Here is a 49450-nt window from a genome sequence, read left to right as displayed (position 1 = left end):
GGGGCTTTTTGCATTCGGACGGGAAGACATTTGGCATGAGTGGGATGCGCATGCGGGTCGGGGGCTGGGTGGCCAGCCCCATCGAATTGCTCTTCACCGACCACTATAAAAAACGCTTACCTAATGGATAACTGGGTATATAGTCACACTAATTGTATGGCCGTTTGACCTCAAGGTTAATGTGGGTATACTTACCCTAGTTTTGCTCCTATTTAAATCCCTATAACCGGGGACTCCCTGAGAGCGCCAAGAATTCTCATTTTAGATTTGTTCTACCACTGTGACACGGACCACCATGACAGCGATAGGCGGGTGGTTTGTCGTACTCTTTATTCGGTATTTTTGTTAGCAAGTTATCCTAAGTGCTGGAATGCGCAAGTAACTTTTTAAGCAGTGCCTTTTTATTACACGACTAACCAGTTGTGTGCTTTCGAGTACGAGTTCAGTGGAGTTTGTTCAATCGATCTGAAAGAGATAGCTCTATATGAATGTAATCATCAACGGCCAAACGTATCTTCTGCGCGAAAATAAGAGCATCCTAGATGTCGCAAAAGATATTAAAGTCGATGTCCCTTCCCTCTGCTCTATAAGCAAACATAGCGAAAAACAGTCCTGCGATCTCTGTGTGGTTGAGGTTGTAGGTAAAGGTATTGTTAAGGCGTGCGAAACGAAAATTCAGGATGGCATGACCATCGTGACTCAGTCCGCTCAAATCAATAACCTGAGAAGACAGGCTCTTAATAAGATATTTGCTGATCATAATGCTGACTGTGAGGCACCCTGTAAGGTTGCTTGTCCTGCCAACGTTGATATTCAGACTTACCTGCATCACATCGCTCAGGGGGATCATCAGCAAGCGGTAAAAATCATTAAAGATACTTTGCCGATGCCGATTTCCATTGGTCGGGTGTGTCCTGCATTCTGTGAACACGAATGTCGCCGGACGCTAGTGGATGAACCTCTGGCAATTCGACAACTCAAACGCCATGCTGCAGATATTGACCTTGCTCTGGCTGAACAGTTTGAACCACCGAAGCTTCCCTATAATGGTCACAGAGTCGCAATCGTTGGGGCTGGGCCAGGAGGGCTAGCGGCTGGATACTATCTTAGCTATCAGGGTTTTGCCGTTGATATTTTTGAGTCCATGCCTCTGGCCGGTGGGTGGCTACGATATGGGATCCCAGAATATCGGTTGCCCAAAGACATTCTGGATAAAGAGATTGAACTCATGTGTCGGGGAGGCATGCGTATTCACCCCAATACGGTCCTGGGTCAAGATATTACCCTGGAGGAACTCACAGAGAACTACGAGGCGGTTTGTCTGGCCGTCGGGGCGACCAAAGCGGTGAACATGCCTTACCCAGGCTCAGAGCTTGAGGGCTGCATTCTTGGTGTCGACTTCTTAAAAGATCATATGACGAAGCGAACCTTCACTATAGGTAACAAGGTGGCCATCATAGGGGGTGGCAATACAGCCATAGACTGTGCCCGAACGGCGATTCGTGAAGGGGCTGACACTACCATTATCTATCGTCGTACTCGCAATGAAATGCCCGCAGAACTGCATGAGATCGAAGCTGCGGAACTGGAAGGGGTCAAGTTCAAATTCCTGACCAACCCTAAATGCAATATTGCGGATGAAATGGGCAGAGTGAGTGCCATTGAGTTGGAAATCATGGCATTGGGAGAGCCCGATAGTTCTGGTCGACGACGTCCGGTCTCGACCGGTAAAACAGAGACTGTTGATTTTGATACTGTGATTTCTGCATTGTCGCAAAAGCCGGATGTGGAATTTCTAAAAACCGCCAAACACCCTCTGCCTTTGACGGATTGGGGAACCGCGTCTTCTGACGGTGATTCAATGCACCATGGTTACAATGTGTACAGTATCGGTGATTTCAGGCGCGGACCTGCGACGGCGATTGAGGCGATAGCCGACGGTAAGAAAGCAGCAGATGCCATCGAACGCTTCATTCTTCAGGGGCACTTTAAACCGCAGCAGAAGCCGTTTAACAGTCGCAAGGCTGAAAGGTTGACGGAAGTTCGCCAAACCGAATATTTGCAGGAAAAAGCGAAGGCCAGGGCGAAAGCGGAGCATCTGTCAGTTGAAGCCTGCCAGACCACCTACCAGGAGGTGGAGCTGGGCATGACCGACGATAAAGCCATTGCAGAGGCAGCACGCTGTCTGGAGTGCGGGTGTCAGGCAAACACACAATGTGATTTACGTGATTACGCGACCGAGTACAAAGTCGATTACCGTGAGATCAATACCAATGGTCGCAAGATGTTCCCGGTTGACAAAACCAGTGAATTTATTGTTTTTGATGCCAACCGCTGCATCAGTTGTGGTTCTTGTGTCCATGCCTGCCAAACGGAATCGGTCCATGGGATCTTAAACTTCTCTGAGACTTCGCATCGACCGTCTTTTCCGGACGGTGCAACGATGGGCGATAGCAATTGTGTCCAGTGTGGTGCATGTGTTCAGGTATGTCCAACAGGTGCTCTGGCAGATAAACGCGACAAATCTCATGGTCGCGTTGAAATGCTAACGCCAGTAAAAACCATCTGTACCTACTGTGGCGTCGGATGTCGTGTTGAGTTGTATGTTGACGCAGCCAACAATACGATTCGCTATGTGAAAGGCGATAAAACATCCCCGGTGAATCAGGGGATGCTCTGTGTGAAAGGCCGTTTTGGGTTCGACTTTATTCAAAGTGAAGAAAGGCTGACGACACCATTGATCCGCAAAGCGGGTGAGTTAGTGCCAGCCTCCTGGGATGAAACGGTGCAATATGTGGCCGACAAGCTGAGTAAAATTAAATCCATGTATGGCAGTGACAGTCTGGCCGGTTTCTCATCAGCAAAAACCACCAATGAAGACAATTATGCGTTCCAGAAATTGTTCCGCCGTGAACTGGGTACAAACAATATCGACCACTGCGCCCGACTGTGTCATTCGTCGACGGTGACGGGGCTAGAAGCCGCATTTGGTAGTGGTGCGATGACCAATGACATTCCAAGTATCAAGCACTCAGATGTTATTTTTATCATCGGTTCTGACACCAGTGCGGCGCATCCGATCATTGCCTCTCACATCAAACAAGCGGTTGCCGATGGTGCGACCTTAATTGTGGCGGATCCGAAGCGGATAGACATGGTTGATCATGCCAAACTGTATGTACGCCATCGTCCGGGTACAGATGTTATGTTGCTGAATGCCATCATGCATGTGATTGATAAGAATGGTTGGCAAGACAGTGACTACATTGATAGCCGTACCGAAGGGTATGACGACTTTGTTCAGGAGATCCGCAAAGACACCTATGCGCCAGATAAGGCTGCGCTCGTCACTGGTGTTGCGGCGTTTGATATTGAACAGGTAGCGGAGCTCATTGGTACCGCGAAGGTCACCTCGGTATTTTATTCGATGGGGATCACTCAACATACCACAGGGCATGACAATGTGCGTTCCATCGCCAACTTGCAAATGTTGTGCGGTAACGTAGGGGTAGAAGGTGGTGGTATCAACCCGCTGCGTGGTCAGTCCAACGTTCAGGGCTCCTGCGACATGGGAGCTTTGCCTACTGACTACCCGGGCTATCAGAAAGTGACTAACCCAGAAGTACAGGCTAAATTCGCCAAAGCCTGGGATAGCAACAATTTGCCAACAGAGCGCGGTAAAACGCTGACGGAGATCATTGATGGTGCGTGCGATGGTGACATCAAAGCACTCTACGTGATGGGCGAAAACCCAGTGCTCAGTGATCCGGATCAGGCCCACGCGGTTCATGGTCTCAAGTCACTCGATTTTCTGGTGGTTCAGGATATCTTCCTGACAGAGACTGCTCAGCTTGCGGACGTAGTATTGCCGTCTTATTCATTTGCTGAAAAAGCGGGTCACTTCACCAATACTGAGAGACGTGTTCAGCGGTTAGTACCCGCTGTGCAAGCGCCGGGTGAAGCTAAAGAAGATTGGTACATCATCCAGCAGATCGCCAACGCGATGGGGGGAGACTGGCGCTATCAATCTGTACAGGATATTACGGAAGAAATCGCGGATGTGACTCCGCAGTATCACGGTATTCGCTGGCAATCTATTGGTGGGAATGGTCTGCAGTGGCCATGCAATGAAGTGAAGCCATTCGGTACGCGCATTATGCATAAGGACCAGTTTGTTCGTGGTAAAGGCGCGATGAAGGCAATTCCATTTGAATACGCGGCTGAGCTACCAGATGCCGAGTACCCCTTGATTCTCACGACAGGCCGATTACTGGAGCAGTTCCATACCGGGACCATGACACGTAAGACCAAGGGGCTGGACAACCTTGCGGGACCAAGAATTATGGTTAGCGTCGAAGAGGCTGAGGCACTGAATATTGCTAACGGTGAAGAGGTGAAGCTGGTATCCAGACGCGGTGAAATCTCCGCACCTGCATTTGTCACCAAGCGAATGCAGCAAGGGGTCGTGTTTGTACCATTCCACTTTGTTGAATCCGCAGCGAATAAGTTGACCAACACGGCCACTGATCCTTATGCCAAGATCCCGGAGTTTAAGGTGTCAGCGGTCAGGTTGGAGAAAGTCACTCAGGCGGTTGATTGAATTCAGGCCAGGCCCTGGGAACACTAAAAGGAAGCAAGCCATTTGGCTTGCTTCTCTGTTCTTTGCACTTTTGATAAAGGAAGAAAAACTGGGGGAATGAAGTAGATTAGCAATTAATCGGACTCTGCATCTATTTGGTCACCTGTTTGCTATATTTTGATGTTTTTGTAATTGGAATGCTTATCGCTATTTATGAATTTTATCGGTGACATTTGTTGTGCATCAATCCCCAGGCTTTATCTTACATGAAAAGGGCAAGCAACTGGTGATAGCAACTTGTTTTACCACTTCTCTCGGCGGAATGAAGGTTGTTCTAACATTTTTATGGCGATTTTTTAGCAGTATTTCAAACATTTCTGCGATATATGTTGCAGAAATGACCTCTTGAAACTACATTGTAATTGTAGTGTAACAAAAAGGAGATATTGCCTATGCATCAAGAAATGATTCAGCCTTCCAACCTCGGTGTTATTAGCCGCACTTGCCTATTCTCTCTCGGTACAGTGGTTGCCATTCTGGCGATGCTCTAATAACGTTGACTTCTTAGGGGACAGCCCAGATGAGATGATGTACATCGATGGGCGTTCCTCCCGATACGGCACTTCTTCATTAATACCCCTGTTTTTAGTTTCTTTTTTATCTACTCCAACTCGCTATACTCAAGTTAGTTGTCATCATTGGATGTTTATGGATTGCTTATGTCGTCGTTGGATGAGGTGTCGATCTCACACCGTTTCTCAGAGCTTCCCGGTAACTTTTATACTCTAGTCGAGCCAACCCCTCTTGAGAATGTTCGTTGGGTGGCCTGGAACAGTGATCTCGCTTTGGAGTTGGGGTTTCCTGAAGACGTTCGACAGGACTTTGCGCTGTTGAACAGTTTGTCTGGAACGCAGGCGCATGTCTCGTTTAAACCTCTCGCCATGAAGTATGCCGGGCATCAGTTTGGTGTTTATAATCCAGACTTAGGAGATGGTCGCGGTCTCTTATTAGGTGAGGTCACCAGCCAGAAAGGAACGGTCTACGATTTACACTTAAAAGGTGCCGGGCAGACGCCCTACTCCCGAATGGGCGATGGCCGGGCTGTGTTGCGCTCAACCATCAGAGAATACTTGTGCAGCGAGGCAATGGCGGGTTTAGGCATTCCTACCACCCGCGCGTTAGCGATGATGGTCAGTGACTCAGCCGTATATCGTGAGGATGTTGAACAAGGGGCTCTGTTAGTACGAGCAGCAGAAACGCACATTCGTTTTGGTCATTTCGAACACTTCTTTTACAGTGGTCAGCACGATGCACTCAAGCTGCTGGCAGATAAGGCACTCAACTGGTATTTTCCTGACTGCCAACAGCAAGAACAGCCACACGCTGCCATGTTTTCTGAGATTGTTCGGCTGACCGCAGAAATGATTGCTCACTGGCAAGCGCAGGGGTTTGCTCACGGCGTCATGAATACCGATAACATGTCAATTCTGGGCCAGACTTTCGATTATGGTCCGTTTGGTTTTATGGATGATTATGAGCCCGGATATATCTGCAACCACTCCGACTATCAGGGCCGTTATTCGTTCGACAATCAGCCGTCTATCGCATTGTGGAACCTGACAGCATTAGCCCATGCACTGACCCCGCTCATCAGCAGGGCCGAGTTGGATCGGTCACTTGAGACCTTTTCGCCTATATTGCAGTCGCGTTACAGTCAGCAGATGCGTGAAAAATTTGGTTTGCTTTCCAAACAGTCTGACGATGGCGAGTTTTTCAATGACAGTTTTGCGTTAATGCAGCAAGAGCGGGTCGACTATCCACGTTTTTTCAGAGAACTGTCCAATATAGACATCAACGGGGGGGAGTCTTTGGTCGATTTATTTATCGATCGCAATAAGGCTGCGAATTGGCTGGAACGTTATAAAAAGCGCAGTGCTGATGAAGAGGTATCATTAACTCAGCGAAGTGACAACATGCGTCAGGTTAACCCGAAGTTCATACTGAGAAACTATCTGGCTCAACAAGCGATCGAATTGGCACAGAAAGGTGATTTTTCTATGGTGGCTTCTTTGTCAAATGTGCTCCAATCGCCCTATTCAGAACATCGGGATTTTGAGCAATTTTCAGCGCTACCTCCGGAATGGGGCAAGCGAATGGAAATCAGTTGTTCATCATAGAGTTGGATGATTGGCGTTAGCCAGAGCAGAGGAATGATATCCAGTGTTTCAATTTTGTGACCGAGTGCAAAGCTACGCTGCAAATTTTATAAACGAATCAATAATAAAATGGTGGCCAAAGCCTTACACTATAGGAAGTACTGTGCTGACTTAAGGAAATGAAATGCAGGCTAAGACGCACATTTTAGTGGTAGATGATGACGAAGAGATCCGCTTACTACTCGATGAGTATTTGACCAAGTCCGGATTTGACGTGTCTACGGCTGAAGATGGGGTGGAAATGGAGTTGTTTATTAAAGCGAAAGGCTACCCTGATCTTATTCTGTTGGATGTAATGTTACCTGGTGACGATGGCTTCACGTTATGTCAGCGAGTGAGAAGAGAATCTCAGGTCCCGATCATCATGTTAACCGCAGTATCAGACGAAACTGATCAAATTATTGGGCTGGAAATTGGTGCTGATGACTATATCGCCAAACCGTTCAGCCCGCGTCAGTTAATGGCGCGAATCAAGGCGTTGCTGCGCCGTGCTCACATTCATGATGACAAATCTGAAGACACACCACCTCGTACCATCGATTTTGGTGATTGGCACCTTGATACCATCGCTCACCGTATGACCAACAAGGTTAATGGTCGAACTCATGACTTGTCCGGTAGTGACTTTGCGTTGTTGATGTTGTTTCTTTCAAGGCCGAACGAGATCCTCGATCGAGACACCATCTCCTTTGCGACACGTGGCCGTGAGGCACTGCCATATGAGCGAGGCATTGATGTTCAGTTAAGCCGAATCCGTAACCGACTTGGCACCAGTAAGGCGTTTCCTCACTATATCAAGACCATGCGAGGTAATGGCTACATCCTTTCCGTACCTGTTGAATACGGTCAATAGACGATGTCTCGTAATCACTGGTTAAAGCGTTTGAGCCCCAATTCATTGGTGGCCAGAACGCTATTATTGACGCTACTTGCGGTCATTTGTTCTCAGGGCCTGTTGACCGCTATCTGGTATCACAAAACTAAGCAGGATGAGCTCGCAGGGATACACGATACTTCCGCCAGCATGGCGACCATGTTTGCTTCAACCGTCACCTTTTTTCAAAAATTGCCAACCAAATATCGTCATATAGTGCTCGATCAGATCCGTAATATGGGGGGGACGCGATTTTTTGTCTCCTTCAATAAAGAGGAGCTGATTGTCGACCCCATTCCTGACACGCCACTGAAACTGGCTTCTATGGCGTCAGTGACAGCAGTGCTGGAAGATAAGTTACCCAATATTCAGGCAGTTAAAGTGGATTTTTCCAAAGCGGAACACTTAAGGCTTCTGAAAAATGACATATTTCTTCATGATCTACCCAAATCATGGGCTCACCATACCCTAACGCTTGGCCCCATTGATCCTCCTATACTGGTGGTTCAGCTCAAGCTGAAAGAAGGTGAATGGATCTACATTGCTGCTCTGTTACCGTCTCCCTATATTCAGCTCGACGATAACTTACTGACTCAGGATCAGATGCTCTTTTTGGTGACGTCCACCACTTTGTTATTGATTCTAACTTTCTTATTAGTGCGTGCTCAGGTCAAGCCTTTGCGCCGATTGGCGAAGGCCGCCAATGACATGAGTATGGATATTGACCAGTCTCCTCTGAAAGAAGAAGGGGCGTCAGAGTTGGTGACGGCAACGCGTGCCTTTAACCGAATGCAGACGCGCATACGTAAATATGTGTCTGATCGGGAGCATCTGTTTTCTTCCATATCCCATGACCTTAAAACCCCTATCACCCGCTTGCGCCTGCGAGCCGAGTTGCTAGATGATGACCTGAAGCGCAGCAAGTTTAACCAGGATCTGGACGAACTAGAGATGATGGTAAAAGGGGCTTTGCAATGCGTCCGTGACACTGACCTACACGAAAATAACGCTTATGTGGACCTCAATGAGATGATTCGTAATGTCTCTGAAACTCACAATCAGGTTCATACGCTGGTCAGTTTCACTGCCGAACCGATGGAACCCGTGGTAGTGAAGCCACTGGCGATAAAACGCGTCTTAACTAATCTTATCGACAACGCAGTGAAGTATGGTAAACGTGCTTTCGTGACCATTGAAGAGAACCCAAAATGGATCATTATCACAATTTTGGATAAAGGTCCGGGCATCCCTGAGGAGCAAATTGAAGAAGTGTTCGAACCGTATGTGCGCTTGGCAACTGATAAAGAAGGCCATGGTCTTGGGTTGGGAATATGTCGCAGTATCCTTCATGGACTGGGCGGTGACCTGATTATCCGTAACGCCGACTTCGGGGGCTTAGAGGTGCAGATCTTTATTCCACCAAACCTGGAAGCGTAACGGATAAAGGTTGATATGTAACATATATGTTACATATCAATAACAGTTTGTTGCAATCAAATCGACATTTTTATCTACAATATGTATCGAACACAGGCACGTACGCCGTTTTATGTCTAATCCGATACATGGAAGATAACAATGAAAATGAATAAAACCCTACTTACTTTATCCCTCGCAGCTGCAACTGTACCGGCATTATCGAATGCCGGAGAAGTCGAAGTGCTTCACTGGTGGACGTCTGGCGGGGAAGCGAAATCTGTGCAAGCGCTGAAAGATATGTTGGAACAGCAAGGTCACTCGTGGAAAGACTTTGCGGTTGCTGGTGGTGGCGGTGAAAGTGCGATGACCGTGCTGAAGACTCGTGCGGTGTCGGGCAATCCTCCTTCTGCAGCTCAGATTAAGGGGCATGATATTCAGGAGTGGGGTGGTCTGGGCTTCTTAACGACGCTGGATGACGTTGCTGAAGCGGGCAAATGGGAGCAGAACGTGCCGAGTATCGTCACCGACGTGATGAAATTTAATGGCGAGTATGTGGCGGTTCCGGTAAACGTGCACCGTGTAAACTGGTTATGGGCTAATCCGGAAGTATTGAAAAAAGCGGGTGTAGCTGTACCAACAACGTTGGATGAGTTCTTCGCTGCGGCAGAAAAGATCAAAGCGGCGGGTTACATTCCTCTCGCACACGGTGGCCAGCCTTGGCAGGACGCCACTGTATTTGAAGCGGTAGCGCTCGATGTATTGGGCTCTGACGATTATCGTAAAGCGTTTGTTGATCTCGATATGGATACGCTATCCGGTGACAAGATGGTGGAAGTCTTCACCAAGTTCAAGAAAGTTCACGACTATATCGATGCTAACTCTCCGGGCCGTGACTGGAACGTGGCCACTTCAATGGTTATCAACGGTGAAGCAGCGATGCAAATCATGGGTGACTGGGCCAAGGGTGAATTTACCGCAGCAGGTAAAGTGCCAGGTAAAGATTACATCTGTGCGCCTGCTCCGGGTACGGATGGTCAGTTCACGCATAACGTAGATAGCTTTGCGTTCTTCGAAATCAAGGACCAAGGGAATGTAGAAGCACAGAAAGCGCTGGCGGCAACCATTCTCGACAAAGAATTCCAGGAAGTCTTCAACCTGAACAAAGGTTCGATCCCGGTACGTACCGACATGGATATGTCTAAGTTTGACCAGTGTGCACTGGATTCGATGGCTACGTTTAAAGCCAGTGCGAAGACCGGTGATCTGGTACCAAGTATGGCTCATGGTATGTCGACCACCAGTTACGCTCAAGGTGCTATCTATGATGTCGTAACCAACTTCTTTAACGATCCAAATGCCGATCCAAAAGAAACGGCTCAAAAACTTGCTAAAGCAGTAAAAGCTGCCATCTAAGCAAGCACTTCAAAGAGTAACAAGGCGTTAAAATAACCTTCACGTCTCCCCCCTCAATTAGGGGGGGGAGACGCTCGCACAGATGTGAGAGAGAACCGTTTTTAGCGCCTGCTCAGTTCCGAAAGATGTAAGTAACAAGGAAATGTTATGGAGCAGGCTTTGAATGCACACAAATCACACAAGCAGACGAGTCCTAAGATGACTTTTGCTGACCGCCTCCAACACTGGTTACCCAAGATCGTACTCGCCCCGACCATGTTAGTCACCGTGGTGTGTATATATGGGTTTATTTTCTGGACAGCCGCGGTGTCGATGACCAACTCGCGCTTTTTGCCCAGTTTCAATTTCGCCGGTTTTTTGCAATATGAAAAGCTGATGGACAATGACCGCTGGATTACTTCGATCACCAACTTAGGGGTGTTTGGGGTTCTTTTCATGCTTTTTGCCATCGTACTTGGCGTGGGGTTGGCGATCTTCCTCGATCAGAATATTCGTCAGGAAGGAGCCATCAGAACCATTTATCTTTACCCAATGGCGCTATCGTTCATCGTAACCGGTACGGCCTGGAAATGGATCCTTAACCCAGGGTTGGGGATTGAAAAGCTGATGCACGACTGGGGGTTTGAGAACTTCAAATTTGACTGGCTGGTTAACTCGGAGATGGCCGTCTATACCCTGGTGATCGCCGCAGTCTGGCAGTCTTCGGGCTTTGTCATGGCGATGTTTTTAGCCGGGTTACGAGGCATTGACTCGTCCATTATCAAAGCAGCCCAAATTGATGGTGCCAGCTTGCCAACCATTTACTGGAAAATCATCCTGCCGTGTTTGCGACCGGTATTTTTCAGCGCGGTAATTATCACCTCACATATTGCTATTAAGAGCTTTGATTTGGTGACCGCCATGACGGCTGGGGGCCCGGGGTATTCTTCCGACTTACCTGCGTTGTTTATGTATGCCCACTCATTTACCCGTGGACAGATTGGTCTGGGTGCGGCCAGTGCCATGATGATGTTAGCGGGAATACTGGCCATTCTTGTGCCGTATTTGTACTCAGAGCTTAGGGAGAAGAAATCATGAGTAGTTCGATGACGCTTCCAAGACTATTTATTTATTCAGTGCTGACGTTTTTCTGTTTGGTGTATCTGATGCCGCTGTTCGTCATGATCATTACCTCATTCAAAACTCTGCCGGATATTAAGGCGGGCAACCTGATGTCATTACCTACTGAATGGGTCTTTGACGCATGGTACAAAGCGTGGGACAGCGCCTGTACCGGGGTTAAATGTGATGGCGTGAAAGGTTACTTCTGGAACTCATTTCAGATGGTGATACCGGCCGTTGCAATCTCTACTTTGCTTGGGGCCTTCAATGGCTATGTGATCACCAAGTGGAAATTCAGAGGTTCGGACCTGTTTTTCAGCTTACTGTTGTTTGGTTGTTTTATCCCATTCCAGGTAATTCTGTTACCAATGGCTGCAGTCCTCGGAAAACTGGGACTTGCGAATACAACAGTGGGTCTGGTGGCGGTGCACGTCATTTACGGTATGGCTTTTACTACGCTGTTTTTCCGTAACTTTTATATCGCGGTTCCTGATGAACTGGTTAAAGCGGCGAAACTGGATGGCGCAGGGTTCTTCACGATTTTCTTTAAGATCCTATTGCCCCTTTCCACCCCCATCATCATGGTGACGGTAATATGGCAATTTACCTCTATCTGGAATGACTTCCTGTTTGGAGTGGTGTATTCCGGTTCGGATACGCAGCCAATCACCGTTGCACTCAACAACCTGGTAAACACAAGTACCGGCGTTAAAGAATATAACGTCGATATGGCCGCGGCGATCATTGCTGCGTTGCCAACGCTGGTGGTCTATGTACTGGCAGGGAAGTATTTTGTTCGCGGTCTGACTGCGGGTTCAGTAAAAGGATAATCAACATGGCAACTCTAGAACTTAAACAGATCCGCAAAACCTATCGCAATGCGGACAACGAAACGCTGAAAGGCATTGATATCAATATCGACTCTGGCGAGTTCCTGATTCTTGTCGGCCCGTCGGGTTGTGGCAAATCGACGCTGATGAACACGATAGCCGGGCTTGAAGACATAAGCTCAGGTGAAATTGTTATTGATGGGCGCGATGTGGCTCAGGTCCAACCCAAAGATCGTGATATCGCCATGGTATTTCAGTCATACGCGCTGTATCCAAACATGACGGTGCGAGGCAATATTGCTTTCGGGTTAAAGATCCGCAAAATGCCTCAGGATCAAATCGACGCCGAGGTGAACCGGGTAGCGGAAATGCTGCAAATTGACCACCTTTTGGACCGTAAACCGTCACAGCTATCCGGCGGACAACGCCAGCGTGTTGCGATGGGACGTGCTCTGGCAAGGCGACCTAAGCTTTACCTGTTTGATGAACCTTTGTCTAACCTGGATGCAAAGCTCAGGGTCGAAATGCGTCACCAGATCAAGCGACTGCATCAACAACTCAATACCACCATTGTTTATGTGACTCACGACCAAATCGAAGCAATGACTCTGGCTGACCGAATTGCGGTGATGAAGGATGGAGAGCTTCAGCAATTAGGCACACCGAAGGAGATCTACAACGAGCCAAACAATATGTTTGTGGCGGGCTTTATGGGTTCACCATCGATGAACTTTATCAAAACAACAGTAGATCTGGATGAAAATGAGCGTCCTATCATCCGTGTGGTGAGCGGTGACAATAAACAGCACACTGTCGTACTTCCGCCAGCGCTCAGACCACAAGACGGTAATGAAATCGTCATTGGTTTGCGGCCAGAACATATCACTGAGAAACCGGAGGATGAGACAGCGATTGCCACTCAGGTCGATTTAAAACTGGAAGTGCTTGAACCAACGGGTCCAGATGTGATTGCTATGGTCAAAGTGAATGAGCAAGAAGTGGCGTGTCGACTCTCTCCGGAGTTTGACGCCAGTGTTGGCCAGGTGGCTCCGTTGTATTTTGATATGTCTAAGGCAGTGTTTTTTGATGCCCGAACAGAGCAGAGATTAATGGTGTAGACTCACGCAGGCCACAGGACAATGTTAATCATCAAGCCGGACAAATTGTCCGGCTTTCTCATTTATGTAACGCTCCTTTCGCTAGAGAGGCAATTCAGGCAACTATACTTAACGATTGTTATATCAATAAAAAAACTGTTTGGGTAAGCATGAGTGAGGATACGCTATGAGAATACAGCGCTTAAGTCTGGCATTGGCTCTGGGGATGATGAGCAGCACCGCAGTGGCGGTTGTCAATCAGGGTTATGATTTTAGCCATCGATACATTGTTGTATTGAAGAGCGACATTTCGGTGGAGAGAAGGAATGAGATTGCGTCCGCAGTGGCGCAGAACCGGGGTCAGGTTCATCGGCAGTATCGCCATGCATTGCAGGGAATGGCGGTAACATTACCCCCACAGGCAAAGGCAGCATTACAGCGCTTCTCAGAAGTGAAATATGTAGAACAAGACCGCCTGGTGACTGCCTTACCCAGAGGGGGAAACCCGAATAAAGGAGGAGGAGGGGATAGCGTAGCCCCTGATCCCCAGGTGACACCGTGGGGCATTGCGCGTATCGGTGGCCCAAGCGATAAAGAGAGCTTTCCTACAGCTTGGATTATTGATAGTGGCATCGACAGTAACCATGCTGATCTGAATGTAGATAAATCACGAGGGGTCAATTTTGCCCGTGGCAAGAATACGACCGAAGACGGAAATGGCCACGGTACCCACGTAGCCGGAACCATCGCTGCGATTGACAATGACATTGATGTGGTTGGCGTCGCTCCCGGGGCGCTCGTCGTGCCAGTACGGGTACTGGATAACAGTGGTAGTGGTAGTATGTCTGGTGTGATTGCCGGTGTGGATCATGTCGCCGCGAACGCGCATCCTGGTGATTGCGCCAATATGAGTCTGGGTGGGGGTGGTTACTCACGCGCTATGGATGAGGCACTGATTTCGGCGGTTGACAAGACTGGTGTCGTGTTTGCGATCGCTGCAGGGAACAGTGGTGCGGACATTATTGGCTATACACCAGCGGTGACTCAGTATGATGGGGTGTATACCATTTCAGCGTTTGCTGACGGTGACACCGTCGCCAGTTTCTCCAATTACTCCAACAACAATCAATACGTTCGTTCCGATGGACAAACGGTGGCCTCAGAGATGGAGTATGCCATGCCAGGGGTCAATGTATTGTCTACGAAAGCCGGGGGCGGTGTGGTGGCCTATAACGGTACTTCGATGGCTGCGCCTCACTTTTGTGGGCTGGTGTTAGCCGTTGGTATCGGTGGTATAACGGTCAGTGACACCATCATTGATAGTCGAGATGGTTACCCCGATCCGGTAGCGACAAAATAGGCGGGAATCCACCCAAACGGCTGAGCGTGATGTGTGGCTTTGTACCCATAGCGCGCTCTTTTTCTCACCGTAGCTTGGTGAGGTTTGTATTTAAGTTCTTTTTAATCAAAGTGTTAGATCTATTTTCTGACCTTGGCTTGGTTATTGCTCTTTTACTGGTTATCAGTGCCCATTGATGGGACTGCATTAATCCTAAAGGAGAATAATAATGTTAAAGCCTCTATCCCTACTGTCTGTTTCTGTTCTTACTCTCGCGAGTTTCAATGCTGCCGCTGCGTGTGACCCAGGTGAGATGGTGATTAAGTTCAGTCACGTAACCAATACCGATAAGCACCCGAAAGGCATTGCCGCCTCTTTGCTGGAACAACGTGTTAACACGGAAATGAATGGTAAAGTCTGTATGCAGGTGTTCCCTAACTCGACCCTGTATGATGACGACAAAGTGCTCGAAGCCCTTTTGAACGGTGATGTTCAACTCGCCGCTCCCTCACTTTCTAAATTCGAGAAGTTCACTAAAAAGTATCGCATCTTCGATTTGCCATTCCTGTTTGAAAACGTGGAAGCTGTGGACCGTTTCCAGAACTCAGAAGCGGGTGACAAGCTGAAAAATGCCATGAATCGTCGTGGCTTAACCGGCCTGGCTTTCTGGCACAACGGGATGAAGCAGATGTCTGCCAACCAACCTTTGCTGATTCCTGCTGACGCAAAGGGACTTAAGTTCCGTGTCCAGGCATCTGACGTTTTGGTGGCACAATTTGAGCAGCTAGGCGCTAACCCTCAGAAAATGTCGTTTAAAGAGGTTTACGGTGGCCTGCAAACCAAAGTTATCGATGGTCAGGAGAACACCTGGTCGAACATTTACGGCAAGAAGTTCTTCGAAGTACAGGACGGTGTGACAGAAACCAACCACGGTATTCTTGACTACCTTGTCGTTACTTCACGTGAGTTCTGGGACGGCATGCCAGAGGATACCCGCGAGCAGTTTGCTCAAATCCTGAAAGAAGTCACCGAAACGCGCAATGCTGAATCAACCCAGGTTAACCTCGCAAACAAGAACAACATTGTTGAAGCGGGCGGTGTTGTGCGCACTTTAACGCCTGAACAACGTCAACAGTGGGTAGAAGCATTGCAACCTGTTTGGAAGAAGTTTGAAAAAGACATTGGCTCTGATCTGATTGAAGCGGCCTTGGCTTCGAATCAGCAGTAAGCTTTTTCTTCCGTCAATTTGGTCTCGCCCTGGGCGAGGCCACACTCCCTGTCCCAATTATTACAAAAGCGATGTATCACATGGAACAGTCTTTTATCTCTCGTATCGGTAAAGTCACGGATGCTATTGAAGAAACCTTAATTGCGTTTTTTTTAGGTGCGATGACCTTACTCACTTTCGCCAATGTTATTTCTCGTTATGTGTTTAACGACAATATTCTTTGGGCGCTGGAACTGACCGTCTTTATGTTTGCCTGGATGGTTCTCGTTGGCGCTTCCTATGGCGTAAAACAACATTTTCACATTGGCGTAGACGTCATCATTAACATGGTGTCCGCGGAAAAACGCAAGTTCTTCGCCATACTCTCCGTGCTGGCGTGTCTGGCATTTTCCATTCTGCTGCTTATAGGTGCATGGAACTACTGGTATCCGTTTGCCACTGAACGTGCCTGGTATGAAACCGACGATATCCCCATGCCTGAAATGCTGCAGTTTTTGGCCGACTGGCTTAATGAGGGCGAGCGTTACGAAAAAGTGCCCCGGTTTATCCCCTACATGGCATTACCTATCGGTATGGCCCTGCTGACCTTCCGTTTCGCTCAGGCAGCTTATCGAATAATGACCGGAAAACTCGATCGTCTTATTTCTGCTCATGAAGCCGAAGAAGATCTCGAAGCCCTTAAAGCAGATATGCAGGACAACGCGTTCGACAATGTAAAGGACAAGGATAAATAAGCATGGATATTCTATTACTCTTCGTCATGGTGATAGGCTTCATGCTTATTGGTGTGCCTATTGCGATTTCACTCGGCTTGTCGAGTATTCTGTTTCTTCTTATGCATTCGGATGCCTCTTTGGCATCGGTTGCCCAGACTCTGTTTAATGCGTTTGCTGGACACTACACTCTGCTCGCCATTCCGTTCTTTATTCTGGCATCGAGCTTTATGTCTACTGGCGGTGTAGCGAAACGTATAATTCGCTTTGCTATCGCGATGGTAGGTTGGTTCCGGGGTGGTCTTGCGATGGCTTCTGTTGTGGCTTGTATGATGTTTGCAGCATTATCCGGTTCATCTCCGGCAACGGTGGTTGCCATTGGTAGTATCGTTATTGCGGGTATGATCAAAAACGGTTACACCAAGGAATTTGCCGCAGGTGTTATCTGCAATGCCGGTACGTTGGGCATTCTGATACCACCTTCTATCGTCATGGTGGTGTACGCTGCAGCGACGGATGTATCGGTGGGTCGTATGTTCCTGGGGGGAGTGATACCGGGTTTGCTGGCTGGCCTGATGCTGATGGTTGCGATATACATTGCCGCGAAAATCAAGGGATTGCCTAAACAACCCTTTGTTGGTTGGAAAGAAGTGTTTGATTCAGCCAAAGAAGCAAGTTGGGGTCTGCTGCTGGTGGTGATCATACTTGGTGGTATTTATGGCGGTGTATTTACGCCGACGGAAGCCGCCGCGGTGGCAGCGGTTTACTCGTTTTTAATCGCCAACTTTATTTATAAAGACATGGGACCGTTTGCTGACAAAAAAAATACCCGACCTGTTCTGGTGAAAGTGTTGGAAACGTTTTGCCACAAAGACACCAAGCATACCTTATTTGAAGCGGGCAAACTGACGATTATGTTGCTATTTATCATTGCTAATGCATTGATTCTAAAGCACGTATTAACAGAAGAACGCATTCCTCAAATGATCACCGAGTCGATGCTATCGGCAGGATTGGGGCCGATTACCTTCCTGATTGTGGTCAACATCTTGTTGCTGATTGGTGGCCAGTTTATGGAGCCTTCAGGGTTGCTAATCATAGTGGCACCCTTGGTGTTTCCTATCGCAATCGCTCTGGGTATCGATCCGATACACCTTGGCATCATGATGGTGGTTAACATGGAAATTGGCATGATAACCCCACCGGTAGGTTTGAATCTGTTTGTCACCGCAGGGGTGGCGAAGATGTCGATGATGGGCGTGGTCAAAGCCGCACTGCCCTGGGTGGCGGTGATGTTCTTGTTCCTGATAATCGTCACCTACGTGCCTTGGGTTTCGACCTGGCTACCCACTACGCTGATGGGGCCGGAAATTATTACCAAATAAAAAGTAACAGGAGGTCGTTAGACCTCCTCATCAATATGTTTTATGTTCTGCGTTCTTGGATCAGGTTGCGAACGTCTTTCATAAAACACCCGTTTGGACTTCACTTTTCGTCTTTCCTCAGTTTTCCGATACTCAACATAAAAAACGCCATCAATTTCAAAAGTATCAGAAATGTAGGGAACTTTAGTCTTCTCACCCATTAAGTACCTCCCTGCAATCCAATCAAGACTATGCAACAAATTGTGTGCATACAGTAAGTGTAGATGACTTAAATCACAGTTCTAGAGTAATTTAGCAAGAGCTTTTATAAGACTCTTTAATTATCTGATATTTCTGCATTTTATCGTACAGCGTTTTTCTTGGCACATTGAGTTTGGCCATGGTTTCTTTAATGCTGCCGTTGGATTCAATCAACGCCTGCTCAATGACATTTTTTTCGAATAAGCCTACCTGTTCGGCCAGAGATTGTGACTGTTCGGTAGATTCCGGGTTTGAATTGCCAGACTGAATTTTACCGAGCAATACAAATCGCTCGGCGGCATTGCGTAACTCGCGAACATTACCGGGCCAGTCATGACCGATCAGTTGACTCAGTTCCTGACTGGTTAAAGCACTGGCGGTTTTCCCGTAACGCGACGCGGCTACCAGTTGAAAGTGGTGGAACAGGGTGGCGATATCTTCTTTTCGTTCCCTCAATGGTGGAAGGTCCAGGGTGACAATATTCAGTCGGTAATAGAGATCCTGGCGAAACTCACCTTGTAATGCAGCTTCATTGAGATCAGTTTTGGTGGCCGCAATGACACGAATGTTGAGTGGGATTAGCGTATTTGAGCCGACTCGTTCGATGGCGCGTTCCTGTAAAACCCGTAATAGACGAATCTGAGCTTGCATGGGCATCGATTCGATCTCATCCAGAAACAGGGTGCCCCCCTGAGCATGTTCAAACTTACCTATTCGCACGGTCTCTGCTCCGGTAAATGCCCCTTTCTCGTGTCCATAGAGTTCACTTTCAATCAGATTTTCCGGAACGGCACCACAGTTCACTGCCACAAAATTCGAATCCCGACGAGAACTTTGCTCGTGCAATGAGCGTGCAACGAGTTCTTTACCTGTCCCCGTTTCGCCAAACAATAATATATCGGCATCCGTATCTGCCACAGCGGTGATGGTACTACGCAACTCTTGTATGACACTGGTGTCGCCAATGATTCTTGGACCTAGCGTCTGACTGGCTTTGAGCGAACGTTTGAGGCTTTCGTTTTCTAAAGTGAGCTGACGTTTTTCGATGGCTCGGTGGGTAATCTCCAGCAATCGTTCAGCAGAAAACGGTTTTTCGATGAAGTCGTAGGCACCGTCCTGAATTGCCTGCACAGCCATGGAAATGTCCCCGTGTCCGGTGATCAGAATTACTGGAATACCGCTGTAGTGATGACTGACGGTGTTCAGTAGATCAAGGCCGGACAGTCCTGGCAGACGAATATCAGAAATGATGGCCAGGGGCGTTTGCTGCTTGAGCGCCAAAAGAGCATCTTCAACTGAAGCGAAGAAACAGGCATCAATGTCAGCGAGCTCAAAACTTTGCTCTAAAGCGATACGAATATCAGCTTCATCATCGATAAAAAATACTTGGCTCATGAGGTTAGTCCTTGACCACATTTGGTGAAAGAGGAAGCTCTACAGTAAATCGGGCTCCACCTAAAGGTGAACTTGCCACGCGTATCGTACCATTGAGATTGCGAATAATTTGTTGTGATATTGACAGCCCAAGTCCCAGTCCATTCTCCTTGGTGGTGTAGAACGGCTCAAACAGATCGGCGACGGAGTCATCGGGTAATCCGGGGCCGGAGTCATCAATATGAATGGAGGCTTTCGTTTGTCCTATTTCAACACTCAGGTTTAACTGTTTAAGGTCGGTATCGTCCATCGCTTGTATGGCATTCGTTAGTAGGTTGATGAGTACCTGTTCGACCTGAATGGGGTTGATGTAAACCTGAGCGTCATGATTTCCTATGGTGCAGTCCAGTTTAACCTGATGACTTTTGAGCTGTGGCTGGATCAGCTCAATGGTGGAAAAGATGACCGGTGCTAACTTGATATGGCTGAGCTCGTTTCCATCGCTGCGCCTGGCAAAGGACTTCAATTGCTGACTGATTTTCGCCATGCGTTCTGTCAGGGAGACAATGCGGGAAAGGTTGTCCTTGGCACGATCAATTTTATCCTTCTCGATGAATCTTTGGCCGTTTTCAGCAAAACTGCGAATGGCTGCCAGAGGATTATTCAATTCATGGCTGATACTGGCTGACATTTGGCCAAGAACCGCCAGTTTCGCTGCCTGAATCAGTTCATCCTGAGCTTGTCTGAGTGCTTTCTCGGTTTTTACTCGCTCATCTATTTCAATGTGTAGCTCGGCGGTACGTTCCATCACCAGAAATTCCAGCTTTTGCTTGGCTTCGGCTTGAAGTTGTTCAATCTGACGATGACGGTACCGTCGGTTCTCGACCAGTGCGACGATTAAATAAAGCGTAATAAAAACCAGTGCCAGGATACTCACAAACCCAAAAAGTTCGATGTACAGCGTAGAGAGCGGCGTTAACACTCTGAGGATCAAGTCAGGCATACCGGATTCACGTTGGGTAACCAGATAATCTTTAGTGAAGACGTTGCCCTTTGGATTAGAAAGCAGCGTAGACTCGGCGGTTAGGTTGCCACGAAAACCCATGCTGGCGATGTCTGTGTCGAGGTACTGTCTCGACGCACGGATATCATTGAGCGTGTCCGTACTAAGAGGTGCCAGGCTATGGAATAGCCAGTCGGGTTGACTCGACATGAAGACTACATGGTGACTATCGGTCGCGACGTAGATGCTGGTTTCACTTTGCCAGTTACGTTCAATAGCAGAGAGATCCATTTTGACCACGACTACGCCAATGTGTTCAGCGGCATAAACCACTGGGAATGCATAATAGTAACCACGTTGCCCAGAGGTTGAACCGAGAGCAAAGTAGGTGCTTTGTCCTCCCTTAATGGCTTCCTGAAAGTAAGGCCGAAACGCAAAGTTCTTTCCAATGAAGGAGTGAGGAAGGTCCCAGTTACTTGAGGCGATAGTGTTACCGTAGCGATCGATCAAATAGGTATCAGAGGCAAGGATGATACGGTTCGCTTGTTGTAAATAGCGATTGGTGACGTCGATTTGGGCGGAATTATTCGGTGAAAGCAGGGCGTCGATCAATTCCTTGTCTTGGGACAGGAGCTGGGGGATATGGCGATATTTATCCAGTTTGCTGTCGATGCTTTCGACGAAGCGATTTAGCCAGTTGTTGTGCTGTTCTTCCAGAGCAGAAAAACTATGTTGCCAATACCATTGGCCACCAAGGGTTGAGAACACCAAAAACAGTGCAATAAAGCCAAATAGAATCCGTTTTAACCGCATTGCCGAACCTCAACGTTAAACTCCAACGTCATTTCCCTGTGTGTGACTCATTTCTTAGGTTAACGAATTTAGCAAATATGTGGCGAAAAAGTTATGGGATATGAGAGGTTAGCAGGGAGCAAAACAGGAGCAAGATCTCTTTTTTCATTATTCACCAAAAAAAGCCCTTCATTCTCTTGAAAAAGCGGATATTGTCCCCATTTCTGGTTGCAGCGAATGGAAAATGTCAAAGTTTCCTGTTTTCTACGAGTAATTAGAGACAAAACCGCCGATTGACCCGAGTTCGACTCGACAGGGTAGGCGGAGATCGCTAGAATATCGCGTCTGAAATTTTGTCCTGAGACTAATCAGAGATGCCTTCGAAGCTGACTCGCTCAGTTTTACTGTACGAAGACGTCACTCATTAGTCCGACAGCCAGAAGATATCATCTACTATGGTTGTCGATGCTCATTTTAAGAAAGTGCTTTTTCGCACTAACAAGGATGAAGCGGATATGTCTGCGACGCAGATATTGATGCTCATACGCTCAGCCAACACTGAGCCAAACTGAGGTTTATACAATGCAAGTTACTGTTGAAACTCTAGAGGGCCTAGAGCGCCGTCTAAACATTACTGTTCCTGCTGCTAACATCGAAGACGCAGTGACAGCTGAACTACGCAACATCGCGAAAAACCGTCGTTTCGATGGTTTCCGTAAAGGCAAAGTGCCAATGAAGATGGTTGCTAAAATGTACGGCCAAGCAGTACGTCAAGACGTGATGGGTGAAGTTATGCAACGTCACTTCATCGAAGCAATCGTTTCTGAAAAAATCAATCCAGCAGGCGCACCAACGTTCGCTCCTGTTGAGAACGAAGCTGGTAAAGATCTAGTATTCACTGCAACTTTCGAAGTGTACCCAGAAGTAGAACTTAAGGGTCTAGAGAACGTTGTTGTTGAAAAACCAACGACTGAAGTTCAAGACGCAGACGTTGAAGAGATGATCGAAACTCTACGTAAGCAACAAGCATCTTGGACTGACGTTGAAGAAGCTGCTGAAGACGGCAAGCGTGTAACTATCGACTTCACTGGTTCTATCGACGGTGAAGAGTTCGAAGGCGGTAAAGCTGAGAACTTCCCACTAGAAATGGGCGCTGGTCGCATGATCCCAGGTTTCGAAGACGGTATCCAAGGCAAGACTGCGGGTATGGAATTTGAAATCGACGTAAACTTCCCAGAAGATTACCACGCTGAGAACCTAAAAGGTAAAGCTGCTAAGTTCCTAATCAAAGTGAACAAAGTTGAAGCTCGTGAACTACCAGAAATCAACGACGAGTTCGTTGCTAAATTCGGTGTTGCTGAAGGCGGCGTTGACGCTCTTAAAGCAGAAGTTCGTAAGAACATGGAGCGTGAGCTTAAGCAAGCAATCAAGAACCGTATCAAAGAGCAAGCTCTTGACGGTCTAGTTAAAGAGAACGACATCGACGTTCCTGCTGCACTAATCGATCAAGAGATCGGTGCTCTACGTCAGCAAGCTGCACAGCGTTTTGGCGGCAACCCAGAAGCTGCAGCTCAGCTTCCACGTGAGCTGTTCGAAGAGCAAGCTAAGCGTCGCGTAGTAGTTGGTCTTCTTCTAGGTGAAGTGATCAAGTCTGAAGAGCTAGAAGCTAGCGACGAGAAAGTGAAAGAGCTTATCTCTGAAATGGCAACTGCATACGAAGATCCATCAGAAGTTATCGCTTACTACGAGCAAAACGAGCAAATGATGAACAACATGCGCAACGTTGCACTAGAAGAGCAAGCGATCGACGCGATCCTAGCTAAAGCACAGGTTTCTGACAAAGAAGTTAGCTTCAACGAGCTAATGAACCAGCAGCCTGCAGCTTAATAAGCAATATCTTGTATAGAAGGTTGACTTAGAGTCAACTTCTCTGCTAACAATGGTCCGTATGATGTTTATCATCCGGGCCATTTATTTTAGGGACATAAGAATATGAGCTACCAAGAAAAAAATGCAATGTCGCCAATTATGAACGCGCTAGTACCTATGGTGGTTGAACAGACTTCCCGTGGTGAACGCTCTTACGATATTTATTCGCGACTATTAAAAGAACGAATCATTTTCTTGACTGGTCAAGTGGAAGACAACATGGCGAACTTAATCGTTGCCCAAATGCTTTTTCTTGAATCAGAAAATCCTGACAAAGATATCTTCCTCTACATTAACTCACCAGGCGGCAGCGTGACAGCGGGTATGTCTATTTACGATACCATGCAGTTTATCAAACCTAACGTTAGCACGCTGTGTACTGGTCAAGCTTGTTCCATGGGTGCATTTCTTCTGGCAGGTGGTGCTCCAGGTAAGCGTTTTGCGCTACCAAACTCTCGAGTGATGATTCACCAGCCATTGGGTGGATTCCAGGGTCAGGCGTCGGATATTCAAATCCACGCGCAAGAAATCCTGACTATCAAAGAGAAGCTCAACAAATTGTTGGCTGAACACTCGGGTCAACCACTCGAAGTGGTTGAAAAAGATACTGACCGTGACAACTTTATGTCAGCTGTTCAGGCTGCTGAATACGGCATTATCGACGAAGTATTGACCCATCGTGGTTAATCTATAATCGTTTGAGTGATTATTGACCAAATTGTCTCCCTTGAAATACAAATTCACGGGCGCAATTTGGTCTAAATTGATATACACTCAAAACATAGAAAGTAAAGGCTAAGAGGTTAGCGAATGACAGATAAAAGCAAAGAGGGTGGTAGCGGTAAACTGCTGTATTGCTCTTTCTGTGGTAAAAGTCAGCACGAAGTTCGCAAGCTAATCGCGGGTCCGTCTGTTTACATTTGCGATGAGTGCGTTGATTTATGTAACGATATCATCCGCGAAGAGATCAAAGATGTGCTGCCGAAGAAGGAATCTGAAGCGTTGCCAACGCCAAGAGACATTCGCGCGCACCTCGACGATTATGTAATCGGTCAAGATTACGCGAAAAAAGTTCTCTCAGTCGCTGTATATAACCACTACAAGCGTTTACGTAATGGTGACACAACAGCTGACGGCGTAGAACTCGGTAAGAGTAACATTCTTCTTATTGGTCCTACAGGTAGTGGTAAAACCCTACTTGCAGAGACGCTTGCACGTTTCCTTGATGTTCCATTCACTATGGCCGATGCAACAACATTAACCGAAGCGGGTTATGTTGGTGAAGACGTAGAGAACATCATTCAAAAACTACTGCAAAAGTGCGACTACGACGTAGCAAAAGCTGAACGTGGTATTGTCTATATTGATGAAATAGACAAGATTTCACGTAAAGCGGAAAACCCGTCTATCACGCGTGACGTGTCAGGCGAAGGTGTACAGCAAGCACTATTGAAACTGGTTGAAGGTACGATTGCTTCCGTTCCACCACAAGGTGGTCGAAAGCATCCGCAACAAGAATTCTTGCAAGTAGATACTTCTAAGATCCTGTTCATCTGTGGTGGTGCGTTTGCCGGTCTGGACAAAGTCATCGACCAACGTGTAGCGACAGGCACAGGTATCGGTTTTGGTGCTGAAGTTCGTTCTAAAGACGAAACCAAGACAGTCGGTGAGCTGTTCACTCAGGTTGAGCCAGAAGATCTTGTAAAATATGGTCTGATTCCAGAGTTCATTGGTCGTCTGCCAGTGACAACAACACTGACAGAGCTGGACGAAGATGCGTTGATTCAAATCCTGAATGAGCCGAAGAACGCCCTGACGAAACAGTATGGCGCGTTGTTCGATCTTGAAGGGGTTGAATTAGAGTTCCGTGAAGATGCATTGCGTGCTATTGCTAAAAAAGCGATGGAGCGTAAAACAGGTGCTCGTGGTCTGCGTTCAATTCTTGAAGGCGTGCTGTTGGAGACGATGTACGAATTGCCGTCTGCGACAGACGTCAGCAAAGTTGTTATTGATGAAAGTGTGATAAATGGTGAGTCAGAACCACTACTTATCTATACAAACAGTGACAATCAGGTGGCCGGCGCAGAGTAAATTGCGAAGCTCATGTAAAAAGGAGGTATTTGATACCTCCTTTTTTTATTTCTTTATTGAATCCAACGAATACGCCCCCATATACTGAAAATAATACTATGCGGAAGAGAGAATAATATGAACTTGGAACGTTCCGAGCGTATCGAAATACCGGTATTGCCTCTGCGCGACGTTGTGGTCTACCCACACATGGTGATTCCTTTGTTTGTTGGCCGCGAAAAATCTATCAGCTGCCTTGAAGCAGCGATGGATAATGACAAACAAGTACTCCTGGTGGCTCAAAAAGAAGCAGATACTGAAGAGCCTAAAATCGATGATCTATTCACAACAGGCACAGTTGCGACCATTTTACAGCTTCTAAAGCTTCCTGACGGTACAGTGAAAGTACTCGTAGAAGGTCAGCAGCGTGCAAAAATTAATAACTATCGCGATGAAGAGTTCTTCGTCGCCGATGCTGAATACCTGATTACTCCTGAGCTTGAAGAGCGTGAAGAGGAAGTGATTGTGCGCAGTGCCATCGATCAGTTCGAAGGCTTCATCAAGCTCAACAAAAAGATCCCGCCTGAAGTTCTGACGTCACTAAGCGGCATCGATGAAGCAGCGCGTCTTGCTGATACCATCGCTGCACATATGCCTCTAAAACTGGCTGACAAACAACAAGTGCTCGAGCTATTAGATGTCACTGAACGTTTAGAGTTCTTAATGGGCCAAATGGAGTCAGAAATCGACTTGTTGCAAGTTGAGAAACGCATTCGTGGCCGTGTTAAGAAACAGATGGAAAAGTCGCAGCGCGAGTATTATCTGAATGAGCAAATGAAAGCGATTCAGAAGGAACTTGGCGATCTGGATGACGCACCGGATGAGTTTGAGACCCTGAAGGCTAAGATCGAAGAATCGAAAATGCCGGCAGAGGCAAAAGAGAAGACAGAGCAAGAGTTGCATAAGCTCAAAATGATGTCGCCGATGTCAGCCGAAGCAACGGTGGTTCGCAGCTATATCGATTGGATGGTCGGTGTGCCTTGGGCTAAGCGCTCTAAAGTGAAGAAGAATCTTGCCAAAGCGGAAGAGGTGCTTAACGAAGACCACTACGGTCTGGAGCGTGTGAAAGAGCGTATTCTAGAGTACTTGGCGGTGCAAAATCGCATCAACAAACTCAAAGGCCCAATTCTTTGCCTTGTTGGTCCTCCGGGCGTTGGTAAAACATCGTTAGGTCGTTCTATCGCCGCTGCTACGGGCCGTAAATACGTTCGTATGGCGCTTGGCGGCGTGCGTGATGAAGCGGAAATCCGTGGTCACCGCCGTACTTACATTGGTTCGATGCCTGGTAAGCTTATCCAGAAGATGTCGAAAGTTGGTGTGAAGAACCCGCTATTCCTACTTGATGAGATTGATAAGATGTCATCGGATATGCGTGGTGATCCATCGTCAGCACTGCTTGAGGTTCTTGACCCGGAGCAGAACAATGCGTTTAACGACCACTACTTAGAGGTGGATTACGATCTGTCGGACGTTATGTTTGTTGCGACATCGAATTCGATGAATATTCCAGGTCCACTTCTAGACCGTATGGAAGTGATTCGCCTGTCTGGCTATACCGAAGACGAGAAGTTGAACATTGCGACTCGCCACCTGGTGTCGAAGCAGGTGCAGCGTAATGGTTTGAAACCTCACGAAATTGAGATCGAAGATTCCGCCATCATCGGCATCATTCGTTACTACACCCGTGAAGCGGGCGTGCGTAGCTTAGAGCGTGAGATCTCTAAGATTTGTCGCAAAGCGGTGAAGAACATTTTGCTCGACCCGAAACTGAAGAAAGTCACGGTCAACCAGGACAATCTAAAAGAGTATCTGGGCGTACAGCGTTTCGATTTCGGCAAAGCGGATGACAGTAATCGAATCGGTCAGGTGACGGGTCTGGCGTGGACAGAAGTAGGTGGTGACTTGTTGACTATCGAAACAGAATCGATGGTGGGCAAAGGTAAGCTGACTCAAACTGGCTCGCTGGGTGATGTGATGCAGGAGTCGATTCAGGCTGCAATGACGGTCGTTCGTTCACGTGCTGAAAAACTGGGCATCAACACCGACTTTTATGAAAAACGTGACATCCATGTGCATGTACCAGAGGGCGCGACGCCTAAAGATGGTCCAAGTGCGGGTATCGCGATGTGCACCGCACTGGTTTCTAGTCTGACGGGTAACCCTGTTAAAGCGGAAGTGGCCATGACGGGTGAAATCACCCTTCGTGGTGAAGTGTTACCGATTGGTGGTCTGAAGGAAAAACTGTTGGCAGCCCATCGCGGTGGCATCAAAACGGTGCTGATTCCTAAGGATAATGAACGTGATTTGGAAGAGATTCCTGACAACGTTATCGCCGATCTTAAGGTAATTCCGGTACAGTGGATCGACGAAGTACTGGAAGTTGCCCTGGAGCGAGCACCGCTTGGAGCGTCATTTGAAGCTGTAAAATAGTGATTTGCTGCAAATTTAGGTAAAAGAAATGCGCTGATAAGCAAAAAAAGCTTGTCAGCGTTTTTTTGTAGCACTAACGTTAGCTATGTAACTCTGAAGCCCTTGATAGACAAGGCTTAGAGTCTTAACTACGAGAATGGAACTAACGTTACCTTTTTAAAAATAACAATTCGGTAACATAAAGGGGAAACACAGTGAACAAAACGCAATTAGTGGAAAAAATCGCAGAGAACGCAGATCTATCTAAAGCATCAGCTGGCCGTGCATTAGACGCTTTCATCGAAGCAGTAAGCACGACTCTTGAAGAGGGTGATCAAGTAGCTCTAGTTGGCTTCGGTACATTCAGCGTACGTACTCGTGCAGCACGTACAGGCCGTAACCCAAAAACTGGTGAAGAGATCCAAATCTCTGAAGCTAAAGTTCCTGCATTCAAAGCAGGTAAAGCGCTTAAAGACGCTTGTAACTAATCATTTGTTACGGTTGCTCGCAATTCTTGCATCAACTGGACAAAAATTAAGCTTTCAGAACGCTTAAACGACAAATTACGTCGAACTTTTTTTAAATATGCGCATCTTACTGATGCGCATTTCTTTTTCTGATATTATCCCAAACAGTAGAAACCCTTCCTATCTGGAGAGTAATAAAATTATGATGGAGCGAATTCGCGAAGGCGTGAATAGTATCGCGGTTAAAATTATCCTGGGACTCATTATTCTGTCTTTTGTTTTTGCCGGTGTAGGAAGCTATATCGCTGGCGGCATCGGTAATACCGCTGCGAAAGTGGGTAATGTAGAAATTGGTCGTGGTGAGTTCGAGCAAGCGTATCAAAACGAACGTAACCGCATGCAGTCGCAGCTGGGTGACTACTTCTCGACATTACTGGCAGACCCTAGCTATGTTGCCTCTTTCCGTAAATCAGTTCTGGACCGCATGATTAACGACGTGTTGCTTGAGCAGCATGCCGAGTCGTTGGGTTTGCGCATCAGTGATGACCAAATTCGTCAAATGATCCTCGAAATGCCTCAGTTCCAAAACGAAGGTAGATTTGACCAGGAGATTTATCAGGCAACACTGCGTCGCGCCGGTTTCACTGTTGACAGCTTTGCTGAGTACCTTCGTCGTGACCTGGTTCGTAACCAACTGCTGTCGGCCCTACAAGGCAGTGAGTTTACTCTTCCTAGTGAGATTGAACTGCAAAGCAAACTGCTGACGCAAACTCGCGACATTAGAACGCTGACACTTTCTTTGGCAGAGTTCTCGAAGCAAGCAGAAATCACAGCCGAAGAAATTCAGCAGTACTACGATGAGAACCCTGCACAGTTTACTCGCCCAGAACAAGTGAAAGTAGCCTACATCGAGTTGTCTGCAGAGGCACTAAAAGCTCAGGTTGAAGTCACTGACGCGGATATCGCGCAATACTACGATGAGCACCTGGATAAGTACTCTACATCAGAGCAACGTCAAGTTAGCCATATTCTGGTTCAAGGTGATGATGAAGCAAAAGCTCAGGCGATTCTTGATGAGTTAAACGCAGGAGCAGACTTTGCGACGGTAGCGGAAGAGAAATCTGAAGATATCGGCAGCGCTGAGGAAGGCGGTTCTCTGGGCTGGATCGAACGTGATGTGATGGATCCTGCATTTGAAGAAGCGGCCTTTGCTCTGAAGAATGTGGGTGAGCGCACCGGTCTGGTGAAATCAGACTTTGGTTACCACATCATTAAACTTGACGCTATCAAAGCATCTGAGTCTAAGCCTTTAGCTGAAGTGAAAGATGAGATCATCGCTGAGCTGAAAGACCAGGTCGCAGTAGATGAATTCTACAGTCTACAAAATGAGCTGGAGAAAGTGGCGTTTGAATACCCAGATTCGCTGGATGATGCCGCTAAAGCTGTAAGCCAGAAAGTCGTGACAACAGACTTTATTTCTCAGATGGATGCTCCAGAAATTCTTAGATCACCTGCAGTGATGGAAGCGCTGCTTTCTCCTGAAGTGAAAGAAGATGGCCTGAACTCAGAAGTGATGGAAGTAGCGCCAGAGCACATCATCGTCGTCCGTGTTGATGATGTACGTGCGCAAACGGTACTGCCACTTGAAGATGTAAAAGAGCGAGTAGAAACTCAGCTTGCTAAAGTGAAAGGTGAGCAAGCAGCGATGGAGCTGGGTGTTCAGCTTGTCAATGAACTAAAAGAAGGCAAACAGGACGCGATGAATGCGAACGGTTTGAGCTTCGGCGAGCTTGAGTCCATTGATCGCAGTTCTGCACTGGCTGGTACAGTGTTTGCTATGAGTAAGCCTGAAGACGGTGCTGCTAATTTCGCACAGACGAAGGATATGGAAGGCAACATCGTAGTTGTTGAGCTAAGCAAAGTAGCGTCTGAGTACAATGCCGCTTATAACGAGCAAATCGGTGCACAGATGGAGCGCGAGGCGTCTCAACAAGATTTGACTTCAGTGTTAGCCATCTTGCGTACAAACACCGACATTGAGTATTTTCTTGATGCTCAATAAGGGCTAGCACAGTGAGCCAATGACTTTGTCATGATTGGCTGTAATTGATATGCTACTAAAAACGGACCGCCTTTGCGGTCCGTTTTGTTTTTTCTAACTCAGTCTTTTCTCGTGTCCCGTTTCCGGTATGTTGGAAATCTCTGTCCATCACATGCAAGGAACTATGATGAAAAAACTATGGTCACTGGGGCTATTAATGCTATGTGCACTTTTGCCTGCTGCCATGACGCAAGCGGCTGATGCTAATAAACTGGAAGGTATTGAAATTACAGTTAACATCAATCAGGCGGATCCGGAAGAACTGGCCGAACTGCTCAAAGGTGTCGGAATGGAAAAAGCCAAAGACATCGTCGAGTATCGGGATAAACACGGCGAGTTTAAGTCTATTGATGAGCTGACTCAGGTAAAGGGTATTGGCAGTGCAACGGTTGAGAAAAACCGGTCACGAATTGTGTTGTAAATGATGATTACGCACATAGTGCAGTAATGCCATTAACAGGCCTACGACCATTCCAACGGCGTGGGCTTGTGTGGCAACAGAGGCCTCGATGAGTTGTGATGTAGCCTCTGACGCTCCGTAGACGCCCTCCCATGCGACTTTCCCGACAACGCCTGCCACTAACAGCCAACTGGATTTTCTTCCCTCTAGCGCTTCGCTAAGTGCCCAATATGCAAATACGGCATGCAATACCCCTGAGAGCCCAAGGTAGTGGGTGATGTTGGTAAGTAGCAGGGCGAGACCGATGAAGGTTGCGCTTACACCAATTACCCATAATGTCGAGCGAACAGCTGGACGGAATAGGTAACAGATCACCCACAGTCCCGCCAGATTCATCGCCATATGAGCGAGGTTGGTATGGGAGAAATTTCCTGTTACTATCCGCCACCATTGACCCGAATAGATCGCCAATTTATCCCATTCGACTATGGTTTGAAGTACTGGCAATTGCAGTAATGTGCAAAGCAAAGAAAACAGCGTTAGCCTTATGACGAAAGAAGTATCCATGTCTCGATATTGTCCAAAATGCCTGAAAGCGAAGCCGGCATGTGTTTGTCAGTGGATTCAGCCTGTTCACTGTGACACACAATTGATCATATTGCAGCACCCCAGTGAAGAAAACAAACCTCTGGGTACCGCTCGTATTCTCTCTCTGTCCTTACCCAACAGCCATTTGTTTCTCGGGGAAAACTTTACCCACCATGATGAACTAAACGGCATGTTGCAAGATGAGCGTTACCATACGGTCATACTCTATCCTGGTGAGGAAGCAAGAGAGGTTACCGAAGTGCGGCAGGCTCAGGGCGATAAGGCGCTAAGGGTGATTCTGTTGGATGGCACCTGGAAGAAAGCCTTCAAGATGTGGAAGTTATCCAAAAACTTACATGCCTTAGCGCTAGTCCGGTTGCCTCTGGATATACAGGGGGATTACCGTATCCGTAAGGCGCCGTCTGCAAACGCGCTTTCGACGGTAGAAGCCGGTTATCACCTTTTGACGTTGAGTGAACCTGACGTTGAGTTTGAAGCCTTGTTGACGGCCTTCAATCAGATGATTGAGTTTCAAATACAGCAGATGCCGCCGGGCGTGTTTGAGCGTAATTATGGAGCCAAGTCAGCCGACAACGATCAGTAGCCCGAATGGGCGGCAAATAACTGCTGATGCATTTTTTGCGCGTAACCATCAGTCATCGCAGAGACATAATCGGCAATAACCCGCATGCCATTATCTTGTTGACCGCTGGCGGTCTGCCATAACTTTCGTGTCGACTCAGGCAACAGACGCTCAGGGTCGGCACTGAATGCCTCAAATAGATCCATGATGATTTGCTGCCCTTTGTACTCAAAAATCTGCACTCTGGGCACCTGGATCACATAGTCACTGACAAAACGCTTTAAGATCTTGAGCACGGCTGCCATGTCTTTATCCAGATAGGCATTGTAGTGGAGCAAAGGACTGTCAAACTGACTATCCGGTACCGCTTTGACTTCGATACTGGTCAGTAGCGCATTCACTATGCCTCCGATGGCGTCTTTTCGCTCATAATGCTTACCTGAGAACAACAATTGAGTAATTGAATCTATGTGCTCGGAGAGCCAGGTATCCGTTTGCTGTTTCAATTGTGTGGCGGCGCTGGCCTGCCACATATCTTTATCGACCAGTTCGAGAACAATCGCATCCTCCAGGTCATGGACACCGTAGGCGATGTCATCGGCCAGTTCCATGATCGAACAATCAAGAGACTTGAAGCGGGTTTTATTGTGCTCAAGTGGTTGGCGCTGGGTATTACGCATGGTCTGCAGTGCCTGTTTATCATGAGATGACAGTGCAGCCAGCACCCAGTCAAACTGAGGCAAATCTTTGTCGTAAACCCCTTTGGCCGGAGTCCAGTCTTTGGCTTTCAACTGTCGTTGACTGGCAACCGGGTGTGGTTGCTTTTCGGCACGAGTCTGGCTGATGGGAGCGGGATATTTTAGCAGCCCGAGCAGACTACGCCGGGTTAAGTTCATGCCGTGATGCTCGGTATAGGGTTCGAGTTGAGTGACAATACGAAACGTTTGAGCATTGCCTTCAAACCCACCATATTCACGCATCATGTAGTTAAGCGCAATTTCACCACCATGTCCGTAGGGAGGGTGACCAATATCGTGAGCCAGGCAGAGCGCTTCAATCAGAGCATCCGAGGGAAGCAGATCGTAAAGTTCTGGCTGTTTTTGTTTGAGTTGCGCGGCTATGCCAGAGCCGATTTGTGCCGCTTCGAGAGAGTGAGTCAGTCGGGTTCGGTGAAAGTCGTTCACACCGGTTCCGTGAACCTGAGTTTTAGCCTGCAGGCGGCGAAATGCGGCGGAATGGAGGATTCTCGCCCGATCCCTTTGAAAAGGGTCACGGTGATCGTTGCGTCTCAGTTTGTGTTCATCACTGTGTCGGGCCTGCCAAACCTGCATCGACTCTAACTGCATAGCGACTCCTTATTCTGGTCACAGATTAACTGATTTCATCGAGAGAAAGCTCAAAACTCGGCGCAAAGGTGTGGAGGAAGTACTCCATCTCCGGTGTCTGTTTCTCGTGCAGAGTTTGGTCTAAGCGCTTTTTCGCCAGAGCGAACTCATGGTTTCCGGCACTCAGTTCTTCCAGACATTTCAGGTAAGCACAAATGGAATCGGCTTGTTTTACGATTTCAGTGTCTTCCTGGTAAGCGCACTCTGAAATCAGAAAAGGCTTGAAGTCTTCCTGAAATTCTTCCGGTACCATCGACAGCAGTTTACGTTCTGCGGCCGCTTCAATCTTTTTATACTCTTTGGCAATGTAAGGGTTGTAATACTTAACCGGGGTAGGGAGATCGCCGGTGAGCACTTCACTGGTGTCATGGTACATGGCCAGAATGGCGATGCGTTCGGGGTTGGCGTTGCCGCCAAACTTTTTGTTCTTGATGATCGCCAGAGCGTGGGCAACGAAGGCCACCTGAAGGCTGTGCTCTGAGATGTTCTCGGTGGAGACTGAGCGCATCAGTGGCCAGCGCTGAATCAGTTTCATCCGAGCAAGGTGTGCAAAGAAGTGACTTTCTTTCATACTGCTTAATCCCTTAATTCGAGCGCCGGGCCTGCTTACCCGGCGCTTATTAAGAATAGGCTTAACTACAGTAATATGAAAGAGTTACTGACTATATGTTGATAAGAACTTTTCAAAGCGGCCGATGGCCATTTCCAAATCTTCAACGTGAGGCAGGGTTACAATTCGGAAGTGATCCGGTTTTGGCCAGTTGAATCCGGTGCCCTGAACCAATAACACTTTTTCCTGTTTGAGAAAGTCGAGCACCATTCGCTGATCGTCTTTGATGTTGTACATCTTAGTGTCAATCTTAGGGAACAGATACATAGCCCCCTTTGGCTTAACACAGGAAATTCCCGGGATCTGGGTAATCAGTTCGTAAGCTTTGTCCCTTTGCTCTAGCAGTCGACCACCAGGAAGGATCAGCTCGTTGATACTCTGATAACCACCCAGAGCGGTTTGAATCGCATGCTGCATCGGGACGTTGGCGCATAGTCGCATTGAGGCCAACATTTCCAAACCCGCGATATAGCCTTGCGCGTACTCTTTGGGGCCGGTCATAAACATCCAGCCACCGCGGAACCCACACACGCGGTATGACTTTGATAGTCCGTTGAAGGTAACGACCAGGACATCTTCAGTCAGAGTCGCCACAGAAGTGTGCGTTGCTCCATCATAGAGAACCTTGTCGTAAATCTCGTCCGCGAAGATGATCAGCTTGTGCTGACGGGCAATCTCGATCACTTCGAGCAGGAAGTCTCGACTGTACACCGCGCCTGTTGGGTTATTCGGGTTGATAAGCACAATGCCCCGCGTTTTTGGGGTGATCTTTTTCTTGATATCATCCAGATCCGGATACCAGTCTGCTTGCTCATCACACAGGTAGTGTACCGGTTTACCGCCAGACAATGACACCGCTGCTGTCCAAAGTGGATAATCAGGAGCGGGAACTAACATTTCATCGCCGTTGTTTAACAAGGCTTGCATCGCCATTACAATGAGCTCAGACACACCATTGCCTACGTAGACATCTTCCACATCCAGGCTACGAATGCCTTTACGTTGATAATGTTGAACCACGGCTTTACGTGCGGAGTATATTCCTTTGGAATCACAATAACCTTGAGATGTGGGCAGATTCCTGATGACATCGACTAAAATTTCATCAGGAGCGTCAAAGCCAAACGGGGCGGGATTACCAATATTGAGTTTCAGTATTTTATGCCCCTCTTCCTCCATGCGCTTAGCATGTTTGAGCACAGGTCCCCTAATGTCGTAGCAGACATTATCGAGTTTTGACGACATCTCGATATTTTTCATTGTATTATTCCTAAGAATGCAAATATTTCTTTACTAAATTACACCAAATTGGCTTTTGAAAGAATAAAAATCTGAAGAAAGTCAAAAATTAAGTGGCGATATGAGTATGGTGGCAACGGCACACATAACTTAGCTATCAATTTAAGCTCGTGTTGCTTGATCTATGTAGTGGGTACCAATAGAGTATCTCGTGTATATAAGAATAAAAGTTACAGTTTTGAGGTTGATTTGTCTCATTTAACAAAAGCGATTACCCAGCTTCTTGAACAGCTAGAGCGTGTGCCGCAAGGTACCAAGCGACTAGAGCAGGATCTACATGGTGCACCCAAAACCCATTGTATTGACTGGCTGGACTCGCAACCTCATTTTCCAAAATTCTATTGGCAATCGAGGGATACGCGTGAAGAAGTTGTGGCGCTTGGTCAGTTGCATACGTTTTCTGAGCCGGCACCGGCTTACACTATCTTAGGCGATCGTCAACGAATCTGGGGTGGCCGCTCGTTTGATGGCCATTCCGATAAAAACCGGCGCTGTATGTCGGCGTTCTTTTTCCTGCCGCAAATTGAGTTGATTCGATACGATTCAGGCTGGCGTCTGGCAGTAAACATCGGTATGAGTGTCGATGTGACCATCAAAGCGTTGAAGCAATTGGTAGTGGACACAACAGAATTGCCGCCGTTATCGACCGCCATTTTATCGCTTGATCACACACCCGATAAAGCGCAATGGAGTCATCTGGTCGAAGATGTGCTCACCGGCATTGAACAGAACAAGTTTAAGAAAGTGGTGCTGGCGCGAAAAACGGCCATCGACCTCAAGCATTCCATTTCTCCTGCTCAATTGCTGAAGGCCAGTTATCGTGAAAATCATCATAGTTTTCACTTCTTAATGGCGTTGTCGCCAAGCTTGGCTTTTGTCGGCTCGACACCTGAGCGACTCTATCGCAGAGTGGGACAAGAGTTGGAAACCGAGGCTCTGGCAGGAACTATCGGGCGCGGTTCCAACGCCGCTCAGGACATGGAGTTGGCCAACTGGCTGACTCAGGATAAGAAAAACATCAATGAAAATCAGTATGTGGTGGATGATATTTTACAAAGTCTGATGCCACATTCAGAGCAGGTGCATCTGGAAAGTGAACTGCGCCTGGTCCGACTGAGAAAAGTCCAGCACCTGAAGAAAAATATCATGGCGCAACTGAAGAAGGGTGTGAACGGGGTGCAACTGTTGCAAGCCCTGCAACCTACGGCTGCCGTAGCGGGGCTCCCCCGTGCCGAGGCGCTGGAATACATTCAGGCCAATGAACCCTTCGCCAGAGGTTGGTATGCAGGATCTGTTGGTTATTTGAGTCATGATCGCGCCGAATTCTGCGTGGCTATACGCAGTGCACTATTGCTCAAAGATGAGCTGCAGCTGTTCGCTGGCGCAGGTATTGTGCCCGGCTCGATTGCAGAGCATGAATGGCAGGAGCTGGATAAGAAAATGTCGACGCTGCTGAGCCTGATCGCGGAACAACCTTCTTTTGGTGTGGCGTCATAATGTCAAACCAAGCCGCACTAAATCGAGTCTGGACTGAAACACTGATAGAAGAACTCTATCGTCAGGGAGTACGTCATGTTTGTATTGCCCCTGGCTCACGTTCGACTCCACTTACTCTTGAAGCTGTCGCTCACCCTGCGTTGACGATACATACTCATTTTGATGAACGAGGCCTGGGGTTTTTAGCTCTGGGACTGGCAAAATCTTCCGACTCTGCGGTGGCGGTAATTGTGACATCGGGAACGGCCGTCGCAAATTTGTTGCCAGCGGTGGCCGAAACGGCCTTAACCAAAGAGAAGCTGATCCTGCTAACCTCAGATCGCCCAGTCGAGCTGGTGGGTTGCGGAGCAAATCAGGCCATAGCTCAGAATGGTCTCTTTTCGCAGCACGTGACGCAGACGGTGAATTTACCTTCGCCTACCACGCAAATTCCGCTCAGTTGGTTGCTGACCACCATCGATCAGGCGTTTGCCCATTGCAGACAAAGTGGCGGGGCCATTCATGTTAATTGCCCGTTTCCAGAACCACTTTATGGTGGTGAAGATAAATCGCCGTATGCCGAGTATCTGCGCTCTGTTGCCGACTGGCAGCAAAGTCAGTCCGTATACGTCAATCACTACCTTCAGGCTGACGCTGACTATCAATCTATGATTGATTCTCTGGCGCTGGGAGAGAAAAAAGGGGTCATTGTGGTCGGCAATACAAACCTTACTGTCGCTCAGCGGGCAAAGGCATTAGCCGAGAAGCTGGGCTGGCCCGTCTTGCTCGATCCACAAACGGGATTGGGTGGTGACTGGCAGCACTACGATATCTGGCTTCAAAACTCTATTGCGTCGGATACTCTGTCGCAAGCTAACTTTGTCTTACAGGTTGAAGCCAGACTGGTATCGAAACGGTTGAATGCCTGGTTGAAAAAACAGGTGAGTCCAAATTGTCGCTACCTGTTGCTCACCGAACAACTTGAACGGCTGAACCCTGATCACCTGTCGCTGACTCACTGTCAGGTTAAGGTAGAGCGATGGTTGCAGCAAGCACTGGCGGCAAAAGCCATTAGTCAACATGATGGCTGGGGCAATGCACTCACTCAGTGGTCTCAGAAAGTCATCGACTGTTTACCGCAGCGAGACTGCCTCTCAGAATTTGATATTGCCCAAACCCTAAACGAGTTGCCTGCTGACACCAATCTATTTCTGGGTAACAGTTTGATTGTGCGTTTGGCCGACATGATCTCCAATGCCAGCGGCATGAACACTTTCAGCAATCGTGGTGCCTCCGGTATTGATGGGCTGGTGGCGACGGCAAGTGGCGTTCAGCGTGGTAACCAGCGCTCAACGGTGTTATATCTCGGTGACACTTCGCTTCTTTACGATCTCAATTCTCTGGCGCTGTTCACCCATACCCAGGCGCCGTGTGTCATTGTGGTGGCCAATAACGATGGCGGTGCCATTTTCGATATGTTGCCGGTGCCTCAGCAGCAAAAACAGCAGTGCTATCAAATGCCTCACGGTTATCATTTTGAACACGCCGCAGCGCAGTTTGGGCTGCATTATGTGAACCCGGAGACGGCAGAGCAGCTGCAATCTCAGTTGTCAGCACATCTGAAGGCAGGTAAGGGGACCTTGCTCATCGAGGTGAGAACGCCTGCGCAAGACGTCACGACCATGATTCGACAACTGGGTAGTGCGATAACTGCCGTTACTCTCGATGCTGAATAGTCATTATCAGCCCGCGATGGATTCCGAGGAGGCATCCCCGTCTCTTTTGGTGTTTGTTCACGGTTTTCTGGGAGCGGCAGACGACTGGCAGCCCCTCCAGCCTTACCTGAAAAACCGGAATCAGTTATACGTAGAATTGCCCGGCCATGGAGCCAGTAAAGCGATCCGAAGCACAAGTTTTGCTTCTAGCTGCAGATTGATCCACACGACAATATTAGATTGTATTAATATTCAAGGCTTGCGCCCGGATACCCCAGTTTGCTTTGTCGGATATTCACTAGGTGCCCGGTTATTGATGTACTTTTTGACGGAATACACCAGCATTCAGAGTGGACTGCCTCGATTAAATGGTCAGGGCTTGATCATAGAAGGGGGCAATTTTGGTTTACAGCGCCAGAAGGATAGGGAACTGAGGTTGGAGAGTGACCGTCGTTGGGCCAAACGTTTCAACTCGGAGCCTATTGTTGACGTTTTGGGCGATTGGTACCGTCAACCGGTATTTTCTTCGTTAAACCATGAGCAAAGACAACTTTTGATAGCAAAGCGCAGTGTTAACCTAGGTTGCGCGCTCAGCGATATGCTCATGGCGACGTCCTTGGGGCATCAGCCTTATTTGTTGCCCGAGGTGAGTGCATTGCGGTTTCCCGCTGGCAATCTTCCGCTCTATATCAGCGGCGAGCACGACACTAAATTTACCAAGCTTGCTCAATCGAGTGGCCTTAATCATAAGGTGGTCGAAGGGGCGGGTCACAACGTACATAAAGAGCAACCAGAGGCATACGCTTCTGTATTGCTTACTTATCTAGAACAAACGGGTGGCAACACCCGATAGAACAATTGGAATAGATCATGGCAAAAACGGTTGGATTAACAGAAGAAGAACTCTACGCAGCAGTGAATTGGACAGATGTCACTGGTGAGTTTGAAGAGATCACATATCACAAGTCTGACGATGGTATTGCGAAAATTACCATCGCACGCCCACAGGTTCACAACGCGTTTACGCCGAGAACGGTCAATGAAATGATCAAGGCTCTGGCCGATGCACGCTACGACGAAGGTGTTGGTGTGATTATCCTTACCGGCTTGGGTGAAAAAGCCTTCTGCTCTGGTGGTGACCAAAGCGTGCGCGGTGATTATGGCGGTTATCAGGATGACTCTGGTACTCACCACCTGAATGTACTGGACTTCCAGCGCCAGATCCGTACTTGTCCTAAGCCCGTTATTGCATCTGTTGCCGGTTGGGCTGTTGGTGGTGGTCATGTACTGCACATGATGTGTGACCTGACGATTGCCGCAGAGAATGCTCAGTTTGGCCAAACAGGTCCTAAAGTGGGGTCGTTTGATGGTGGCTGGGGTGCGTCATACATGGCTCGTATCGTTGGTCAAAAGAAAGCCCGTGAAATCTGGTTCCTATGCCGATTCTACGATGCGCAAGAGGCCCTTGATATGGGGCTGGTCAATACCGTGGTACCTCTTGAAGATCTGGAGAAAGAGACGGTACGTTGGTGTCGTGAAGTGTTGCAGCACAGTCCTATGGCGCTGCGTTGTCTTAAAGCTGCTTTGAATGCTGACTGTGATGGTCAGGCAGGTCTGCAGGAACTGGCTGGCAATGCGACGATGATGTTCTACATGACTGACGAAGGTCAGGAAGGCCGCAACGCTTTCAATGAAAAACGCCGTCCGGACTTCAACAAGTTCCCAAGAAACCCTTAAGCTGCAACTCTCTGAACTTTTTTGTTCAGAGAGTGGTAAGCGCTAGGCCACATTTCGATACATTTGTCTCATTTTGTGTTGGAACTCTTGCTTGAAAGCGTGGCCTAACTACGGTGTATTCAACGTTGCCAATCTCAATTCGTTGTATCGTGGCAACGTGGACTTCTTATGAAGCGGGACTCTACAATGAGAAAAGCAAAACTCTACCGCTACAGTCTGCCGATGGACAGTGGTGTTATCCTCAGAGAGCAAAAGCTCAGCCAGCGCGACGGCTGGATCATTGAACTCACGGAAAACGGAAACAAAGCATTAGGCGAAATCTCGCCATTACCTGGTTTCAGTACCGAAACGCTTGAACAAGCGGGTATTGAAGCTCAGAGCCAGCTAGAACAATGGGTACATGGACAATCCATCGACCTCGATACTTGTTCACCGTCAGTGGCGTTCGGAATTTCTGCCGCACTGATGGAACTCACTCACTCCTTGCCACAGGAAGGAAATTATCGAGCAGCCCCTCTTTGCAGCGGTGATCCGGATGAGCTCATCCCAATCCTAAATAATATGCAAGGCAAAAAAGTGGCTAAGGTCAAAGTGGGGCTTTATGAAGCGATTCGTGATGGCATGTTGGTGAGCCTGTTTCTGGAATCTATCCCGGATCTGACGTTGAGACTCGACGCCAATCGGGCATGGACTTTGGACAAAGCTAAACAGTTTGCTAAATACATATCACCTTCACTCAGACAGCGTATTGCCTTCATCGAAGAGCCTTGCCAATCTCCCGGTGACAGCGTGTCATTTGCCATTGATACCGGGATAGCGATTGCCTGGGATGAAACCCTTCAGGCAGCCATCAAAGAACCAGACTTTGCGGTGAAAGAGTTAACTGGTGTAAAAGCACTGATTATCAAACCGACGCTGGTCGGCAGCTTCGAAAAATGCATTCGACTTATTGAAGAGGCTAAGAGTCAGGCGATTCAGGTGATCATCAGTTCCAGTTTAGAAACCAGTATTGGTCTTGGGCAACTTGCTCGATTTGCCAAGTGGCAGGTGCCAGATGAAACGCCGGGCCTAGATACCATGCAACTCTTTGGTGCTCAACTGGAAACGCCGTGGCCAGGTTGTCTGTTGCCCGTCGAAAGACTGAGCCATCAGACGCTGTATTGGCAGGCTCCTGCCACGGACGTATAACCGGTGACAGACTTTAGGTTATGGGAGCATTGGGCAACCTATGCTCCTGATGATATCGCTCTGGTAACCGCAGAACAGTCTTGGACATGGGCGCAAGTTGTGCACGAGATTGACAGCTTGCAATCTACGCTGCAATGCTCGGGACTGACTCCCGGTCAGGTGATTTGCCTCATGGGCAGAGCCGAGCGCAAGTTAGTCTTTGCTTACTTAGCCTGCCTTTCTTTTGGTCTGAGACCTGCCATTATCGCTGAACAGCCAGAGCAACAGTTGGCCATCAAGCTAGCTGCACTGTATTTGCCTGACGAGAACGCCTGGCTCTGGGATTGCCGGGATGCCAGCGTTCATAGACTCGATTCAGGCCCAGTCTCATTAGCACGAGGTCGTGCACTGACTCTCCCTGCCCCTTCAAAGGTAGAAAACATCGCATCGATCATCTTTACGTCTGGTTCAACGGGTCACCCTAAAGCGGTGGTTCACAGTGCTGCTCAGCATTTAGCATCGGCACACGGGCTTTTGGAAAAGTTCCGGTTTGTAAAAGGTGACAGCTGGCTGTTAAGCTTGCCGATGTACCATGTTTCGGGCCTGGCTATTGTCTGGCGCTGGTTAAGTGTTGGGGCCACTCTGACTATTGCCACAGGGGATTTTGCATCAGACATTGCAGGGGTGAGTCACGCTTCTCTGGTTGCCACGCAACTGAAACGCATTGTGGATAATCGTTGGCCGACCGATTTAAAAAGGGTATTGCTTGGCGGTAGCCACATTCCTAGTGCGCTGATTACAAGAGCGCGGGAGCGCAATATTGAAACTTGGCTGGGTTACGGCATGACCGAAACCGCATCGACAGTGACAGCGAAACGGGTGGACGACATTCCTTCTTCAGGCAGAGTTTTACCCGGCCGCAAGGTTAAGTTACAGGGAAGCCATATTTTGGTGGCCGGCGACACACTGGCAAAGGGCTATTACTGGCAAGGTGAACTGAAGCCCATTGTGCTGACTCATGACTGGTTTGATACCAAAGATCTGGGAGAGTGGGTTGGCGAGGAACTGCGTGTCATTGGGCGAGCCGATAACTTGTTCATCTCTGGTGGAGAAAATGTTCACTGTGAAGAGGTTGAAGCTGCGTTAAATGCACTGCCCAATCTTTCTCAGAGTATCGTTGTCGCTGTTGAAGATGAGGAGTTTGGTGCGCGCTGCGTTGCGGTGGTGCAGAGTGATCAGACACCGAAGGTTGCTGAGATGAACCTTGCCCTGACGTCATCGCTGGCGAAGTTCAAATGTCCGGTAGCGTACTTTTTAATACCTGAAAGCCTGAGTCAGTCGGGGATCAAGGTGTCTCGTGCTCAGGTTAAAAAGTGGCTGGCATCCCATCAGTCCAATTATGTAGTTATTTCATAGTCCAAAACTGAATTTTCAATGCTGCTCGGGCTCACCATAATACTCAACAGGGAATTAAGGTGAGTTTCGGAATGAATAAATTACTGGTTATCGCGATCGCACTGCAGCTTGCTCTGGCATTTTCTACAGAAGGCCTTACCAGAGCTCTTGCTGAGCTCACGGCGTTTCTGCTCACACTAGTGCTGTTTTACCAGGTAAAGCAGGGAAAAGAGGTTGGAGCCCAAAAGAGGCGCGTAGCTGACTCTAAGCCAGCAACCAAGCTAGAGAAGTCGACGAGATCAACAACCACATAGTCACACCAAACAGCATCGGTTTACTGCCGGCTTGCTTGAGCTTCTCAATGGAAATGCTGCAGCCAATCAAAAACAGACATACCACCAACAATCTTTTCGACAGTTCAAATACACCTTGATATACCAATTCAAACTGAGGTAAGTAGTCACTTACGAGAATAGCGATGCAGTAAAAAAGGATAAAGTAAGGGATGGTTATCTTATTTTGCTTATTGCTGAAGATGACTGCACTGATGAGTGCCACCGGGATGATCCACAGGGCTCGTGCTAACTTCAGTGTGGTCGCGGTGGTCAGAGCTTCTTCACCATAGGCCGATGCCGCGCCGACAACGGAAGAGGTATCGTGAATCGCAATGGCAGTCCAGGTGCCAAAGGTGTGTTGATCCAGGCTGAGGGCATGGCCAATGACCGGAAATACAAACAGTGCGACGGAGTTGAGGACAAATACCGTGGCCAGGGCGATAGCAATTTTTTCATCATCCGCATTGATAGCGGGCGCCACGGCGGCGATGGCACTGCCACCACATATCGCGGTACCGGAAGAGATCAGGTAACCCGTTTGTTTATCCAGTCCCATACGACGAGCTAAGAACCAGCCAATGACCAGAGTGCCGAGAATGGTCGCAATGATAATACCGATACCTTCGCTCGTGGCTTGCATAGCCTGATCGAGCTGAATGCCGAATCCCAGCCCTACAATAGAATAAGCGAGCAGCTTTTTGGTGAACTTTGCCAGAGGCAGGGATGTAGGCACCAGACTGAATGTGGTCAGCAAAAAGCCCAGAATCAGCGCAACGGGAGACGAAACCCACGGGGTAAGGCACACTAGGATAGCAACAAAAAACAGAGGGTATGCGCGTAACTGGTTAAGCATGAGGGTCCTTTAACAAAAAGGCGAGAACCCATTCTCGCCAGCTACAGGTATTGTATTCACTTATATTGGTCAACAAAACCTAAAATTATTTAACAGGCGTTCAGAAAACCTTAACGTCTGTCGCGGCCTTTTAACGGTAGTCACCGCGAAGTTCCGCCACCTTGTCAAACATGGCCTGACTGGAGGCGTTTTCAGGTGGGACCGGTGTACCTGCTTCAAGCTCCAGTCTAGCTCTGAATCGTGTCGGAAACCCTCTACAGGCACGTCCTTTGTGACGGCTGAAGTAGCTGCCCCACAGCCCCTTAAGCGCCATTGGAATGACAGGAACGGGGGAGCGTTTAAGCACAATATCAATGCCACGCATAAACTCATTCATCTCACCATCGGCGGTTAATCTTCCCTCGGGGAAAATACATACTATTTCACCACGTGACAATGCATGTTCAATATCTCCAAACGCACGTCGAATAGAGCCCTTACGTTTTGCGGAAATGGGTATCACGCCCGCGCGTTTTAGGAAGCGACGAACGGGCCTGAAATTGGCGTAATCTTCCTCCATCACAAAGCGAATCAGGCGTGGGCTTGCGGCACTAAGTACCAGCGCATCCATGTAGCTAACGTGATTGCAGACAATCAGAGCACCGCCCTGTTGCGGCAGGTGGTGCAGGTTTTTATGTGTGATGCGATACATTACATTGGTCATGATCCAGACCAGAAAACGGACCACAAAAATCGGCGCTTGAAGGAAAAGATAGGCGGCCTTCAAAAAGTTAAGAGCAGCCAGTATCAGGAATAGCTCAACGATCGACAGGTTGAGCACAGATAGGCACACAATGCCCAATACCGCGCTACCAACCATAAACAGTGAGTTATAAATGTTGAGTGCTGCAATGACTCGGGCACGTTCAGTTTCTTTAGCTCGTTGCTGCATTAAGGCATACAAAGGCACGATAAACAGCCCGCCAGATGCCCCAAGAGCCAGAAGGTAACCAAACACTGGCCACAATGCTTTATGTGCCAGAAACTCACTGAAAGATTCAAATGGAGGTAGGCTTTCTGGCACGGCTAGCGCCATCAGAGCGCCAAAGACCGTAATCCCGATGCTGCCAATCGGCACAATGCCAATGTCGATACGATTCTTGGACATCTTGTCACACAGCATCGAACCTGCCGCGATACCCACAGAGAACAGAGCCAAAAGAAACGACACAGCGGCTTCGTTACCCATCAGATGAATTTTTGTGAAGTTAGGGAACTGTGTCAGATAAGCCGCGCCCAGGAACCAGAACCAGCTGATGGCCATAATACATTGAAAGACAACGCGATCCTGATGAGCGATTTTAAGGGTTTCTTTGGTTTGCTTGATTGGTTGCCAGCGGAATTTAAGATCCGGTGCTGCCGCTGGTGCCTCTGGGATAGAGCGGCTGGACACATAACCTGCCACTGCAAAGATCACCACGCAGGCGGCGGCGACGATTTTCGCGTTTTCCGCTGAGGCAATAATGCCGGCTCCCAAAGTGCCAAGAAGTATGGCCAAAAAAGTGCCCGTTTCGACCAGCGCGTTGCCAGACAGTAATTCATTGGGCTTTAGTTGTTGAGGCAGCAGAGCATATTTGACCGGGCCAAAGAAAGCAGACTGGGTTCCCATCAGAAATAACAGTAGCAACAAAATGCCGTAGCTTTCGGCGATAAAGCCGATTGCGCCGAGGCACATTATGCCGATTTCCACGATCTTCACTTTACGGATAAACCAGGACTTCTCGTATTTATCTGCCAGAACACCGGCAGAGGCTGAGAATAGGAAAAATGGTAGAATGAACAGACCTGCTGCCAGGTTAATAAATAGGTTGCTCGATACCGGCAGCACTTGTGGACCGGCAAAAGCGACGAATAACAATAAAACGTTCTTGAAAATGTTGTCGTTAAACGCGCCAAAAAACTGAGTAATAAAATAGGGCAGAAAGCGTCTTTGAGACATCAAGGACGCAGATTTGGTGTGCGGCATTACCTTTCCTTTTGATTACCAGCTCTGTAAATACTTCGAGATAAGATCTTTGATCAGCTCGTCACCATCAATGGGCTCTGAGGCAAAAAATTTATCGTCCACACTCAGAAGAGTGATTCCGTGTACACCCGCCCACAGAACACGACTTGCTCGCAAAACTTCCGAGTGCGATTTTTCGGGCTTATAAACCGCCAACAAACTTTCCAGCATGCCAGTCATACCATCAATGCGCTGAGACTGCCATTCTGGCAGCGTGTCGCCATTCATGTTGTGTTCAAATATTAACTGCCATCGATAAGGGTTCTTTTTGGCAAAGTCGTGATAGCATGCTGCCAGACCATACAGCGCTTGCTCAACGTTATCTGCTTCATCGACCACTTGCTTTGCTTCTAGTGACAACTCGTCCAGAGTCCGAGCAACGGTATGCAACAGCAGTAAGTTGTAACTGCCGAAAACGTTCACCAATGTGCTTGGAACGTAGCCGATAAGGGTAGCGATCTTACGAAGGCTAAGGGTGTGATGTGAGTTTTCACTGAGGTACTCTTTTACCGTGCTGAGCGTAAGCTCAACAAGCTCTTCCCTAGTATGATCGTTTCTGCGGGCCATGGTTGCGCATCGTTAATTGAACACAGTTCGTTATTTTAGTGGCGGGATGATTAAGCGTCAACTAATGAAGCCTTGTATTGCCTTTGTTCGACCTCGTATTAAAGGTTGTTACCCACGTTCCGTAACAAACGTGCAATATCCTGAAACAAGTCGGACCGTCATAGCGATTCACTTAATGCTAAGCTCGGTATATGATTCATCCTAGGTTGTAGTCCATGTATCGTGGTACGCCATAGCGTAACAATATAATTAAAGGTCCAGAATGAAACGTTTATTTTCCTTCGTCGCACTGCTTGTACTCGCAGTCGCGGTGAACCCGGTAGCTGAAGCGAAAAAATTCGGCGGCGGTAAATCTTTCGGAAAGAGTTTTAAAACCGCTCCAGCTCCGAAGCAACAACAACAGAATACGAATACCATCAGTCGTCAAGACCAGACAAAAGCTGGCAGCACTAAGAAAGGACTGATGGGAGGCCTGCTTGGTGGTTTGTTAGCCGGTGGTCTGCTTGCGGCGTTCTTTGGTGGCGCGTTTGAAGGCATCAACTTCATGGATATTCTTATCCTGGGTTTGATTGCATTCGTTATTTTCAAGTTTATGCGTGGTATGTTGGGCGCCAAGCAGGGCAGTATGAACCAGCAACGCCAACAGCCAGCCTTTGGTGGTAACAATCCTCGCAGCCAGTTTGACCAGCAACAATCAAACTTTCAGAGCTTCGAGCAGCCACAACCGGGTGCGACGGCGGGCGGTTTTGGTTCAGCCGGTCATAGCGACGTTCCTCACAACTATCCACCAGGTTTTGATCAGGCCGCTTTTGTTAACGGCGCGCGCGAGCATTATCGTATCCTTCAGGGAGCCTGGAACCATAATGAACTTCATACAATTGAAGAGTATGTATCACCAAGCCTGCTGCAGGATCTGATCACAGAACGTGCAAAACTGGAAGGAGAACAACATACCGACGTCATGTATGTGGATGCTGAGATTGTTCGCGCGGACTATGACGCCAATAAGGCACAGTTAAGTCTGCAATTCTCGGGTCGTTATCGCGATGCAATCGAAAACATCGAAGAAGACATCGAGGACATCTGGCACCTGGAACGCGATCTGACGGTCGCTAACGCACCATGGCTAATCGTAGGGATTCAGGGTTAATCCTTGAACCAGATGACAAAAAACGCAGCTTAGTTAAGCTGCGTTTTTTTACATTGGTGATGAATAATTCACAATAAACTATCGTTTTTACTTTATAATCTCTTCCCACATTTTCGCTGTTAACTATCACACAATGCGACACCAACTGACTCACATCGCCCTTATTGCTGCCGCCGCTCTCTCGGCTGCCTCGCCACTTCATGCCAAGGAAGACATCGTCCCTCTGTTTGAAGCAACGTCTAATTCCACTACAGAAACACTGGACAACGTGCTCGGTGTTTTTGGTGCCGAGCAAGCCTATGAACCTGAAAAAGGTCTCAACTCCAGTTACATACCAGCGGTGTTCTACACGCCAGAGCAGGGCCTGGGTGTGGGATTATTGTATGTAGGTCTGTATGGCGACCTTGAGGAGGGCGCCGGGCAACCTTCATCTATGGTGGTTAATCCTTACATCTCAACCAATGGTTCGATAGGAATCACATTCAGCAATAAACATTTTTACAACGCTGGTGACAACCGTGTGTTTACTGATGTGAAGTTGTTTGATGATGCTGCAGTCTATTACGGTAGAGGTTATGCCAACGGCCAGCAAGATGACAATAAGGTCAATTTTAAAGAACAGGTGCTGGATATTAAGCCGACGTGGTTAACCCGGGTTAAAGGAGATTACTTTGTTGGTGTGGGTGGTAACGTTAAATCGGTGCGTCCCCATGACAAAGAGTTTGAAGATCCGAGTGCGGAGCCTCTGGCTTCGGAGCTGACCGATAATACCAGTTACGGTGTGTTCCTTTCTAATGTTTACGATACCCGTGATAACGTCACTAACGCTTCGAAAGGGACGTTGCTGCAAGCCGATCTTGGCTTTTACCACGACGCTACTCACTCTGAAAACTTTGGTAAGTACTCGCTTAAGGCGTCTCAATACCACGCACTGGCACCCGTACCTGGGCTATTGGCCTGGCAAGTTCAGGCGAATCTGACGTCGGGTAACGTGCCCTGGAATCAATTACCGGATTTAGGTGGCGCCGATGCGATGCGTGGTTATATTCTGGGTCGTTACCGTGACAATCAAATGATGATGGGTCAGGTGGAATACCGTTTGCCAGTCTACTGGCGTGTCGGAGTGGTGTTCTGGGGGGCGGCGGGAACGGTCGCAGAAGATGTGTCTGGGTTATGGGATAAGACGCTGGCCAGTGCCGGAACAGGACTGCGGTTAAAGATTAAAGACAAAGTTAATGTACGCGCCGATATCGGGTATGGCGAACATGGCGGGACTTTCTACTTTCATGTAAATGAAGTGTTTTAACCGACCTTCTGCCGATGCACACATCGGCAGCTTTGATGGCTCGAAGTTTGATGACACCGTGTTTCAGATACAAAAAAGCCGACTCAAGTGAGTCGGCTTTCTGTTGTATGGTGGAGGGGGACGGATTCGAACCATCGAAGGCAGTGCCGTCAGATTTACAGTCTGATCCCTTTGGCCACTCGGGAACCCCTCCAGGGTTTT

39 protein-coding genes and 1 tRNA gene are annotated in these 49450 nt (G+C 48.1%); 29 read left to right on the top strand and 11 right to left on the bottom strand.

Features of this window, described 5'->3' with window-relative positions; all coding sequences use genetic code 11:
• Nucleotides 1-484 precede the first annotated feature (484 nt).
• From fdhF to C4S60_RS20545, 12 genes are all read left to right on the top strand, one after another.
• Nucleotides 485-4600: a formate dehydrogenase subunit alpha gene (gene fdhF / locus C4S60_RS20605; protein WP_103882178.1), complete on the top strand. Its 4116-nt coding sequence runs from the start codon at nucleotides 485-487 to the stop codon at nucleotides 4598-4600.
• Nucleotides 4601-5298: 698 nt separating this feature from the next.
• Entirely contained in the window at nucleotides 5299-6756 is a 1458-nt protein-coding gene (locus tag C4S60_RS20595; protein ID WP_103882177.1) for a protein adenylyltransferase SelO, read from the top strand.
• 163 nt (nucleotides 6757-6919) lie between these two features.
• Nucleotides 6920-7648: a response regulator gene (locus tag C4S60_RS20590; RefSeq protein WP_103882176.1), complete on the top strand. Its 729-nt coding sequence runs from the start codon at nucleotides 6920-6922 to the stop codon at nucleotides 7646-7648.
• A 3-nt stretch (nucleotides 7649-7651) separates the two neighbouring features.
• Nucleotides 7652-9106, top strand: a complete 1455-nt coding sequence (locus tag C4S60_RS20585; protein WP_103882175.1) for an ATP-binding protein — start codon at nucleotides 7652-7654, stop codon at nucleotides 9104-9106.
• A gap of 141 nt (nucleotides 9107-9247) precedes the next feature.
• A complete protein-coding gene (locus C4S60_RS20580) occupies nucleotides 9248-10501 on the top strand; it encodes an ABC transporter substrate-binding protein (protein ID WP_103882174.1) in 1254 nt (417 codons plus the stop codon).
• 147 nt (nucleotides 10502-10648) lie between these two features.
• Nucleotides 10649-11578, top strand: coding sequence for a carbohydrate ABC transporter permease (locus C4S60_RS20575; RefSeq protein WP_103882173.1), 930 nt, complete (start codon nucleotides 10649-10651; stop codon nucleotides 11576-11578).
• The gene (locus C4S60_RS20570; RefSeq protein ID WP_103882172.1) at nucleotides 11575-12432 is read left to right on the top strand and encodes a carbohydrate ABC transporter permease; all 858 of its coding nucleotides are present in this window, start codon (nucleotides 11575-11577) and stop codon (nucleotides 12430-12432) included. Before C4S60_RS20575 ends, C4S60_RS20570 begins: the two co-directional genes overlap by 4 nt.
• Before the next feature lie 5 nt (nucleotides 12433-12437).
• Nucleotides 12438-13550, top strand: coding sequence for an ABC transporter ATP-binding protein (locus C4S60_RS20565; protein WP_103882171.1), 1113 nt, complete (start codon nucleotides 12438-12440; stop codon nucleotides 13548-13550).
• Between the two features lie 166 nt (nucleotides 13551-13716).
• On the top strand, nucleotides 13717-14889 hold the full coding sequence (locus C4S60_RS20560; protein WP_103882170.1) for a S8 family serine peptidase: 1173 nt from the start codon (nucleotides 13717-13719) through the stop codon (nucleotides 14887-14889).
• A 208-nt stretch (nucleotides 14890-15097) separates the two neighbouring features.
• On the top strand, nucleotides 15098-16096 hold the full coding sequence (locus tag C4S60_RS20555; protein ID WP_103882169.1) for a TRAP transporter substrate-binding protein: 999 nt from the start codon (nucleotides 15098-15100) through the stop codon (nucleotides 16094-16096).
• 80 nt (nucleotides 16097-16176) lie between these two features.
• The gene (locus tag C4S60_RS20550; protein ID WP_103882168.1) at nucleotides 16177-16830 is read left to right on the top strand and encodes a TRAP transporter small permease; all 654 of its coding nucleotides are present in this window, start codon (nucleotides 16177-16179) and stop codon (nucleotides 16828-16830) included.
• Between the two features lie 2 nt (nucleotides 16831-16832).
• Nucleotides 16833-18194, top strand: coding sequence for a TRAP transporter large permease (locus C4S60_RS20545; protein ID WP_103882167.1), 1362 nt, complete (start codon nucleotides 16833-16835; stop codon nucleotides 18192-18194).
• Nucleotides 18195-18211: 17 nt separating this feature from the next.
• On the opposite strand, the gene C4S60_RS20540 is transcribed toward C4S60_RS20545, so the two are convergent.
• The 3 genes from C4S60_RS20540 to C4S60_RS20530 all read right to left on the bottom strand — a co-directional run bounded on the left by C4S60_RS20540 (nucleotide 18212) and on the right by C4S60_RS20530 (nucleotide 21624).
• Entirely contained in the window at nucleotides 18212-18394 is a 183-nt protein-coding gene (locus C4S60_RS20540) for a hypothetical protein (protein WP_103882166.1), read from the bottom strand.
• Nucleotides 18395-18485: 91 nt separating this feature from the next.
• A complete protein-coding gene (locus C4S60_RS20535) occupies nucleotides 18486-19829 on the bottom strand; it encodes a sigma-54-dependent transcriptional regulator (protein ID WP_103882165.1) in 1344 nt (447 codons plus the stop codon).
• Nucleotides 19830-19833: 4 nt separating this feature from the next.
• Complete coding sequence (locus tag C4S60_RS20530; RefSeq protein ID WP_103882164.1) at nucleotides 19834-21624, bottom strand: sensor histidine kinase; 1791 nt, start codon at nucleotides 21622-21624, stop codon at nucleotides 19834-19836.
• 561 nt (nucleotides 21625-22185) lie between these two features.
• On the opposite strand from C4S60_RS20530, the gene tig reads away from it, so the two are divergent.
• From tig to C4S60_RS20495, 7 genes are all read left to right on the top strand, one after another.
• The gene (gene tig / locus C4S60_RS20525; protein ID WP_103882163.1) at nucleotides 22186-23490 is read left to right on the top strand and encodes a trigger factor; all 1305 of its coding nucleotides are present in this window, start codon (nucleotides 22186-22188) and stop codon (nucleotides 23488-23490) included.
• A 105-nt stretch (nucleotides 23491-23595) separates the two neighbouring features.
• Nucleotides 23596-24219 carry an ATP-dependent Clp endopeptidase proteolytic subunit ClpP gene (gene clpP, locus C4S60_RS20520; protein WP_103882162.1) on the top strand — a complete coding sequence of 208 codons (624 nt, stop codon included), beginning with the start codon at nucleotides 23596-23598 and terminating at the stop codon, nucleotides 24217-24219.
• Nucleotides 24220-24342: 123 nt separating this feature from the next.
• The gene (gene clpX / locus C4S60_RS20515; protein ID WP_103882161.1) at nucleotides 24343-25623 is read left to right on the top strand and encodes an ATP-dependent protease ATP-binding subunit ClpX; all 1281 of its coding nucleotides are present in this window, start codon (nucleotides 24343-24345) and stop codon (nucleotides 25621-25623) included.
• Nucleotides 25624-25740: 117 nt separating this feature from the next.
• Complete coding sequence (gene lon, locus C4S60_RS20510) at nucleotides 25741-28092, top strand: endopeptidase La (protein WP_103882160.1); 2352 nt, start codon at nucleotides 25741-25743, stop codon at nucleotides 28090-28092.
• 194 nt (nucleotides 28093-28286) lie between these two features.
• The gene (locus C4S60_RS20505; RefSeq protein WP_006075676.1) at nucleotides 28287-28559 is read left to right on the top strand and encodes an HU family DNA-binding protein; all 273 of its coding nucleotides are present in this window, start codon (nucleotides 28287-28289) and stop codon (nucleotides 28557-28559) included.
• 181 nt (nucleotides 28560-28740) lie between these two features.
• The gene (gene ppiD / locus C4S60_RS20500; protein WP_103882159.1) at nucleotides 28741-30600 is read left to right on the top strand and encodes a peptidylprolyl isomerase; all 1860 of its coding nucleotides are present in this window, start codon (nucleotides 28741-28743) and stop codon (nucleotides 30598-30600) included.
• Between the two features lie 163 nt (nucleotides 30601-30763).
• Entirely contained in the window at nucleotides 30764-31060 is a 297-nt protein-coding gene (locus tag C4S60_RS20495) for a ComEA family DNA-binding protein (RefSeq protein WP_425275150.1), read from the top strand.
• On the opposite strand, the gene rrtA is transcribed toward C4S60_RS20495, so the two are convergent.
• Nucleotides 31043-31606: a rhombosortase gene (rrtA, locus tag C4S60_RS20490; protein ID WP_103882157.1), complete on the bottom strand. Its 564-nt coding sequence runs from the start codon at nucleotides 31604-31606 to the stop codon at nucleotides 31043-31045. The two genes, C4S60_RS20495 and rrtA, sit on opposite strands and share 18 nt — an antisense overlap.
• On the opposite strand from rrtA, the gene C4S60_RS20485 reads away from it, so the two are divergent.
• Nucleotides 31605-32231 (top strand): tRNA-uridine aminocarboxypropyltransferase, encoded by a 627-nt coding sequence (locus C4S60_RS20485; protein WP_103882156.1) that lies wholly within the window; start codon nucleotides 31605-31607, stop codon nucleotides 32229-32231. The two genes, rrtA and C4S60_RS20485, sit on opposite strands and share 2 nt — an antisense overlap.
• Here the strand turns inward: C4S60_RS20485 and C4S60_RS20480 are convergent.
• From C4S60_RS20480 to C4S60_RS20470, 3 genes are all read right to left on the bottom strand, one after another.
• On the bottom strand, nucleotides 32225-33556 hold the full coding sequence (locus tag C4S60_RS20480) for an anti-phage deoxyguanosine triphosphatase (RefSeq protein ID WP_103882155.1): 1332 nt from the start codon (nucleotides 33554-33556) through the stop codon (nucleotides 32225-32227). The genes C4S60_RS20485 and C4S60_RS20480 overlap by 7 nt on opposite strands.
• 25 nt (nucleotides 33557-33581) lie before the next feature.
• Nucleotides 33582-34166: a 5'-deoxynucleotidase gene (gene yfbR, locus C4S60_RS20475; protein WP_103882154.1), complete on the bottom strand. Its 585-nt coding sequence runs from the start codon at nucleotides 34164-34166 to the stop codon at nucleotides 33582-33584.
• 84 nt (nucleotides 34167-34250) lie between these two features.
• Nucleotides 34251-35465, bottom strand: coding sequence for a pyridoxal phosphate-dependent aminotransferase (locus tag C4S60_RS20470; protein ID WP_103882153.1), 1215 nt, complete (start codon nucleotides 35463-35465; stop codon nucleotides 34251-34253).
• 228 nt (nucleotides 35466-35693) lie between these two features.
• On the opposite strand from C4S60_RS20470, the gene C4S60_RS20465 reads away from it, so the two are divergent.
• From C4S60_RS20465 to C4S60_RS20435, 7 genes are all read left to right on the top strand, one after another.
• Nucleotides 35694-37001, top strand: a complete 1308-nt coding sequence (locus C4S60_RS20465; protein ID WP_103882180.1) for an isochorismate synthase — start codon at nucleotides 35694-35696, stop codon at nucleotides 36999-37001.
• A complete protein-coding gene (gene menD / locus C4S60_RS20460; protein WP_425275149.1) occupies nucleotides 37001-38716 on the top strand; it encodes a 2-succinyl-5-enolpyruvyl-6-hydroxy-3-cyclohexene-1-carboxylic-acid synthase in 1716 nt (571 codons plus the stop codon). Before C4S60_RS20465 ends, menD begins: the two co-directional genes overlap by 1 nt.
• Nucleotides 38706-39548 (top strand): 2-succinyl-6-hydroxy-2,4-cyclohexadiene-1-carboxylate synthase, encoded by an 843-nt coding sequence (gene menH, locus C4S60_RS20455; protein ID WP_244183158.1) that lies wholly within the window; start codon nucleotides 38706-38708, stop codon nucleotides 39546-39548. Before menD ends, menH begins: the two co-directional genes overlap by 11 nt.
• Nucleotides 39549-39565: 17 nt before the next feature.
• Nucleotides 39566-40432, top strand: a complete 867-nt coding sequence (gene menB, locus C4S60_RS20450) for a 1,4-dihydroxy-2-naphthoyl-CoA synthase (protein WP_103882151.1) — start codon at nucleotides 39566-39568, stop codon at nucleotides 40430-40432.
• 186 nt (nucleotides 40433-40618) lie between these two features.
• Complete coding sequence (gene menC, locus C4S60_RS20445; protein WP_103882150.1) at nucleotides 40619-41620, top strand: o-succinylbenzoate synthase; 1002 nt, start codon at nucleotides 40619-40621, stop codon at nucleotides 41618-41620.
• Nucleotides 41621-41623: 3 nt separating this feature from the next.
• Nucleotides 41624-43015, top strand: coding sequence for an o-succinylbenzoate--CoA ligase (menE, locus tag C4S60_RS20440; protein ID WP_103882149.1), 1392 nt, complete (start codon nucleotides 41624-41626; stop codon nucleotides 43013-43015).
• 71 nt (nucleotides 43016-43086) lie between these two features.
• Nucleotides 43087-43308, top strand: a complete 222-nt coding sequence (locus tag C4S60_RS20435; protein ID WP_103882148.1) for a hypothetical protein — start codon at nucleotides 43087-43089, stop codon at nucleotides 43306-43308.
• Here the strand turns inward: C4S60_RS20435 and C4S60_RS20430 are convergent.
• The 3 genes from C4S60_RS20430 to C4S60_RS20420 form a co-directional block, all read right to left on the bottom strand.
• Nucleotides 43259-44182: a YeiH family protein gene (locus tag C4S60_RS20430; protein WP_103882147.1), complete on the bottom strand. Its 924-nt coding sequence runs from the start codon at nucleotides 44180-44182 to the stop codon at nucleotides 43259-43261. The two genes, C4S60_RS20435 and C4S60_RS20430, sit on opposite strands and share 50 nt — an antisense overlap.
• A 130-nt stretch (nucleotides 44183-44312) precedes the next feature.
• The gene (locus C4S60_RS20425; protein WP_103882146.1) at nucleotides 44313-46187 is read right to left on the bottom strand and encodes an MFS transporter; all 1875 of its coding nucleotides are present in this window, start codon (nucleotides 46185-46187) and stop codon (nucleotides 44313-44315) included.
• Between the two features lie 15 nt (nucleotides 46188-46202).
• On the bottom strand, nucleotides 46203-46793 hold the full coding sequence (locus C4S60_RS20420) for a TetR/AcrR family transcriptional regulator (RefSeq protein ID WP_103882145.1): 591 nt from the start codon (nucleotides 46791-46793) through the stop codon (nucleotides 46203-46205).
• Nucleotides 46794-47055: 262 nt separating this feature from the next.
• On the opposite strand from C4S60_RS20420, the gene C4S60_RS20415 reads away from it, so the two are divergent.
• Both C4S60_RS20415 and C4S60_RS20410 read left to right on the top strand, forming a co-directional pair.
• A complete protein-coding gene (locus C4S60_RS20415) occupies nucleotides 47056-47943 on the top strand; it encodes a Tim44 domain-containing protein (RefSeq protein ID WP_103882144.1) in 888 nt (295 codons plus the stop codon).
• A gap of 133 nt (nucleotides 47944-48076) precedes the next feature.
• Nucleotides 48077-49249, top strand: coding sequence for a BamA/TamA family outer membrane protein (locus tag C4S60_RS20410; protein ID WP_103882143.1), 1173 nt, complete (start codon nucleotides 48077-48079; stop codon nucleotides 49247-49249).
• 108 nt (nucleotides 49250-49357) lie between these two features.
• On the opposite strand, the gene C4S60_RS20405 is transcribed toward C4S60_RS20410, so the two are convergent.
• A tRNA-Tyr gene (locus C4S60_RS20405) sits at nucleotides 49358-49442 on the bottom strand.
• Nucleotides 49443-49450 lie beyond the last annotated feature (8 nt).

The sequence above is a fragment of the Vibrio hangzhouensis genome (assembly GCF_900107935.1).
GTDB lineage: Bacteria > Pseudomonadota > Gammaproteobacteria > Enterobacterales > Vibrionaceae > Vibrio > Vibrio hangzhouensis.
This window is presented reverse-complemented; position numbering and strand designations above follow the sequence as displayed.

Coding starts and splice junctions, on each gene's coding strand:
- menD (WP_425275149.1), top strand. CDS start 37,001: ATGTCAAACCAAGCCGCACTAAATCGAGTCTGGACTGAAACACTGATA.
- C4S60_RS20585 (WP_103882175.1), top strand. CDS start 7,652: ATGTCTCGTAATCACTGGTTAAAGCGTTTGAGCCCCAATTCATTGGTG.
- C4S60_RS20570 (WP_103882172.1), top strand. CDS start 11,575: ATGAGTAGTTCGATGACGCTTCCAAGACTATTTATTTATTCAGTGCTG.
- menC (WP_103882150.1), top strand. CDS start 40,619: ATGAGAAAAGCAAAACTCTACCGCTACAGTCTGCCGATGGACAGTGGT.
- menH (WP_244183158.1), top strand. CDS start 38,706: ATGCTGAATAGTCATTATCAGCCCGCGATGGATTCCGAGGAGGCATCC.
- fdhF (WP_103882178.1), top strand. CDS start 485: ATGAATGTAATCATCAACGGCCAAACGTATCTTCTGCGCGAAAATAAG.
- C4S60_RS20480 (WP_103882155.1), bottom strand. CDS start 33,556: ATGCAGTTAGAGTCGATGCAGGTTTGGCAGGCCCGACACAGTGATGAA.
- C4S60_RS20410 (WP_103882143.1), top strand. CDS start 48,077: ATGCGACACCAACTGACTCACATCGCCCTTATTGCTGCCGCCGCTCTC.
- C4S60_RS20580 (WP_103882174.1), top strand. CDS start 9,248: ATGAAAATGAATAAAACCCTACTTACTTTATCCCTCGCAGCTGCAACT.
- yfbR (WP_103882154.1), bottom strand. CDS start 34,166: ATGAAAGAAAGTCACTTCTTTGCACACCTTGCTCGGATGAAACTGATT.
- C4S60_RS20555 (WP_103882169.1), top strand. CDS start 15,098: ATGTTAAAGCCTCTATCCCTACTGTCTGTTTCTGTTCTTACTCTCGCG.
- tig (WP_103882163.1), top strand. CDS start 22,186: ATGCAAGTTACTGTTGAAACTCTAGAGGGCCTAGAGCGCCGTCTAAAC.
- C4S60_RS20495 (WP_425275150.1), top strand. CDS start 30,764: ATGATGAAAAAACTATGGTCACTGGGGCTATTAATGCTATGTGCACTT.
- rrtA (WP_103882157.1), bottom strand. CDS start 31,606: ATGGATACTTCTTTCGTCATAAGGCTAACGCTGTTTTCTTTGCTTTGC.
- C4S60_RS20575 (WP_103882173.1), top strand. CDS start 10,649: ATGGAGCAGGCTTTGAATGCACACAAATCACACAAGCAGACGAGTCCT.
- C4S60_RS20415 (WP_103882144.1), top strand. CDS start 47,056: ATGAAACGTTTATTTTCCTTCGTCGCACTGCTTGTACTCGCAGTCGCG.
- C4S60_RS20420 (WP_103882145.1), bottom strand. CDS start 46,793: ATGGCCCGCAGAAACGATCATACTAGGGAAGAGCTTGTTGAGCTTACG.
- C4S60_RS20595 (WP_103882177.1), top strand. CDS start 5,299: ATGTCGTCGTTGGATGAGGTGTCGATCTCACACCGTTTCTCAGAGCTT.
- C4S60_RS20590 (WP_103882176.1), top strand. CDS start 6,920: ATGCAGGCTAAGACGCACATTTTAGTGGTAGATGATGACGAAGAGATC.
- C4S60_RS20560 (WP_103882170.1), top strand. CDS start 13,717: ATGAGAATACAGCGCTTAAGTCTGGCATTGGCTCTGGGGATGATGAGC.
- lon (WP_103882160.1), top strand. CDS start 25,741: ATGAACTTGGAACGTTCCGAGCGTATCGAAATACCGGTATTGCCTCTG.
- C4S60_RS20530 (WP_103882164.1), bottom strand. CDS start 21,624: ATGCGGTTAAAACGGATTCTATTTGGCTTTATTGCACTGTTTTTGGTG.
- menB (WP_103882151.1), top strand. CDS start 39,566: ATGGCAAAAACGGTTGGATTAACAGAAGAAGAACTCTACGCAGCAGTG.
- clpP (WP_103882162.1), top strand. CDS start 23,596: ATGAGCTACCAAGAAAAAAATGCAATGTCGCCAATTATGAACGCGCTA.
- clpX (WP_103882161.1), top strand. CDS start 24,343: ATGACAGATAAAAGCAAAGAGGGTGGTAGCGGTAAACTGCTGTATTGC.
- C4S60_RS20435 (WP_103882148.1), top strand. CDS start 43,087: ATGAATAAATTACTGGTTATCGCGATCGCACTGCAGCTTGCTCTGGCA.
- ppiD (WP_103882159.1), top strand. CDS start 28,741: ATGATGGAGCGAATTCGCGAAGGCGTGAATAGTATCGCGGTTAAAATT.
- C4S60_RS20425 (WP_103882146.1), bottom strand. CDS start 46,187: ATGCCGCACACCAAATCTGCGTCCTTGATGTCTCAAAGACGCTTTCTG.
- C4S60_RS20550 (WP_103882168.1), top strand. CDS start 16,177: ATGGAACAGTCTTTTATCTCTCGTATCGGTAAAGTCACGGATGCTATT.
- C4S60_RS20535 (WP_103882165.1), bottom strand. CDS start 19,829: ATGAGCCAAGTATTTTTTATCGATGATGAAGCTGATATTCGTATCGCT.
- C4S60_RS20540 (WP_103882166.1), bottom strand. CDS start 18,394: ATGGGTGAGAAGACTAAAGTTCCCTACATTTCTGATACTTTTGAAATT.
- C4S60_RS20485 (WP_103882156.1), top strand. CDS start 31,605: ATGTCTCGATATTGTCCAAAATGCCTGAAAGCGAAGCCGGCATGTGTT.
- C4S60_RS20565 (WP_103882171.1), top strand. CDS start 12,438: ATGGCAACTCTAGAACTTAAACAGATCCGCAAAACCTATCGCAATGCG.
- C4S60_RS20545 (WP_103882167.1), top strand. CDS start 16,833: ATGGATATTCTATTACTCTTCGTCATGGTGATAGGCTTCATGCTTATT.
- C4S60_RS20470 (WP_103882153.1), bottom strand. CDS start 35,465: ATGAAAAATATCGAGATGTCGTCAAAACTCGATAATGTCTGCTACGAC.
- C4S60_RS20430 (WP_103882147.1), bottom strand. CDS start 44,182: ATGCTTAACCAGTTACGCGCATACCCTCTGTTTTTTGTTGCTATCCTA.